The sequence below is a fragment of the Serratia sp. M24T3 genome, assembly GCF_000257645.1.
Taxonomy (GTDB): domain Bacteria; phylum Pseudomonadota; class Gammaproteobacteria; order Enterobacterales; family Enterobacteriaceae; genus Rouxiella.
Window position 1 is genome coordinate 57,672 of sequence record NZ_AJHJ01000006.1, and the last position, 57,353, is coordinate 115,024.

At 50.1% G+C, this 57,353-nt stretch carries 52 protein-coding genes and 1 pseudogene (2 of these 53 cut by a window edge); 26 read left to right on the top strand and 27 right to left on the bottom strand.

Annotated elements, in window-relative coordinates:
- From SPM24T3_RS07190 to SPM24T3_RS07220, 7 genes are all read right to left on the bottom strand, one after another.
- Positions 1-993: the 5' portion of an ABC transporter ATP-binding protein gene (locus SPM24T3_RS07190; protein ID WP_009636064.1), read on the bottom strand. 84 nt of this gene lie to the left of the window's left edge; only the first 993 of its 1,077 coding nucleotides appear in the window; its start codon is at positions 991-993; the stop codon falls past the left edge of the window.
- 9 nt (positions 994-1,002) lie between these two features.
- Positions 1,003-1,980, bottom strand: a complete 978-nt coding sequence (locus SPM24T3_RS07195; protein WP_037377856.1) for an ABC transporter ATP-binding protein — start codon at positions 1,978-1,980, stop codon at positions 1,003-1,005.
- A 9-nt stretch (positions 1,981-1,989) separates the two neighbouring features.
- Positions 1,990-2,973, bottom strand: coding sequence for an ABC transporter permease (locus SPM24T3_RS07200; RefSeq protein WP_009636066.1), 984 nt, complete (start codon positions 2,971-2,973; stop codon positions 1,990-1,992).
- Between the two features lie 11 nt (positions 2,974-2,984).
- On the bottom strand, positions 2,985-3,950 hold the full coding sequence (locus SPM24T3_RS07205; RefSeq protein ID WP_009636067.1) for an ABC transporter permease: 966 nt from the start codon (positions 3,948-3,950) through the stop codon (positions 2,985-2,987).
- Positions 3,951-3,968: 18 nt separating this feature from the next.
- Complete coding sequence (locus tag SPM24T3_RS07210) at positions 3,969-5,549, bottom strand: ABC transporter substrate-binding protein (protein ID WP_009636068.1); 1,581 nt, start codon at positions 5,547-5,549, stop codon at positions 3,969-3,971.
- 289 nt (positions 5,550-5,838) lie between these two features.
- Positions 5,839-7,335 carry a UbiD family decarboxylase gene (locus SPM24T3_RS07215; RefSeq protein WP_009636069.1) on the bottom strand — a complete coding sequence of 499 codons (1,497 nt, stop codon included), beginning with the start codon at positions 7,333-7,335 and terminating at the stop codon, positions 5,839-5,841.
- Positions 7,336-7,387: 52 nt separating this feature from the next.
- Positions 7,388-7,963 (bottom strand): non-oxidative hydroxyarylic acid decarboxylases subunit B, encoded by a 576-nt coding sequence (locus tag SPM24T3_RS07220; protein WP_009636070.1) that lies wholly within the window; start codon positions 7,961-7,963, stop codon positions 7,388-7,390.
- A gap of 166 nt (positions 7,964-8,129) precedes the next feature.
- Here SPM24T3_RS07220 and SPM24T3_RS07225 point away from each other — a divergent pair, with 166 nt between their 5' ends.
- The gene (locus SPM24T3_RS07225) at positions 8,130-9,032 is read left to right on the top strand and encodes a LysR family transcriptional regulator (RefSeq protein WP_009636071.1); all 903 of its coding nucleotides are present in this window, start codon (positions 8,130-8,132) and stop codon (positions 9,030-9,032) included.
- Here the strand turns inward: SPM24T3_RS07225 and SPM24T3_RS07230 are convergent.
- A complete protein-coding gene (locus tag SPM24T3_RS07230; protein WP_009636072.1) occupies positions 9,029-9,358 on the bottom strand; it encodes a multidrug efflux SMR transporter in 330 nt (109 codons plus the stop codon). The genes SPM24T3_RS07225 and SPM24T3_RS07230 overlap by 4 nt on opposite strands.
- Before the next feature lie 659 nt (positions 9,359-10,017).
- On the opposite strand from SPM24T3_RS07230, the gene SPM24T3_RS07235 reads away from it, so the two are divergent.
- Both SPM24T3_RS07235 and SPM24T3_RS07240 read left to right on the top strand, forming a co-directional pair.
- Entirely contained in the window at positions 10,018-10,197 is a 180-nt protein-coding gene (locus SPM24T3_RS07235) for a hypothetical protein (protein WP_037377859.1), read from the top strand.
- Between the two features lie 475 nt (positions 10,198-10,672).
- Complete coding sequence (locus SPM24T3_RS07240; RefSeq protein WP_009636073.1) at positions 10,673-11,467, top strand: SDR family NAD(P)-dependent oxidoreductase; 795 nt, start codon at positions 10,673-10,675, stop codon at positions 11,465-11,467.
- Positions 11,468-11,474: 7 nt separating this feature from the next.
- Here SPM24T3_RS07240 and SPM24T3_RS07245 read toward each other — a convergent pair whose 3' ends face one another.
- The 4 genes from SPM24T3_RS07245 to SPM24T3_RS07260 form a co-directional block, all read right to left on the bottom strand.
- A complete protein-coding gene (locus SPM24T3_RS07245) occupies positions 11,475-12,062 on the bottom strand; it encodes a pyridoxamine 5'-phosphate oxidase family protein (RefSeq protein WP_009636074.1) in 588 nt (195 codons plus the stop codon).
- A 26-nt stretch (positions 12,063-12,088) separates the two neighbouring features.
- Positions 12,089-12,589, bottom strand: coding sequence for an ATP-binding protein (locus SPM24T3_RS07250; protein ID WP_009636075.1), 501 nt, complete (start codon positions 12,587-12,589; stop codon positions 12,089-12,091).
- A gap of 157 nt (positions 12,590-12,746) precedes the next feature.
- Positions 12,747-13,223, bottom strand: coding sequence for a DUF4440 domain-containing protein (locus SPM24T3_RS07255; protein ID WP_009636076.1), 477 nt, complete (start codon positions 13,221-13,223; stop codon positions 12,747-12,749).
- Positions 13,224-13,432: 209 nt separating this feature from the next.
- Entirely contained in the window at positions 13,433-14,293 is an 861-nt protein-coding gene (locus SPM24T3_RS07260) for a pirin family protein (protein ID WP_009636077.1), read from the bottom strand.
- A gap of 423 nt (positions 14,294-14,716) precedes the next feature.
- On the opposite strand from SPM24T3_RS07260, the gene nac reads away from it, so the two are divergent.
- The 12 genes and pseudogenes from nac (at position 14,717) to SPM24T3_RS07320 (ending at position 26,948) form a co-directional block, all read left to right on the top strand.
- Positions 14,717-15,640 (top strand): nitrogen assimilation transcriptional regulator NAC, encoded by a 924-nt coding sequence (nac, locus tag SPM24T3_RS07265; protein WP_009636078.1) that lies wholly within the window; start codon positions 14,717-14,719, stop codon positions 15,638-15,640.
- Positions 15,641-15,773: 133 nt separating this feature from the next.
- A pseudogene (locus SPM24T3_RS07270) lies at positions 15,774-16,939 on the top strand (pyridoxal phosphate-dependent aminotransferase).
- Positions 16,940-16,965: 26 nt separating this feature from the next.
- Complete coding sequence (gene pxpB, locus SPM24T3_RS07275) at positions 16,966-17,634, top strand: 5-oxoprolinase subunit PxpB (protein WP_009636079.1); 669 nt, start codon at positions 16,966-16,968, stop codon at positions 17,632-17,634.
- Positions 17,631-18,593, top strand: coding sequence for a biotin-dependent carboxyltransferase family protein (locus tag SPM24T3_RS07280; protein ID WP_009636080.1), 963 nt, complete (start codon positions 17,631-17,633; stop codon positions 18,591-18,593). Before pxpB ends, SPM24T3_RS07280 begins: the two co-directional genes overlap by 4 nt.
- Positions 18,594-18,605: 12 nt before the next feature.
- Positions 18,606-19,013, top strand: coding sequence for a biotin/lipoyl-containing protein (locus tag SPM24T3_RS07285; RefSeq protein ID WP_009636081.1), 408 nt, complete (start codon positions 18,606-18,608; stop codon positions 19,011-19,013).
- Between the two features lie 14 nt (positions 19,014-19,027).
- Entirely contained in the window at positions 19,028-19,813 is a 786-nt protein-coding gene (locus tag SPM24T3_RS07290) for a LamB/YcsF family protein (protein WP_009636082.1), read from the top strand.
- Positions 19,814-19,973: 160 nt separating this feature from the next.
- The gene (locus SPM24T3_RS07295; RefSeq protein ID WP_009636083.1) at positions 19,974-20,723 is read left to right on the top strand and encodes an SDR family oxidoreductase; all 750 of its coding nucleotides are present in this window, start codon (positions 19,974-19,976) and stop codon (positions 20,721-20,723) included.
- A 36-nt stretch (positions 20,724-20,759) separates the two neighbouring features.
- Entirely contained in the window at positions 20,760-21,470 is a 711-nt protein-coding gene (locus SPM24T3_RS07300; RefSeq protein WP_009636084.1) for an amino acid ABC transporter permease, read from the top strand.
- Between the two features lie 6 nt (positions 21,471-21,476).
- Entirely contained in the window at positions 21,477-22,229 is a 753-nt protein-coding gene (locus tag SPM24T3_RS07305; RefSeq protein ID WP_009636085.1) for an amino acid ABC transporter permease, read from the top strand.
- Positions 22,230-22,238: 9 nt separating this feature from the next.
- Positions 22,239-22,976, top strand: coding sequence for an amino acid ABC transporter ATP-binding protein (locus SPM24T3_RS07310; protein WP_009636086.1), 738 nt, complete (start codon positions 22,239-22,241; stop codon positions 22,974-22,976).
- Positions 22,977-23,073: 97 nt separating this feature from the next.
- Complete coding sequence (locus SPM24T3_RS07315; protein ID WP_009636087.1) at positions 23,074-23,913, top strand: ABC transporter substrate-binding protein; 840 nt, start codon at positions 23,074-23,076, stop codon at positions 23,911-23,913.
- Positions 23,914-26,729: 2,816 nt separating this feature from the next.
- Complete coding sequence (locus SPM24T3_RS07320) at positions 26,730-26,948, top strand: hypothetical protein (RefSeq protein ID WP_009636088.1); 219 nt, start codon at positions 26,730-26,732, stop codon at positions 26,946-26,948.
- A gap of 42 nt (positions 26,949-26,990) precedes the next feature.
- Here SPM24T3_RS07320 and SPM24T3_RS26135 read toward each other — a convergent pair whose 3' ends face one another.
- The gene (locus tag SPM24T3_RS26135) at positions 26,991-27,620 is read right to left on the bottom strand and encodes a helix-turn-helix domain-containing protein (protein ID WP_009636089.1); all 630 of its coding nucleotides are present in this window, start codon (positions 27,618-27,620) and stop codon (positions 26,991-26,993) included.
- Positions 27,621-27,736: 116 nt separating this feature from the next.
- Here SPM24T3_RS26135 and SPM24T3_RS07330 point away from each other — a divergent pair, with 116 nt between their 5' ends.
- The 3 genes from SPM24T3_RS07330 to SPM24T3_RS07340 all read left to right on the top strand — a co-directional run bounded on the left by SPM24T3_RS07330 (position 27,737) and on the right by SPM24T3_RS07340 (position 30,842).
- Positions 27,737-28,588 carry a helix-turn-helix domain-containing protein gene (locus SPM24T3_RS07330; RefSeq protein ID WP_009636090.1) on the top strand — a complete coding sequence of 284 codons (852 nt, stop codon included), beginning with the start codon at positions 27,737-27,739 and terminating at the stop codon, positions 28,586-28,588.
- Between the two features lie 73 nt (positions 28,589-28,661).
- Positions 28,662-29,363: an alpha/beta fold hydrolase gene (locus tag SPM24T3_RS07335; RefSeq protein ID WP_009636091.1), complete on the top strand. Its 702-nt coding sequence runs from the start codon at positions 28,662-28,664 to the stop codon at positions 29,361-29,363.
- Between the two features lie 273 nt (positions 29,364-29,636).
- A complete protein-coding gene (locus SPM24T3_RS07340) occupies positions 29,637-30,842 on the top strand; it encodes an MFS transporter (protein ID WP_009636092.1) in 1,206 nt (401 codons plus the stop codon).
- 4 nt (positions 30,843-30,846) lie between these two features.
- On the opposite strand, the gene SPM24T3_RS07345 is transcribed toward SPM24T3_RS07340, so the two are convergent.
- Positions 30,847-31,788 carry an alpha/beta hydrolase gene (locus SPM24T3_RS07345; protein ID WP_009636093.1) on the bottom strand — a complete coding sequence of 314 codons (942 nt, stop codon included), beginning with the start codon at positions 31,786-31,788 and terminating at the stop codon, positions 30,847-30,849.
- A 280-nt stretch (positions 31,789-32,068) separates the two neighbouring features.
- Between SPM24T3_RS07345 and SPM24T3_RS07350 the strand changes: the two genes are divergently transcribed.
- Complete coding sequence (locus tag SPM24T3_RS07350) at positions 32,069-33,088, top strand: isopenicillin N synthase family oxygenase (protein WP_009636094.1); 1,020 nt, start codon at positions 32,069-32,071, stop codon at positions 33,086-33,088.
- Between the two features lie 303 nt (positions 33,089-33,391).
- On the opposite strand, the gene SPM24T3_RS07355 is transcribed toward SPM24T3_RS07350, so the two are convergent.
- Positions 33,392-33,937 carry a hypothetical protein gene (locus SPM24T3_RS07355; RefSeq protein WP_009636095.1) on the bottom strand — a complete coding sequence of 182 codons (546 nt, stop codon included), beginning with the start codon at positions 33,935-33,937 and terminating at the stop codon, positions 33,392-33,394.
- A 300-nt stretch (positions 33,938-34,237) separates the two neighbouring features.
- Between SPM24T3_RS07355 and SPM24T3_RS25865 the strand changes: the two genes are divergently transcribed.
- On the top strand, positions 34,238-34,417 hold the full coding sequence (locus SPM24T3_RS25865) for a hypothetical protein (protein WP_071988416.1): 180 nt from the start codon (positions 34,238-34,240) through the stop codon (positions 34,415-34,417).
- 222 nt (positions 34,418-34,639) lie between these two features.
- Here the strand turns inward: SPM24T3_RS25865 and SPM24T3_RS07360 are convergent, their stop codons facing one another.
- Positions 34,640-35,077 (bottom strand): MarR family winged helix-turn-helix transcriptional regulator, encoded by a 438-nt coding sequence (locus tag SPM24T3_RS07360; protein WP_009636096.1) that lies wholly within the window; start codon positions 35,075-35,077, stop codon positions 34,640-34,642.
- Between the two features lie 66 nt (positions 35,078-35,143).
- Here SPM24T3_RS07360 and SPM24T3_RS07365 point away from each other — a divergent pair, with 66 nt between their 5' ends.
- Positions 35,144-35,881: a siderophore-interacting protein gene (locus SPM24T3_RS07365; protein WP_009636097.1), complete on the top strand. Its 738-nt coding sequence runs from the start codon at positions 35,144-35,146 to the stop codon at positions 35,879-35,881.
- 58 nt (positions 35,882-35,939) lie between these two features.
- Here the strand turns inward: SPM24T3_RS07365 and SPM24T3_RS07370 are convergent, their stop codons facing one another.
- The 5 genes from SPM24T3_RS07370 to SPM24T3_RS07390 form a co-directional block, all read right to left on the bottom strand.
- Positions 35,940-36,734: a metal ABC transporter permease gene (locus tag SPM24T3_RS07370; RefSeq protein ID WP_009636098.1), complete on the bottom strand. Its 795-nt coding sequence runs from the start codon at positions 36,732-36,734 to the stop codon at positions 35,940-35,942.
- Position 36,735: 1 nt separating this feature from the next.
- Entirely contained in the window at positions 36,736-37,587 is an 852-nt protein-coding gene (locus SPM24T3_RS07375) for a metal ABC transporter permease (RefSeq protein WP_009636099.1), read from the bottom strand.
- 19 nt (positions 37,588-37,606) lie between these two features.
- On the bottom strand, positions 37,607-38,434 hold the full coding sequence (locus SPM24T3_RS07380; protein WP_009636100.1) for a metal ABC transporter ATP-binding protein: 828 nt from the start codon (positions 38,432-38,434) through the stop codon (positions 37,607-37,609).
- A 1-nt stretch (position 38,435) separates the two neighbouring features.
- Positions 38,436-39,347, bottom strand: a complete 912-nt coding sequence (locus tag SPM24T3_RS07385) for a metal ABC transporter solute-binding protein, Zn/Mn family (RefSeq protein ID WP_009636101.1) — start codon at positions 39,345-39,347, stop codon at positions 38,436-38,438.
- A 137-nt stretch (positions 39,348-39,484) separates the two neighbouring features.
- Positions 39,485-40,348: a LysR family transcriptional regulator gene (locus SPM24T3_RS07390; protein ID WP_009636102.1), complete on the bottom strand. Its 864-nt coding sequence runs from the start codon at positions 40,346-40,348 to the stop codon at positions 39,485-39,487.
- Between the two features lie 124 nt (positions 40,349-40,472).
- On the opposite strand from SPM24T3_RS07390, the gene SPM24T3_RS07395 reads away from it, so the two are divergent.
- Entirely contained in the window at positions 40,473-41,882 is a 1,410-nt protein-coding gene (locus SPM24T3_RS07395) for an NAD-dependent succinate-semialdehyde dehydrogenase (protein ID WP_009636103.1), read from the top strand.
- Between the two features lie 210 nt (positions 41,883-42,092).
- On the opposite strand, the gene SPM24T3_RS07400 is transcribed toward SPM24T3_RS07395, so the two are convergent.
- From SPM24T3_RS07400 to SPM24T3_RS07425, 6 genes are all read right to left on the bottom strand, one after another.
- Entirely contained in the window at positions 42,093-43,481 is a 1,389-nt protein-coding gene (locus SPM24T3_RS07400; protein WP_009636104.1) for an efflux transporter outer membrane subunit, read from the bottom strand.
- A gap of 3 nt (positions 43,482-43,484) precedes the next feature.
- Entirely contained in the window at positions 43,485-46,604 is a 3,120-nt protein-coding gene (locus SPM24T3_RS07405) for an efflux RND transporter permease subunit (RefSeq protein ID WP_009636105.1), read from the bottom strand.
- Positions 46,604-47,767 carry an efflux RND transporter periplasmic adaptor subunit gene (locus SPM24T3_RS07410; protein WP_009636106.1) on the bottom strand — a complete coding sequence of 388 codons (1,164 nt, stop codon included), beginning with the start codon at positions 47,765-47,767 and terminating at the stop codon, positions 46,604-46,606. The genes SPM24T3_RS07405 and SPM24T3_RS07410 overlap by 1 nt, the downstream gene beginning before the upstream one ends.
- Before the next feature lie 155 nt (positions 47,768-47,922).
- The gene (locus tag SPM24T3_RS07415; RefSeq protein ID WP_009636107.1) at positions 47,923-48,435 is read right to left on the bottom strand and encodes a PadR family transcriptional regulator; all 513 of its coding nucleotides are present in this window, start codon (positions 48,433-48,435) and stop codon (positions 47,923-47,925) included.
- Positions 48,436-49,223: 788 nt separating this feature from the next.
- A complete protein-coding gene (locus SPM24T3_RS07420; RefSeq protein WP_009636108.1) occupies positions 49,224-51,428 on the bottom strand; it encodes a hypothetical protein in 2,205 nt (734 codons plus the stop codon).
- A 69-nt stretch (positions 51,429-51,497) separates the two neighbouring features.
- Positions 51,498-53,699: a hypothetical protein gene (locus SPM24T3_RS07425; protein WP_083836221.1), complete on the bottom strand. Its 2,202-nt coding sequence runs from the start codon at positions 53,697-53,699 to the stop codon at positions 51,498-51,500.
- Positions 53,700-53,943: 244 nt separating this feature from the next.
- On the opposite strand from SPM24T3_RS07425, the gene SPM24T3_RS07430 reads away from it, so the two are divergent.
- The 4 genes in view from SPM24T3_RS07430 to SPM24T3_RS07445 are tightly spaced (at most 48 nt apart) and all read left to right on the top strand, a layout consistent with a single transcriptional unit that may run on beyond the window.
- On the top strand, positions 53,944-55,047 hold the full coding sequence (locus SPM24T3_RS07430) for an ABC transporter ATP-binding protein (protein ID WP_009636110.1): 1,104 nt from the start codon (positions 53,944-53,946) through the stop codon (positions 55,045-55,047).
- A 48-nt stretch (positions 55,048-55,095) separates the two neighbouring features.
- Positions 55,096-56,376 (top strand): ABC transporter substrate-binding protein, encoded by a 1,281-nt coding sequence (locus SPM24T3_RS07435; RefSeq protein WP_009636111.1) that lies wholly within the window; start codon positions 55,096-55,098, stop codon positions 56,374-56,376.
- Positions 56,377-56,388: 12 nt separating this feature from the next.
- A complete protein-coding gene (locus SPM24T3_RS07440; protein WP_009636112.1) occupies positions 56,389-57,300 on the top strand; it encodes a carbohydrate ABC transporter permease in 912 nt (303 codons plus the stop codon).
- On the top strand, positions 57,297-57,353 hold the 5' end (the start) of the coding sequence (locus SPM24T3_RS07445; protein ID WP_009636113.1) for a carbohydrate ABC transporter permease. It continues 786 nt past the right edge of the window; 57 of the gene's 843 nt are visible here — the first part of the coding sequence; it begins with the start codon at positions 57,297-57,299; its stop codon lies beyond the right edge, outside the window. The genes SPM24T3_RS07440 and SPM24T3_RS07445 overlap by 4 nt, the downstream gene beginning before the upstream one ends.

Consider the following 57,353-nt stretch of genomic DNA (forward strand, 5'->3'; position numbering starts at 1 on the left):
CATGGCGTGCACTGGCGGCGCAACCTGACGACAAATATCAGTCGCCTGCGGGCAGCGCGGATGAAACGCACAGCCCGATGGCGGCGAGAGCGCGCTAGGCATCTCACCCGAAATTCCGCTACGCGTTTGGCTTGGTTGCTCAATTTTGGGGATGGCGTCAATCAGCATTCGGGTATAGGGGTGTCCCGGCTGGCGGAAAATCTCGTCAACCGGCCCCAGTTCCACGATGCGCCCCAAATACATTACCCCCACGCGATCGGAAATATGCGCGATGACCGACATATTGTGACTGATAAAAAAGTAGGTCAGACCGAGCGAATCTTGTAAATCGCTCATCAAATTAAGCACTTGTGCCTGAACTGAAACATCTAGCGCCGAAGTCGGCTCGTCGCAGATAAGGAAATCTGGCTGGGTGGCAAGGGCGCGGGCGATAGAAATACGCTGCCGCTGGCCGCCGGAAAACTCATGCGGAAACTTGAACATATCCGCTTCGGCAAGCCCGACCTGGCGCAGCAGCGCGGCAATCTGCCCACGAGCCTGACGGGTGTTACCCACGCGATTTTGCAGTCGCAGCGGTTCGGCAATAATACGTTCGACGCGCCAGCGTGGATTCAGGCTGGCGTAGGGGTCCTGAAAAATCATCTGAATGCCACGGCCAGGTGAAGTCTCTCCCGGATTTAGCGCTTTGCCCGCATGGAAAATCTTCCCCTGCGTCGGAGCATAAAGACCGGCCAGCGCGCGAGCTACGGTTGATTTTCCGCAGCCTGATTCGCCGACCAGGCTGAAAGTTTCGCCCTGTTTCACACTAAAGCTTATCCCTCTCACTGCCTGCAAGCGCTGTTTGGGTTGGCGTGTAAACAGGCCACCGGTGCCCATTTCGAAGCTGATGTGCAGATCTTCAACCTGCATCAGGGTGTGAGGCGATTGACCAACCGCTGCCGTCTGTTCTGGGGCCACGGCAGTCAGCGGTACAACGTGTTTCATGATATTCATCGTGGCTCCTTAAAGATTCAGACAGGCAACGCGCGTTTCACCGCGGTTTTCCAGCGCGGGTGAAAGTTGGCAACATTGCTCAAGTCGTTGCGAGCAGCGGGGATGAAAAGAACAGCCGCTGGGCAATTGATTAAGGCGCGGCATTGAACCGTCAATTTGTGCCAGACGTTCACGCCGCTCGGTGAGGCTTGGGATCGAGGCCATCAGGCCACGGGTATAAGGGTGTAACGGTTGCAGCAAAACCTGCTTCACAGGGCCAGTTTCAATAAGCTGACCGGCGTACATAACCGCAACGCGGTCACAAATTTCGGCGATCACTCCCATATCGTGAGTAATAATCATCACCGCGGCGCCATGTTGCCTGCACAGGCGTTTTAGCAGCCCCAGCACCTGCGCCTGCACCGAGACGTCAAGCGCAGTGGTTGGCTCATCGGCAATCACTAATTCCGGTTCAACGCACAGCGCCAGCGCAATAATAATTCGCTGGCGCATTCCTCCTGAAAACTGATGAGGATACTGTTCCAACCGCTGTTCGGCGCTGCTGATACCCACTTCCCCCATTAACTCGATGGCTCGCTGGCGGCTTTGTCGGGCGTCGAGCGGCAGGTGGGTACGGATGGTTTCAATCAGCTGTTCGCCGATAGTCAGCACCGGATTGAGGCTGGTCAAGGGGTCTTGAAAGATGCAGCTAATCTTTCTGCCGCGCAGCAGACGCCTGCTCGATTCATCAAGATTATCAATGCGTTGACCGTTGAAGAATATTTTGCCTGCGCTGATGCGACCCGGTAACTCGAGCAGGCCGGAGATAGCAGCACCGGTCAACGATTTACCGGCGCCCGACTCGCCAACCACACCGAGGATTTCGCCGGCCTTCAGCGTGAACGAGACGTCACGGATAGCCTGTAGAGCGCCTTTACGGTGCATAAATTCCACACTCAACCCTTCAACCTGGAGTAACGGTGCTGGAGGTAAATTATGGCTATTCATCGTCGCGTCCTATCGTAATTTAGGGTTGAGAATATCCCGCAGCCAGTCGCCGAGGATGTTAAACGCAAGTGACAATGTCACCAATACTAATGCCGGGAACAACACCACCCACCACTGTCCGGAAAACAGGTACTGGTTGCCTTCATTAATCAGAGTGCCAAGAGAAGGCTGGTCAGGCGGCATGCCAACGCCGAGAAAAGACAGCGTCGCTTCGGTTAAAATAGCTAAACCAAGATGCAGGGTAGCCAGCACGGAAACCGGGCTTAACACATTGGGCAAAATATGCGCGAACATAATGTGCAGATCACGGCCACCGCTGACTTTCGAAGCCAGCACGTACTCTTTTTGTTTTTCAAGAATAGTCAGACTGCGAATGGTTCGGGCGTATTGCATCCAGCCGGTGAGCGTTATCGAAGCGACGATAATCGGCATCGCTATCTCCGCCTGCAGCTCTTTAGGTAAAATTCCGCGCGCTACGCCGCTGATAAGCAAGGAAAACATAATAGTTGGAATACTTAGCATCGCGTCGGCGAAGCGCATAATCAGGGTATCAATCCATCCCCCAAGATAGCCGCTCAATACTCCAAGGAGCACGCCCAGCAGCAGAGAAAGCCCCACGCTGGTAAGGCCGACAATCAGTGAAATATGCAGCCCATAAAGGATTAGCGACAGCAGGTCGCGGCCCTGTACGTCAGTGCCGAGCCAGAAATGTGCATCACCGCCCGTCATCCAGGAAGGAGGCAGCTCGGAGTTCATCAAATCAAAACTCGAGGCGTCAAAAATGGAATAGGGTGCCAGCCAACCGCTGAAAACGCCGGAAACCAGCAGTATCACTGTCCAGATAAAAGCCAGTACGGTTATCTTTGATTTCCAGAAATAATACAGGAAATCACTATCTGCAAAGGCAAGCAGGCTTTGGCGTAATAGTTTCAACCTGCCAGGTGCTTGTGCCGGGTTAAACTCAACGGGATGCTGGGAGTCAGGATTAATCATAATATTCTCGCTCAGGACTTTTTCATACGCGGGTCGATCAGGTAATACAGCAGATCCACCAAGGTATTAATGACAATGAAGATTAATGCGATAAATATCAGGTAAGCCGAAATAACCGGAATATCGACATTATTAATCGCCTGAATGAAAAGCAGCCCCATGCCGGGCCATTGGAAAACGGTTTCGGTAACAATCGCAAAAGCAATAAGTCCGCCGATCTGCAGTCCGACAATAGTGACTACTGGCAATAACGCATTGCGCAGCGCGTGGCGATAATAAATACTGGCCTTATGTAATCCACGCGCTTTGGCAAATTTAATATAGTCAGTGCGCATCACTTCGAGCATTTCTGAACGCACCAAACGCATTATCAGCGTGATCATAAATAACGAAAGAGACAGCGCGGGCAGCACAATAGATTTCCAGCCGCTGATGCTAAGCAAACCGGTGTTCCACAGGCCAAAATGAGTGGTTGCGCCGCGACCGCTGGAGGGGAATATCCCCAGATAAACCGAGAACACAATAATTAGCAGAATGCCTATCAGAAAGCTCGGCAGTGACACGCCAATCAATGAAAGGAGCTGCACCAGGCCCAGCAGCAGCCGATTCTTGCTGATTGCCGACCAGACTCCCAGCGGAAAACCAACCAGCAGCGATATTGCCACGGCAACGATAACCAGTTCTAGCGTAGCGGGGAGGCGCTCCATAATTAAATGGAATACGTCGACCTGGTTATAATAGGAAATACCAAAATCACCGTGGCAAATACGCACAATAAAATGCCCAAACTGAGTCAGCATCGGGTCGCCAAGGCCTAATTTCATGCGCAGGTCATTACGCTCCTGCTGGGTTGCGCTTTCAGGAAGCATGTTATTAATCGGATCGCCCAAGTACTGAAACATGCTGAATGAAATAAAGGCCACGGCCAGCATTAGGCCAATCATTTGCAACAGTCGTTTAATGATATAACTTACCATTGTGCGTTCTCTCTATTCTCAGTTCTGATTGACGCGGGCATACCAGAGGCGGACGACATTATCCGGGCTCTGCCTGAGCGTCAGGTTTTTATTTTCCACCCACACCACCGGCTCATAATGCATTGGCATATAAGGCAAGTCGGCCTGAGCCAGATTTATTTCCTGGCGCAGCATATCAGTGCGTTTTTTATCATCGAGTTCAGGAATAGACGCTTCAATTAACTGGTCAACCTGCTTGTTGGAATAGCGAGGGATATTGAACATCCCAAAACCGGTATTATCATTGGTGTGCAGCAGCTGAACTGAAATACTGTAGGCGTCCATGATGGGCAGATTGGCCCAGCCCAATACTGCGATATCAGTTTTGCCATTATCTGTGATTTGGTTATACACACTGTTGGTGTGCATGGTCAGAGTGGCGGTAACGCCTATTTTGGCCCAGTAACTTTGTACCGCCTGACACCACTGTGGCGCGTTCATGTAAGAACCTTCCACGCAGTCAAATGCCAGCTTGAAGCCTTTGCCATAGCCAGCTTCTGCCAGCAACGCTTTGGCCTTGACTGGATCGTAATCAAGTTTAATCGCATTGGCTGCATCATAACCCGGGATCTGCGGGGCGAGATAAGTGTTGGCGACCTGAGTCATGCCGCGCATGATTTTTTGACTAATCGCCTGGCGATTGACCGCCATCATCAGTGCCTGACGGACACGTAAATCCTTGAGCGGATTCTTGCCGTCCACGTTGCCGGCATTAAGGGTGTCACGCAGGTTAAAGGTCAAAAAATCTACCCGCAAAGAAGGGCTGACCAACGTCTGAATAGTGTTGTCTTTGCGCAGCCTGTCAATGTCCTGCAAAGGCACGCTGGTCACCAGATCATATTCTTTTGCCAGTATTCCCGACAGCCGAGTGGCATCTGAGGTAATAGGTTTAAAGATAATCTGATCGACGTTGCCTTCCGAATGGTCCTTATTCCACCAGGTTGGGTTCTTCTTTAAAACCATCTGTGATTCGCGCTGGCGGCTGACAAGCATAAACGGCCCTGTGCCGTTGGTATTATTGGTTGCGTAACCCTCGGTTCCCTGACTCATGCTAGTAGGTTTAAGCGCGTTATGCTGAGTCATCCATTCTTTATCCATCATCATTACGCCGCTAAGTTCATTGAGCGCGATACCACTTTTTTGTTTGAGATGAATATCAACGGTGTATTTATCCACCGCTACCGCGTCTTTAATCGTTGAAGCATTGGCACGAATGCCTGAATCGGGATCGGTAACGCGAGCTATCGAGGCGACGACATCGGAAGAATCAAAATCATCACCGTTTTGAAATTTCACGCCCTGACGCAGATAAAAGCGCAACGTGGTGTCATTGATAAACTCCCAGCGTGTTGCCAGTGTCGGTTGCAGTTTTAAATCGTTGTCGCGCTGAAGCAGAGCCTCGTAAATGTGATTTTGAAAAGTCAGAGCCGTGGTGGATGCAAAGGCGTCCGGATCCAGGGTGGGAATATCGGCAGCAACGGCCCAGCGAACAATATTCTCGGCCTCGGCGGCCTGCGTCGCGATGCAAGTCAATAAAAGCGGCAGCACGTACTTTTTCATCTGAGCTTCCTTCACACATTAATGGGGGCAATTACCGCACCAGCGAGAACATGCATGGGCGGGAAACACTAGCTACATTGCTAGCAATTATTAAAAGCAACCATCGTGCCAAGCAAGATGTAAATTTAAAATAATGTTCTTTTCTATTTATTTCAATGGGTAAGGATGGTGAAAGGTTTTTGGGTATAGGAGGTACGGGAGGCATTTAGAAAGGGCTGCGCATCTTTTGGGCAGCCCTGCATCGTCTTGGTGCTAATTGCTAGCAATAAATCTCATTCGAGGGGAAATCTCATGACACCTTAAAGTCCGGGATAAAGCGAGTGACGTCAACTTCCATAAATTTTGAACGTTCAAAGTTGTGTCTCAACTTATAAGGCACGGTGCAGTCATAGATAGTTTTGCAGGAAATGCCGTGGTCTGGAATGCTGGGGCTGAACGCCGGATCCTGAGAAGGGTCCAGCGGATGGCAGCGCACGCCTGGAATAAAAATGGTATCAACGTCGCCCTGATAACGGGTTGTCATTGCCCACATCACATCGGAAAGGTCAAAGATATCAACGTCATCATCGACTAAAAATACGTGTTTCAGCTCAGAGAATGCGGAAAACGCCAGCAAGGCGGCCTGACGATGCCGGCCCTCGTCCTGGGGTCCACGTTTACCAATCTGCAAGAAAGCAACATATTTGCCGGTGCCTGGCGACGGGCAGTGCACATTTTTCACTAATCCCGGTATCGCGCGCTCAACCATATCGAGAATACTTGCTTCGGTCGGAATACCGGCCAGATTGGTGTGCTCGTCGCTTGGCCCAATGCAGGTTTGCAGGATAGGGTGCTTGCGGTGAGTGATAGCCTTGACTTTGATCACTGGAACTTCAGCTTTCGCATCACCGGTGTAACCAGGGAATTCTGGCATCGCCTTGCCGGTTTTAGTGTGCTGGTCTTCCTGCACGCGATAATTGGGTACCAGTTCGCCTTCAATCACAATTTCAGCATTGGCGATGGCACGCGCCTTGACGGCAACCCCCTCGACCAGCTCCACGGCTTTACCGCGCAAGCCTCCGGCAATCGCCAGCTCATCGTAACCCAGCGGGGTTGTTGGCGGCTCGAAACAGGCACCAATCTCAATAGCTGGGTCCACGCCAATACTGATAGTGATCGGCAGTGCTTTACCGGCTTCTTCAGCCTTGATACGGAACTGATCCAGATGGCGACCCGGCACAAAATACATCGAAATTTCGTCTTTACCCTGCACACACAGGCGGTGGATGGTGACATCGTGCTCGCCCGTTTCCGGGTCCGCTGCGTAACACATCCCCATAGTAAAGTACGGACCTGCATCTTCCGGCGTATTGGTCGGGGCAGGCAGCAGTCTGCGCAAGTCGAAATCTGCATCGGTGGCTAAATGCACCACCTCCTGACAAGAGGCTTTATCGTTAGAGATGACTACCGGCGGAATGGCGTGTTTTACCGAATTGCGCAGCAAATGACCCAACTGTTCTTTTGGTGCACCCAGCAAACGGGCAACGCGCTGGCGTGATGCCAACAGTCCAATCAACACGCGGCAGTCGTCATAGCCTTTGATTTTGTTAAACACCATCGCCGGGCCGGTTCTGGTTGGGCGCATAACCGTTCCGCCCGCGCCGACATAGCGATAAACGCCTGATAACTCTGCGGCAGGGTCAACAGGTTCATCGGTTTCGATGTATTCTCCATCGAAGGTTTTGAGTAAGGCAATGGCTGAACGTAAATCGTAAACGTCGACATTATTATTAACTTTTTCAGACATAAGTTGACTCCGGTTTATTAATTTTAATCAGACTTGATAATCAGAAGATTAATTAGCGGCTACTTTCTTTTAATCCATCCCAGCGCTTTGTCTCAGGGAATTTCAGTGAAAATTGATCCAAAATACGTGAGGCAATGTGATGGGTAATATCGTTTAAATCTTTAGGATGGTTATACCAGGCGGGCATAGGAGGAATAATGCTGGCGCCCATTTTTGATAATGCCAGCATGTTTTCAAGGTGAATGGTGCTTAACGGTGTTTCTCGCGGCACCAGAATCAGTTTGCGTTTTTCTTTAAGTACCACATCGGCTGCCCGGCCAATCAGGCCATCGGCGTATCCACTGCGAATGCCTGCCAGTGTCTTCATGCTGCAAGGGATAATAATCATCCCTTCGGTTAAAAAGGAACCGGAGGATATCGTGGCTCCCTGATCGGCTGAACTATGATAAAAATCCGCCAGGCCGATAACATCGCGGGCCTGATAAGGCGTTTCAAGTTCGATAGTGGCCTTTCCCCAACGAGAGATAATGAGATGAGTTTCCACTTCAGGGATAGATTTGAGCATCTGCAATAACATTATTGCCAAAGGTGCTCCGGTTGCGCCGGTAATACCTACGATAATTCTCATTGGTTCTCCTTGATCCCATCCCGGTTTCTGCGCAGATTATCAACGCCGCATCTTGGGGATTTCTTCTAACAAATTAATTTATTTGCCAATTATAAAATGGCTATAATAAAACTCTAATCAAGAAAAAGCCTTTATTGATAACGAATCGTTATTACAGGAATTCGGCATGGACTTAAGAAAACTCAAATCCTTCGTGGTGCTGGCAGAGACTTTGCACTTCGCCAGGGCTGCCGCCAGAATAAACATGACTCAGCCCGCACTAACCAATCACATCAAAGGGTTGGAGAAGGAGTTGGACATCAGACTGTTTGAGCGCAATCAGCGGCACGTTAGTCTGACTCTGGAAGGGCAAGCGGTGCTGGTTGATGTACAACGCGCGGTGAGTCAGCTTGAAAATTTGCAACAAACGGCCAAAAGATTGTCCAGCGGTTATAAAGGTGTTTTACGTCTGGGCTATGTGGGCACGTCGGTGCTTGACCCGACAGTAATGAACCTGATTCGACGGTTTAAAAGTCAATATATCGACATCGATATCATCCCGGTGGAGAGCGATGTCAATCGCCAACTGATGCTGTTGCAGCAGGGAGAGTTAGATTTGGCGCTGGTCCGCAGACCGTTACCGCTGTATCGCAGTCTGGCCTTTAAGGATTTGGTTTGTAATAAGTTGAATGTGGTTTTGCCTGCGAATCATCCATTGGCCAGCAAAAAAAGTATTAGCGCTGAGGATTTAGCAAGCGAATCATTGATACTGCATGACGATCCAACCGGGGTCGGCCTGGGCGGCGCGGTGGCCAATATTTTCCAGCGCAAGGGACTGGTGCCACACAGCACGCATTTGACCAAAGAGGTCAACGTTGCGACTGCGCTGGTGGCAATGGGGATGGGAATTGCCATCGTTCCCGACTCACAGCGTTCTCTATTAATAAAAGAGGTGGTTTTTCGGGAAATGGAAGATCCGCTGGCGGTGACCGAACTGACACTGTGCTGGCATAAACTCATCAAAAATCAGAGCGTGAAGCTGTTTATCGAGCACGTTGAAACCGTGTTATCAGCAAAATCAGCAGGTTAATGACCTGCGGTTTTTGACAGCAGATTGATCATCAGCACACCGACGATAATAAACGCCATGCCACCTATCGCGTAGCCATCAAGTTTTTGGCCAAAGAAAATAAAACCGGCGCAGGCGACCAATACAATCCCCATACCCGCCCAGATGGCGTAGGCGATCCCGACTGGCATCGACTTTAACACCAGTGATAGCAAAATAAAGGAAATGATGTAGCCAACGACGACGGCAACCGAAGGGTAAAAGCGGGTGAATCCTTCAGAGGCTTTTAACGAGCTGGTGGCGATAACCTCAGAGATGATGGCAATAAAGAGATAAATATAAGTCATAACGGTGTTCCCAGGCTTGATGAGCAGTGGCCCGGAGAGATCTCCAGTGAAATAATGAGTTAAAAATGCATCGAAACAGTAGGCAGCATAACATTTTTAGGCGCGGATATATCAGTCCAAATCAAAACAGGGATTAAACACCGCTGAAAGATAGGCTGTAGAATTAATAATGTTAACTCTGCAAAACGGCAAAATCTTAAACAGTTCTGAATGTATTCTTCAGTTATGGCGTCACGCGCAGTTCTACTAAAATTCTTATTAGGCGGATTAAAAAAATTAAATAAATTTCTAGCAAGCTTAATTTCTCTGGCGCACTCCCTACGGCAGGTGAATGGAAGCGATCACCTTGTTTAATCTGGTTGTAGAGCTGGCTAAAAAGGCACGAAGTATTGTGGCTGCTGACTCCACTAAGTGAGTAGCACGCTAAGTATCAATTTATGTTGATATATCAACAAAGGCTGTCTGTAAATTTTTCTATTTAAATCAGTTTGATTGCGAATTACCCAGGTTTTCAGCCCTTATCTACATTGATTTTATTCATCAATAGCCTATTTTTAATGACAGGCGCTCCGGGAAATATCTCTTGCGGCGTACTCATAGGTTGGGATGTTTATTTCATGACTCCAGCCTTGTTAACTTAACCTCTGGAGGCTAGTAATATGAACAATGACAACGGATTACGTGAACTTTCGCTGGATGAAATTGAGCAGGTGAGTGGTGGTTTTGTGCTAGATCTGTCGCCAATCATTAAAGCTGATGTCGACCTCGGTGCCGGAGTCGATGGGCTGGTTTCTGGCTTGTCATCCCTGCTAGGCCTGGGCGGTATTCTTCATCTTTAGAAAGCGAGCAAACTGTTGCTTGCCACACTCTGTTACCGGCCATTTAATTTTCTGGCTGGTAACAGAATGACTAGAATAAATATTTTGATAAAGATTTTATGATTACTCACCTCAATGCGTGTAATTCACTAATGTTACTCTTGATTTAAAGCGATCAACGGAGTGTTTTAATATCCACTCTGACGCCTGTAAAAGATTTAATGAATTTATAATTTCTTAGTGAGCACTAAAAATGCCCAGTGGTTATTTTCCTGCTGTATAGAATTAATAAACTACCAATAATCCATCTCCTTAGTAAGTCCTCCTGCATAACACTCTGCGACAGCACGTTAACCTTAATATAAAGCAGGACCCCGATGGGGTTTGCGACAATACTTAAAGGCAGTTTGTTAAGTCATATTGATGGCTTAATAATCTCTACGTCGAGGTTTATAGTCCTGAATAGTTATGTTTTACAAATAATTAGGAGATAGTTATGGACTTGGGATTAAAAAATAAGCGCGCGCTGGTAACGGGCTCAACGGCCGGTATCGGATTGGCTTCTGCACGCGCTTTAGCCGCCGAAGGTGCCAGTGTCACGGTCAATGGCCGCACTCAGTCTCGTGTTGACAGTGCGGTGGCGTTGATTAAGAACGAAGTGCCGGGAGCACAAGTTTCGGGCGTTGTCGCGGATTTAAGCACCGCACAGGGCTGTGAAGTATTGTTCAAACAGCTGCCTGAAATTGATGTGCTGGTCAATAATTTGGGCATCTTTGAGCCTAAAGCCTTTGCCGAGATTTCCGACCAGGACTGGTTACGATTTTTCGAGACCAATGTGTTAAGCGGGATCAGAGTTTCCCGTCATTATGTTGAAGGTATGCGTTCGCGTAACTGGGGAAGGATCGTTTTTGTATCCAGCGAATCGGCACTGCAAATTCCAACCGAGATGATCCACTACGGGATGACCAAAACCGCCCAGTTGGCGGTAGCGCGTGGGCTTGCAGAAACTCTCTCCGGCACGGGTGTGACTGTAAATAGCGTGCTGCCGGGACCAACATCTTCGGAAGGCGTGGGAGGATTTGTGGCCGAGATGGCGAAGAGCCGTGACGTGGATGCTTCGGTTATAGAACGCGAGTTCTTTGAGCATGCGCGACCTTCATCGGTAATTCAGCGTTTTTCAACCCCAGATGAAATTGCCGCAATGATTACCTACATTTGCAGCGAAAAAGCCTCGGCAACAACCGGCGCGTCGCTGCGAGTTGATGGTGGCGTGCTGCGGTCAATTGCCTAAGCGACTGTCACGGGTTAATCCATTGACTGCTCGCACAGATGCCCGAATCAGTGTAGGTCAGCAGTGCTCGCTGATTGTTTTCTCTTTCAAGCTGGTACCAATCCAGCGTGCTGACCTTCACAATTAACACGCCGAAATTGGCTTTTCCATCTGCGGTAACAGAAGGTGCCGGCTCGGCATTTTTATCTGCCGCGTCAAAGGCCAGCTCATAACCAGGAGGCCCGGCCGCATAGGTGTTTTGCGTGTGTGGGGATAATTTACTCCATGCTTTTTCAGCCACCTGACTCTCGGGAGCATGCAGTTCAACGGTTCCTGTCAGTCGTAGCTGTAGTCGCGTCTGGTGACAGTATCCCAGTATTGTCACGTTGGGATTAGCGGAAATCTCCAGCCATTTTGGGCTGCGCGCATCGGTGTGAAATTCCAGTGTCCGAGCTAATTTGTCTGCGCAACGTAATACCACCATTCTCGCCTGAGGCCTGTTTTGGGCATCTACCGAACAGAAATTCACATAGCGAAAAGCAGAGTTTGGGCTACTTCCCGCGACTTCAAGCTGTGCCCAAGATGAGCTATCTATATCTTGCAGACCCATCGACATGCGTTTTCTCCCATTGATGACCCGCGTCAAGCGTACTCGACGATGTTAAAACCCTCGTCAGCGCCTGGCTCCTGAAAGTAACGCGTAATTAAATCAAACTGTTCATCAGTAGCTGAAAAGTCATGCGCAGCGGCTTCATTGCGCGCGCGCAAACGGGATTTACAGACCTCATCGGCAACCTTGAGATAGTGTAAACAGTGATTGGCCGCCGAGTCTCGGATGATGCTCTTCATCCATTCACGATTTGTGACGGTGTTTGCCGGAAAATCCAGCACCACCGACACCCCGGCGCGGAGTAACGAAATCAGATGCGGTTTCATTACCATCTTAAGTTTCGCCGAGCAGCGAACATAATCAGCTACCGAATGCATTTCTTCAGCAAAGAGTGCCGCGAGCCAAGTATCCTCAGCAATTACTATCGTGCCTGAATCTGCTGCCAGTCGGGCTGATAGCGTTGATTTTCCTGACGCAATTTTTCCACATAAAAGATGCAGGGTCGGCGGGTCTGTCAGTGAAACATGATTCATGGTTTACCTCACTTATGGCAAATCACTCTGTTTGGAGTTTGAGCGCCATGCTTCGTCCCTGAATATTGCCAAATTATCAGACCTGTCGAAGCAGACAGTGGTATCACAATAAACCTTGCGACCAGCATCATTCCCTGCTCGCACGGTTTGACAACGCTTAGCCGTTAGCACTTTCTGCGACCGTGGGTTCTACCAGGCTCAAGTGCCAGCCTTGCGCATTATGCTGATAGATGGCCACAATTTTGCCACTTTCTCTGTGAAGCTTGCCATTTTTTCCGGGGACAGTCACAGAGAAATCGGCGATTGAGTAGCCGCCGTCTCCCTTCAGGTAAACCTGTTCAATCTTGATTGAATGGCCCTTGGCGCCGGATGCAAAACGTTTGACGTAATAATCGTGCAGTGCGGGTCGGCCACTCACCACGGGACCCTTGGGTGAAATCAGCACCCCATCTGTTGCATAGAGTGCTGCCATGGCGTCAGGATCTTTGGCGGCATAATGACTGTCGTATTCATGCCCCAGCTTAACGGCAGCAGCCATTAAATCGGCCTGACTGACCTCTGCTGCCATCACAGACGAAGTGGCCAGCGTGGCTGAACATAGGCACATTACGGCGACATATTTTGAGAATTTCATGAATAACTCCTTTGGTAGGTCAATGATATTCGGATAAATAATAGGGAATCTGATTATCTTTAACCTCCTTAACCGGTTATCAGTCTCAGGCCTGAAATATTGCCTAGCAGGCTAACTATATAGGCATTAATCCTCAGCCACTGCAAGCTGGGCTGTAATTACTGAGGATTGTTGAAATAAGTCACCTTGATAATAACCGGTGCAAAAAGTTAGCCATCGAGCTTCACGTTAAATTTACCGGCCTGATAATCCAAAATAGCCTGATTGATTTCCTGCACGGTATTCATCACGAAAGGTCCGTGAGAGACCATCGGCTCTTTGATTTTATCGGCATGGCCAAACAGCAATACGGCATCTTCCAGGGCTTTGATAGTGACACTGTCGTCTGAGCCATCCAGCTCAATCAAATGCCAGGCCTCAGCCTGTTGGTCGCCAATTTCAAGCCGACCTTTTACGGTGTACAGGAAAACTTCCCGCGCTGCAGGAGCGTCTAGTGTGATCTCACTGCCTGCCGCAAGCTGAACCGTCATCATGGTAACGCCGGTCAGGCTATTGATCGGGCCTGAAATACCCGCGACTTCGCCGGAAATCAGACTGACCGAGCCTTGGCCTTTGCTCAACGGAATTTGCGGAATATCTGCCGCCTGCAGCCCAACGTAGCTAGGCGCGGTCATTTTGAAACGGGCAGGGAGGTTAATCCAAAGCTGCAAAATCTCAAGTTCGCCGCCGTGCTTTTTAAATGACTCGGGAGAAAGCTCGGAGTGGATCAAACCAGAGCCGGCAGTCATCCACTGCATGCCGCCTGCGCCAATAATACTTTCATGACCACCGGTGTCTTTATGAGAAAGTTCACCGCGTAGAATAAAGGTTACGGTCTCGAATCCGCGATGAGGATGAGGGCCAAAAGGCAGCCCGAGGTTGTCCGGTGCATAGACCTGCGGACCGTGGTGATTTAAAAACAGGAAAGGATCGAGCTGTTCCAGCTGCGGACCCGGAACCGGTCTGCGCGTTTGCAAATCTCGAATATCGTCGCGATACGCCTTGTATTGCTGCTTAATTTTCCGGGTCATGATGTTCTCCAATACTGCAAGTTTGTTCAATGAAAGCACTTAAAAGATAGCGCAAAGAGAGGCTTAGTGAGTTTCATCTTAAGCGATTGTCTAATATGTTAAAAACGCTAAAAAGTAAGCACCCATATCCTGGACTTTAGGGTAACACCTTGGCGCCGTGCAATTTGCCACGCACAAAACATCACAAAAATTTATTGATAACAGAGACTGCACTAAATAGGTGCATGGAAACGGCAGGGCGAGGATGGCAGGGGGATTGATGTTGGAGCAGATTAAAATCAGTCCATCGGCTTTACTTATGATCAAAACCTGAGTTTTCCTTAATTAGGTGCTTATTAAGGAGAAATATGCGCGCTGATAAAGTATGTGGCCCGAAAATTGCTTTTACCTTATTAGGTAAGGGCATTTTCAACGAGGTCAGCTATGAATCTCCGGCGTTTAAAGTATTACGTTAAAATCGTGGACATCGGCAGCCTGACGCAGGCAGCCGAAGTGTTGCACATTGCGCAACCGGCGTTAAGCCAACAGCTGGCGGCGCTGGAAAGCGAGCTTGATCAACAGTTGCTGATCCGTACTAAACGCGGGGTGACGCCGACTGAAGCCGGTAAAATTCTCTACACCCACGCGCAAACTATTTTGCGTCAATGCGAGCAGGCGCAGAGTGCCGTAGATAGTGCGGGGAGTGCGTTGGGCGGCTCCGTTTCTGTGGGGCTGGCCCCCTTTACCGCCGCCTCGTTGCTGGCCATGCCGTTGATTCAAGCCGTGAAAACGCAGCATCCAGGTATCGTCTTGTATCTCAACGAGAACTTTGGTTCGCCGATGAGCGAGCAAATCATGAATGGCCGCATGGATATGGCGGTGATCTATGGCGATAAGCCTGTACACGGCCTGTCATTCGTCCCGCTTATGAAAGAAGAGTTGTTCCTGGTCGGTTCGGCTGCAGTCGCCACACCGGGGCCCTCTATCGACCTTGCCGAGGTGGTCAAACGCGATTTGTTCATGCCACGGCCCTATAACGTGGTACGTCGGCTGGTGGATGAAACGCTGCTGCGTGAAAAGCTCAAAGCCAATATCATTGCCGAGATTGAATCGCCTTCCACGCTGAATGCCGCAGTGCTCAATGGTCTGGGGGTGACTATTTTGCCGGAATCTGCCGCCCGCGCGATGGCCGCACAGCCGGGTGTCTGGCTGTCGCGTATTGTTTCTCCGGGCATTCAGGCCCCGCTATCGTTCTGCATGTCTGACCATTTATCTCTGTCGCCACCCGCGCAGGCGGTAAAAGACATTTTGCTGTCATTAATGGTCAAGAGAACGCAAGACAATCGCCCGCTGATGCTGGTTCATTGATCATGTTTAACAACAGCTTAACTCATTAATAAGACTCTCTTATCACCACACAGGGAAACCCTCTTACTGGCTGATTCAACGGCAGTCTACAGTGGCCGTATTAACCGACCAGCACACTTGAGGGTGAGTCAAAATGTCTTCACAGCAGGATGAAGTTGTAGATTTTACGGCGTCGCAAGCGGTATTGCGTATCGAACGGACTTCGTTGCGGGTTCAGCAACCGGCCACTACGCAGGATATTATCTCTCTTGCCGTCGGCGAGCCTGATTTTGATACGCCACCGCGTATTATCAAAGCGGCTGCCGATGCCCTCAATCAGGGGCTGACCCATTACGCACCGCAATCAGGTGAAAAACCGCTGTGTCTGGCGCTGGCTCGGCTGATTTCGGCTCAGTCGGGCGTCGAGGTGGGAACGAGCGAAATTTTGGTGACCCACGGTGGCACGGGCGGGCTTTCTGCTGCCATCCTGTCGATTGTCAATCCCGGCGATCGCGTAGTGATTCCCGATCCTACTTATTCTCTGTATGCCGACTTGGTCAATATGGCCGGGGGATCTGTGTCCCTGTGCCTTGCAAGCCAGACTTGCACTGGGACATTGAGGCGCTGGAAGCCGCTATGCGCGGCGCGCGGCTGTTTGTTTTCTGCAATCCGGGCAACCCAACCGGCATTGTTCATTCGCGCGCAGAAATCGAAGCCTTGGGCGAAATCGTCAAGGCCAGCAATACTTTGGTGGTTGCCGACGAAGCCTATAGTGATCTGGTGTTTGCCGATAAGCCGTTTACCTCCGCGCTGCAAATAGAGGCCTTCCGTGGCCGCACTCTGTACTGCCAGACCTTCTCCAAAAGCTACGCGATGACAGGCTGGCGCATCGGTTATCTGGCTGGTCCGGCAAAAATGATTGCCGCCGCCGCCCGCATTCACAACTCTTTAAACAGCTCGGTCAATACCGCCGTGCAGTACGCGGCACTGACGGCGATTGAAGAATGTGCCCAAGACGTGCGGGAGATGCACAAAATTTATGCTCAACGCCGCGAACTGATGATTGCCGGACTCAATGCCATTCCCGGTTTGAAACTCAACGAGCCGGAAGGGGCATTTTACTGCTTCCCTTCTTATTCTGCGCCAATACCCTCGCTGGAAATGGTCGCAATCTTGCGCAACTTCGGCATTGCCGTCCGGCCAGGCAGTGAGTTTGGCGCAGCAGGGGAATCACACATTCGCCTGTCTTACGCCGCCAGCCAGGAAATCATTGTCGAAGGTCTGGTGCGACTCAAACGCGGCCTCGCGTCTTTATCCTGATGACAGCCATGACGAGGGAACACGCCATGAAGATTGAAACCTTGACACAGCCGGTTATCAGTCAACTGGGCAGCCGCGCGATGCTGTTTGAAGCACCCGGTGTGATGAGTCTGGAAAATCAGCAGCGCATCTGGGCGTTGTCGACTCAGGTCAAACAGTGGCCATGGGTGGCCGAAGCTGTGCCGGGGATGAATAACCTGATGCTGACTTTTCATCAGCCGCCGGAAGAACTCGAGCCACTGTATGAGGCGTTGCAGGCCGAATGGCAGCGCGGTGAGGCGCAAACTCTCGAGGGCAGAGTCATTGAGCTGCCGGTGTATTACGGCGGGGAATATGGACCGCACATTTGCGACGTCGCCGAGTATACCGGCCTGAGTATCGCCGAAATAGTGCGCCGTCATGCCCAACCGCAGTATCCAGTTTATGCGCTGGGCAGCCACCCCGGTTATTGCTATCTCGGCGGCATGGACCCGGCGATTGCCACCCCGCGCCGACAGACACCGGTAATGAGCATTCCCGGCGGTGCCGTCTCGATTGGTGGCGTGCAAACCGGCGTTTCAGCCTCTGCCGGACCCAGCGGCTGGAACACTATCGGCCATACCGAATATGTGTTTTTCAATGCGGCGGCCACGCCTCCGGTGATGCTGCGCCCCGGTGACAGCCTGCAATTTCGGGTAAAGAAGGTGCTGTCATGATTGAAATTGAAAAAACGACGGCGCTAACCAGCGTTCAGGATTTAGGGCGTAGCGGTTGTTTGAACTACGGCGTGGGTCGCGCAGGGGCGATGGACCCCTTGGCGCTACAACTGGGGAATTTGCTGCTGGGTAATGAATCCGGTGCGGCGGCGATAGAAATTCCGCTGTTTCCTTTTCAGGTTCGTTTTTTAAAAGACTGTGCCTTTGCGGTAACCGGCAACGATGGCGAGAGCCTGCTTGATGGCAAGTTGCTGCCGCCATGGTGGGTGGCGCAAGCCGTGGCTGGGCAAAGGTTGACGGTTAAGGCTTCTCGTCATTCGGCGCGTGCCTATTTGCATCTTCCCGGCGGTATCGACGTACCTGAAGTGTTGGGATCGCGAAGTACCCAACTGCGCGGGGCGTTTGGCGGATTTAAAGGGCGTGGACTGCAAAAGGGTGACCAGCTGTCGGCTGTCGAGCCGCAGCGCAAGCTGAAAACTGACCTCGGCATTGCCTCGCCGTGGCTAAGGTTTGCCAATCTCGGCGCTGAGGTGCAAACAATACGTGTGCTGCCTGCTGGCGAAAATCTGGCTTATACCGAAGCTTCACGCCAGCGTTTTTGGCAGCAAGACTGGAAAATCACGCCGCAAAGCAACCGTTATGGCTATCGGCTCGAAGGTAAAGCATTGGTGGCGCTGGAAACCATGGAAATGCGTTCTCACGGCATCGTCCCCGGAGTCATTCAGGTGCCGCACAACGGGCAGCCGATTATCCAGATGAGTGATGCCCAGCCCAGCGGCGGTTATCCGAAATTTGCCACGGTGATTGAGGCCGATTTATGGCTGCTGGGGCAAATCCCTCCGGGGCGCAGTATTCGTTTTGTAGAGTGCAACTTTGCGCAAGCGCGTGAAGCCTGGCAAGAGCAGCTGCAATATCTCCAACAGGTTGAGAAACAGATAAAAAATCTGGGTCATGCGTAATCAGGGTGAAAGATGATAGCGATTAACGAAATACGCCAGATTGCCCAGAAAATGCAGGCATCCGGGCTGGGAAATATTGAAATTAGTGGTAAGGATTTTTTACTGCGGTTGCGCTGTGCCGACCAGAGCCATTTTCCAAATGCAGCGTTTGCTAAACCGGCCGAGTCGGTAGTGTGCAAAGCGGTCAAAAAAGGGCAGTTTTGGGCCACTCATCCGATGCAGGAAAAAGCGCCGTTAGGCTGTGGCACTCAAGTAAAGGCCGGTGATTGTCTGGGTTTTTTGCAGACCGGAGAGCTGATATTGCCCATCCGCAGCCCGCTGGACGGCGAGGTAGTCAATCTGGCAGTCAGCAATGGTGAACAGGTTGGGCAAGGCCGCGTGCTGTATTCAATTAAACCGCAGGCTGTTGTTTATAAATAACTTAGGAGCCTTTTATGCGCTTAATTGATCTCAATGCCGATCTCGGTGAGGGCTTTGGCGACTATCGTATCGCTGATGATAAATCGCTGATGTCGATTATCAGTTCGGCCAACATTGCCTGCGGTTTTCATGCCGGAGATGCCAACACCATGGCCGAAAGTGTGAACAGCGCCAAGGAACTCGGCATCGATCTCGGCGCGCACGTCGGCTTTCCAGATTTGATGGGTTTTGGACGCCGCCGTATGCAGATAGACGGCGAGACAATGGCGAAATATGTGATTTATCAGCTCGGTGCTTTAGCTGGATTCGCTCGTGTCGCCGATTATCCGCTGAGCCATATGAGCTTTCATGGCGCGCTGGGCAATATGGCGGCAGAGGATGAGGCATTGGCGATGCCGCTGCTTCAGGCGGTAAAGGCGTTTGACTCGGGTTTAATTATCAGCACCACGGCGGGTAATGCAGTGGAACGCTGCGCCAGAGAGCTGAACATGAAAGTTGCCTGCACGCTATTGGCCGACCGGGCCTATCACACTGACGGAATGCTGGTCAGCCGAGGCAAACCGGGGGCGGTGATCCACGACCCGCAAGCGATAAGTGCGCGTATCCGCCAATGGTTGACCGAAGGCACCTTAACCAGCATCGAAGGGGTGAAAATACCGATGGCGGTTTCATCAATTTTGCTTCACGGCGATACCGCAGGCGCGGTGGCGCTGGCAAAACGCATTCGGCAAGAGATTGAACAAACGCCGGACTGCCAAATCAGGCCGCTATCGCGGCAGCTACTGTCATTAAATAATTAAATAACAACATGATAGAGAAGGGCGTGACGCTTCATAAGATGACCTTATTGCCACACACCCTTTATGTCTTATCCGTAAAAGACATTACCCGATACATTCGAACTATCTCCACTGCCAGCCGCCGGAAGGGCATCTGCGGCAATATTAAAGAGGAATTATCATGCCGTTTTCAGATTATAAAGTTGCGTTGGTCACCGGAGCTTCAGCTGGAATGGGAGAAGCCATCGTTGAGCGTTTGTGCAAGGAAGGGTTGACCGTTCATGCCGTCGCCCGCCGCGAAAGCGAACTGGCCGCTCTGGCCAGCCGCACCGGCTGTATTCCTCATGTTATTGACGTCAGCGATGTTGATGCGTTGACCCGCCTGTGCAGCGAAATTGAAATTGACGTGTTGGTCAATAATGCCGGCATCTCGCATCCCGGTTCAATTGCCACTGCAAAAGAAGAGTACGTCGATGCGCAGGTTGACGTTAACCTGCGCGCCGTGCTGCACCTGTGCCGCCTCACTGTGCCGGGCATGATGGCGCGCGACCGCGGACATATCATCAACATTACTTCAATCGCAGCCATCTATAACTTTGGCGGTAACTCGATTTATCACGCCACCAAGGCCGGCGTTCACGCGCTGTCGCGTCAGCTGCGTGTTGACTGTTACGGCAAACGGGTTCGCGTGACTGAAATCTGTCCGGGTCGTGTGGCAACCGATATCTTTGGCAATGTTTCCGGTGACAAAGAGGGGGCGAAAAAGCAGTTTATCGACGGCTTCGAACTGCCAACCGCCAAAGATATTGCTGACACCGTAGCTTTCGCCATTGCCATGCCGATAGCGGTCAATATCGGCAACATCGAGATCACTCCAACCTTGCAAGTGCCGGGCGGGCTTTCCACCATGCGCCCGGGTGATGCAGGTTAGTAAAGGTTTTGAATTATTGGCTCACGGGAGGTCGTAATGGCTGCGTTGAAGAACAGTTTTGACATTGCCGCGGTGATGCAGGGCCAGTATGGCGGCATGCTGGTAAACGGCATTGAATTGACGCTAAAGCTGGCGATTGGCTCGTGGATGTTGGCAATGATTCTGGCGCTGTTGCTGGTAGTCATTCGCCTGACCGACAAACGTATCGCCGTCGCGCTGGTCAGTATCTACGTTTCCTATCATCGAAATGTGCCGACTTTAGTGCAGTTGATGATGTGGTACTTCGCCATTCCAACCCTGCTGCCGGAAGGGTTACAAGACTGGATTAACGACCAGAACGCCGAATTTATTTTCGCCTTGATGGCGCTGAGTCTCTGTCAGGCGGCCTATTTTTCCGAGGATATTCGTAGCGGGCTGCGCGCTATCCCGGCTGGTCAAACCGAGGCATCGCGCGCGCTGGGCATGAGTTATGTGAAATCAATGCGGCTGATTATTTTGCCGCAAGGGCTGCGTAACGCTTTGCCTTCATTGATTAATCACACGGTGCTGCTGTTTAAGAATACCAGTCTGGCGATGGTTATTGGTGTCGCGGAACTCACTTATGTCACCCGTGAGATCGAGAATCAGACTTTCAGAACGTTTGAAATTTACCTGGTGGCCTCGGTGGCGTACCTGTTTTTCTCACTGCTGTTGATGGGAGGCGGCGCACTGGTAGCCCGACATTTTCAGCGTGCTATGGCGAGGTAAGTGGCCATGTCAGATTTCTTCAGCATTGTGCATCAATACTGGATGCTGTTTTTAGTCGGTCAGTACCCACACGGTTCTCTCGGCGGTTTGGCCAATACGCTGCTGCTGTCGCTGGTGGCGATGCTGTTCGCAGTTCCATTGGGTATTTTGCTGGCGATGGCGCGTATCTCGCCGTTCAAAACTGTCAGGGTGGTTTCTGCGGTTTGGGTTTACCTGTTCCGTGGCATTCCTCTGATGATGGTGGTGTTTTGGACCTATTTTTGCGTGCCGATGTTGCTGGGCCACGATATCAACGGTTTCGCCACGATGGCCTGCACGCTGGTGATTTATGAAAGCGCCTATATTGCCGAAATTGTGCGTGGTGGTATTCAGGCGCTGCCGCCCGGCCAATACGAGGCCTCGCGAGCTCTGGGGATGAGCTATTTCAAAACCTTCCGACTGATTATTTTGCCGCAGGCGCTGTACAACACCTTGCCGAGCCTGATAAGCCAACTGGTTTCAATCATCAAGGACAGTACTCTCGGCTATGTGATCAATGTGCAGGAACTGACTTTTGCTGCCAATCAGGTCAGCAACCAGTTACTGACCAAGCCTTTTCAGGTGTTTGCGATTGTGGCGCTGAGTTATTACGTGATTTGTTTCAGCCTGACCTGGGTTGCCAATCGCCTTGAAAAGCGTATTGCCCAGCAGCGTATTCGTCATCAAGGGGCATTGGCGGTGACACCTTCATCCACGCTATCCCCTGAAATCATTCAATAAGGAGCAGAGATGACCCCGCTAATCATGTTTAACCAGGTCAATAAATGGTATGGCGAATATCAGGCTCTGACTGACCTGAGTGCGGAAATCCGCAGTGGTGAGGTAGTCGTGGTTTGCGGGCCTTCTGGCTCGGGTAAATCTACGCTGATTCGCACGGTGAATCGCCTGGAGCCGATTCAGAATGGACAAATCCTGTTTGAGGGATTGGACATCAATGGCACCAGCACGCGGTTAAACCAGCTGCGCACTCGCATTGGATTTGTGTTTCAGAACTTTAATCTTTTTCCGCACATTTCAGTGCTGGAAAACGTGATGATTTCGCCGGTTAAAGTCCTTGGCGTTCGCAAATCACAGGCTCGTAAAGAGGCGATGGCGTTGCTTGAACGTGTTGGTTTGGCGCACAAGGCCGAAGCTTATCCGTTGCAGCTTTCCGGCGGACAGCAGCAGCGTGTGGCAATCGCCAGGGCCTTGGCGATGAAGCCACCAGTGATGCTGTTCGATGAACCTACCAGCGCGCTGGACCCGGAAATGGTCGGCGAAGTACTTAGCGTAATGCGCGGGCTGGCGCAGGAAGGGATGACCATGATGTGTGTGACTCACGAAATGAATTTTGCTCGTGAAGTGGCTGATACTATTTGGTTTATGGATGAAGGAAAAATACTCGAAAAAGCGCCGCCGGAGCGTTTCTTTACTCGACCGGGGCATGCACGCGCCCAACGTTTCTTGAGTGATTTACGCCAGCATTAATTTATTGTCGATGGTTTTATACCCGTTTCTGATGAACTTGCATTAATTATCTGTGACGCTGTCACTTAATTTTGAACACTATTCGGGAAAATGACTGATGAAAATTAAAACACTGTCTTTTGCACTACTGTTGAGCCCAATTGCGCTGAACACCCTCTCGGCCCATGCCGACATGCTCAGCGATATTCAGGCGCGCGGACAGTTAAACTGTGGCGTTTATTCTGATGTGCCACCCTTTTCTTCACCGGATCCACAGACGCGCCAATTGGTAGGCATGGACGTCGATCTCTGTGGGGCATTGGCGAAACAAATGGGCGTGAAACTCAATCTGATGCCGACTTCGGTTGAGGCGCGCATTCCAGTATTGACCACAGGGCGTGTCGATGTGCTGATCGCCAATCTGGCCTACACCAAAAGCCGCGCTGCTCAGATTCAGTTCAGCGATCCTTATTATGTAGCGAAAGAGATGCTGGTGGTAAAAGATAAAAATGCCGCCGAACCGATCACTTTTTTTAAAGGGAAACGCCTTAGTTCGACCAAGGGCACGACGTCTGAGCAGTCTATTTATCTGGCTGGCGCCAAAGCGATTACTTTCCAGGACACCGCGTCGGCTTACCTGGCACTGCAGCAGAATAAGTCGGTGGGCTTTGTCACCAACACAATGACCGCCATCAAAATGATTGAGCAGGCCAAGGCAGGGGGTGTCAATCTGGCCATGACCTCGTTCCCGATGGCGCTGGAACCCATTGGTATCGGCATGAAGCAGGGTGAACCTGCATTGCTGACCAAGGTTAACGCCAGTCTGAAAGCGATGGATGATTCGGGTGAGATAGACAAAATTTGGGATAAATGGATTGGGCCAAATACCTCTTACAAGATGGTGCGAGAAGACAAGGTGCAACCGTTAAGCAGCCTGAAGTTCCAGCCGTTGGACTGAGTTTAGATTTTAGATTTGGAATCTAAAGGCAATTTTTAAGATTAATTCTTAAGTTTTATTCTTAGGGTCAACTTTAAAGGCCGGTTCTTAAGTCTAAATTTTATGGTTGACTCCTAAGACAGATAAACGCTGAGCCGTTTTCCGGTTCACGAATTTCAATGGATATTTAACCGGCCGCGCCGGAACCGGGCAAGAGGTCTCCAGGGCGAGCCCTCTTGCATCTCCGCGCCCTTTGGGTGTCGTTTGCCTGTACGGCACCAGACGATGAGTTCGTTTCAGTGCCCCCCGTGTGTGGCGTTGGTCGCGCCGCTGCGCGGTCCCCTCGTTCGTTCGAAAGCCAAAAGCGTCTTTCTCACTCCCTCAGCGCCGCCCCGAAGCCGCCAATCAGGGCTATTAAAGAAAAACCGGCAACCTAAGCTGAGGTCAAAAGACCTTCCTTCTGACAAAAATTTTCTTTTGAAGGTGACATTCTGTGAATATCGGTTTTATTAATTCAGAAACGAAATCAAAAGTTATATTTAGTCTTGAACAAACCTAAGAGATCTATCTTGGTGAGAGCGGCTTTTGACCGCCGTAGAGTTGCCGGTTTTTCTTTTTAGCTGCTTGACCTTAGGTCCTAAACTTTCCATCCGGCATAAAGTCAAAAATCCATCGCCCTTACTAATTATTTTTCATTTGCCGTTGTGAGTTTTATTTAAAAAAGGAGGGAGCGGTTTTCCCTAGGGGCTAATATTGGCGTCACTCCGTGACGGCGCTGAGTGAGAGGAGGGAGACGTTTTTGGCTCCTGACCGAGCGAAGGAATGGCGGAGCCACGCGGCAACGCGCCACACAGAGGAGTGACTGGAAAGAGCTACAAACTTGAGAACCGTTTTATTCAACGGCGACAAGGGCCCGGGATTCTTAAGGGTGGCGGCCCAAGGGCCACCCTTGAGGCGGTCTGGGCCGCAGCCCAGTAAGCGAAGCGCATGAAGTTGAATTTGAATTTGAAGTTAAGCTAAAGGCCATGCGCAGCATCAAGTGTGCCGTTGGTCGCGATTAACTTCTAAGGCCGAAAAACTCTGAGGCGTTTTTCCGGTTCACTTATTTCAAGGGTCATTTAACCGGCCGCGCCGGAACCGGGCAAGAGGTCTCCAGGGCGAGCCCTCTTGCATCTCCGCGCCCTTTGGGTGTCGTTTGCCCGTACGGCACCAGACGATGAGTTTGTTTCAGTTGCCACTGTGTGTGGCGTTGGTCGCGCCGCTGCGCGGTCCCTTCGTTCGTTCGAAAGCCAAAAACGTCTTTCTCCCTCCCTCAGCGCCGCCCCGAGGCCGCCAATCTCGACAATTAAAAAGACAGGCAACCTGACCTTAGGTCCTAAACTTTCCATCCGGCATAAAGTCAAAAATCCATCGCCCTTACTAATTATTTTTCCTTTTCAGTTGTGAGTTTTATTTAAAAAAGGAGGGAGCGGTTTTCCCTAGGGGCTAATATTGGCGCACTCCGTGACGGCGCTGAGTGAGAGGAAGGAGACGTTTTGGCTCCTGACCGAGCGAAGGAATGGCGGAGCCACGCGGCAACGCGCCACACAGAAGAGTGACTGGAAAGAGCTACAAACTTGAGAACCGTTTTATTCAACGGCGACAAGGGCCCGGGATTCTTAAGGGTGGCGGCCCAAGGGCCACCCTTGAGGCGGTCTGGGCCGCAGCCCAGTAAGCGAAGCGCATGAAGTTGAATTTGAATTTGAAGTTAAAGTTAAAGGCCATGCGCAGCATCAAGAGTTGCGTTGGTCGCGAGCAACTTTTAAGACCGATAAACTCCGAGCATTTTTTCCGGTTCATTAATTTCAATGGTCATTTAACCGGCAACGCCGGAACCGGGCAAGAGGTCTCCAGGGCGAGCCCTCTTGCATCTCCGCGCCCTTTGGGTGTTGTTTGCCTGTACGGCACCAGACGACGAGTTCGTTTCAGTGACTCCCGTGTGTGGCGTTGGTCGCGCCGCTGCGCGGTCCCCTCGTTCGTTCGAAAGCCAAAAACGTCTTTCTCCCTCCCTCAGCGCCGCCCCGAGGCCGCCAATCAGGGCTATTAAAGAAAAATCGGCAACCTGACCTTAGGTCCAAAAACTTTCCATCCGGCATAAAGTCAAAAATCCGTCGCCCTTACTAATTATTTTTCCTTTGCCGTTGTGAGTTTTATTTGAAAAAGGAGGAAGCGGTTTTCCCTAGGAGCTATTAATGGCGCACTCCGTGACGGCGCTGAGTGAGGGGAGGGAGACGTTTTTGGCTCCTGACCGAGCGAAGGAATGGCGGAGCCACGCGGCAACGCGCCACACACAGGAGTGACTGGAAAGAGCTACAAACTTGAGAACCGTTTTATTCAACGGCGACAAGGGCCTGGGATTCTTAAGGGTGGCGGCCCACAGGCCACCCTTAAGGCGGTCTGGGCCGCAGCCCAGTAAGCGAAGCGCATGAAGTTGAATTTGAAGTTAAGCTAAACGCCGTGCGCAGCACCCAAGCCATGCGCAGCACAAGATTTTGACTTAAATCTTCTGATTTAAAATAGTTTTTTGAGGATTAAAAAGAATAAATGCCACCCTTGAGGCGGTCTGGGCCGCAGCCCAGTAAGCGAAGCGCATGAAGTTGAAGTTGAATTTAAATTTGAAGTTAAAGTAGATTCTAAATCCAAAACCTTAAACCGTACTTGTCAGATATCTTCCCCCCCGATGCAGCTATATCTTAACCGCATTAAAACGAAGGCGAATAAAGCGGAATAATCTCCAGTTAACCCTCTGATATTTCGCGTTCGTTTTTCCTAACAACTTTAATGAATAGCGGGAAGATATGAACCTTAAAATGACTTTGATTTCGGCTGCTTTGGGTGCGGTAACGCTTTTGTCGGGCTGCGGTATGCAAAACATGCAGGTTGAGCAAGATCAACAGCGCTGCAAACAATATGGTTATGCAATGGGAACGGAGCCGTTCGCCAAGTGTATGCATGAGACAACAGTTGAGCGGGACAGAACCCAGTTGCTAGGATCGTTGATTAACAAGATTAAATGATGCTAAATCCGGCTGGGAGAGACAATTTCTCCCGGCCAGCAATTAACAGGTTTTAGAGACAGCGCCGTCACAGCATGGTTTCCAATTTTGCCAGGCAGTTTTTTGGCAATTGTAGCTCGGCGCAGTTTTAATACCCATCCATTCCAATTCGCTTTCGCCCGAAACCGTCGCCTTGACTTCCATTTCCTCTCCAGCCATCACTCCTACTTTTGCAACAGTGACCTTTGATGCTTCAGCTTTGGTTACCTCGGCCGACTTACTCATTTTCTCGGTAACGCCTAATGCCGCTGTAATTTCGGCGTGAGTTTCATCCAGCTCGATTTTTGGGTATAAACCGAAACTCGGCCACTGCTCTAACCGACGATACACCGCAGGCGTAGTTTTAAACTGTTTTTTGAACGTGCGGGTAAAGGTTTGCTGAGAGTCGAACTGATATTTGTCAGCAATGCGCAGAACTGAATTTTGTGTCATCCGTAATTCAGTTGCTGCCATAGTCAAACGGCGCTGGCGGGTATAAGTGCCAAGAGTTTGACCGGTGAAGCTTTTAAACAGGCGTTGCAAGTGCCATTTGGAGTAGCCCGATTTCGCGGCAATGGTATCTAATGTTAAGGATTGATCCAGGTTGTGTTCAATCCAATCCAACAGTTCACTGACAATACTTTCGTGATACATATTTAAATTCTCCCGTTAAGGATGCCATTTAGCCACTCCTCACGCTGGACTACAATGCGCAATTCGGCCATATTATTTATCAAAGCAGCCAAAACCTTACGGAGTCTTGATAATCGATGCCAATAATTCAGTGTCATCCGGGCGATTGTAACCGCGTATCTATTGATGAAATCGATAGACCTGTGATTGCCGTCGGGGCCGCGCGAGCCAATGGGGCATGGGAAATGGCGATGCATCGCCATCGTAAATCACAGCTGATTTATACGCTAGAAGGCATCATTAGCTGCGAGCTAGAGCAGGGGGTTTGGGTTGTTCCACCGCAGTGCGCGGTGTGGATCCCCAGCGGATTGATGCACTCGGCGCGCGGAACCGGTGTTAATCAGTGTTACAGCCTGTTTGTTGAGCCTGATGCTAATTTATCTTTACCCACCACCTGTTGCACTTTGTCCGTTAGCCCATTACTGCGGGAGCTGCTGCTGCACGCCGCGCATTTCCCGCTGTTGTATGACGAGCAAGGGCCAGAAGGCAAGATGATCAATGTGTTGCTTGACCAGTTGGCGGTGGCGCAAGTCGAAAATTTGTATCTGCCACTGCCAAGAGATAATCGACTGCGCCAGGTGACCGACGGTATGTTGCTGCACCCATCAGATAAATCAACCCTGGCGGAATGGGCGGGGCGTATTGGCATGAGCGAACGCAGCCTGAGCCGGACTTTCGTCAGTCAGGTCGGAGTCAGTGTCCATCGCTGGCGGAAACAGCTGCACGTGATCCTCGCGTTGCAAAAGTTGTCGGAAGGCCACAGTGTTCAAACCGTTGCTTTCGATTTAGGCTATGAAAGTGCCAGTAGTTTTGTCACCATGTTTCGTAAAGCGCAGGGCAAACCGCCAGCGCGATATCTTTCTGATTGCGTAAACAGCCCGGAAATGACCATTCGCGGATTCTCCTTAACGGAAAGCCTCGCTTCATAATAAGAAACTGGCGCTATTTATTGCACACCCTGGCGTCAGTTTTGTAATCAAGCCTCAAGGAAAATATTGCAAGATGGCTATAGGTAATCTGGTGCTTATCCCCGGTTATATGACCGACGACCGGCTGTGGGACGATATTGTTGCACCTTTGCAGCAAGGCGGGGCGAGGTTGACAATGGCTCAGCTCAATCAGGGCGAGACCATGGATCAGATGGCCGATCGCATCATTGAACAGTGTCCGCCAGAGTTTGTATTGCTGGGTTTCTCAATGGGCGGTTATATCGCACGCAAAATTGTTCAGCGCATACCGGAACGAATTACTGCATTGATTTTAGTTGCCACCTCCAGTCGAGCCGACTCGCCACAGCAGCAGCGCAGCAAGGCCAGCGCGGCAGATGCCGTTACCGAGCAATCCTATAATGGCCTCAGTAATCAGTCGTTAGGATACTCCCTTCACGCCGAGCGTAGTCACGATCCGTTGCTGTTACAAAGGCTTAAGAGCATGGGGCAGCGTTTGGGCTACGGCGTTTTCGTCCGTCAGTCTCGTCTTGATCGCGACAGCGATACTGCCGCGTTAGGGCAAATTAAATGCCCCACTTTGGTAATCGCAGCGCAAGACGACCGGATGCGGAGCCTGCAGGAATCAAACGAGTTGCAGGAAAATATCGCCGGGGCAGAAATGCGCATCATTGCAGATTGCGGGCATATGATCCCCCTCGAGCAGCCCGCAGCGCTGTGTCATGAAATCATCGGCTGGCTTGAGCAGCGTCCATAATGTTCCAATTTGTAGCAAGGAAGCTGCAAATCAGGCTGTGATTGAAGTTTTAGTTACAACATACTAATTGCCATCGACATTCCCGACATTCCCGACATTCCCGACATTTAACCACGGCGACAAGTTTGTCTGGCAGCAGGAAAAGACTGTTAATAATATTCCAATCGTTTCAGTGGGTTATATTTTGTTTCTATACTGTTTGTGCGGACCGCCCTTGACGTAGTGATCTGCATCACGTTCTATAGCCACAAAAACACCTGTGGGATTATAATAATGACTGAATGTGCAACTCTGGGCTCGGAAATACAAACGTCTTCGCTGAGGCGCTGGCTGGCCGTGATGTCTCTGGCTTGCGGCACCTTTGCCTTGGTTAATACCGAGTTTTTACCGATCGGCCTGCTTTCGCCGATAGCCCACGCCCTCAACGTGTCTGAGGGCCAGGCAGGTTGGGCGATTATGCTGCCGGGTCTGGTCGCTGCGTTGGCAGCTCCTTTGTTAATGCTTTTTTCACGTAAGCTAAACCGCCGTACATTGCTGCTGCTGTTGTCCTCGGCCATCATCCTTTCTAATGCTATCGCTATGTTTGCACACACTTTTCCGGCATTGTTACTGGGTCGCCTGATCTTGGGCATTGGCGTCGGAGGATTCTGGGCATTTGCAATCCCTGCCGGGCGACGCCTGGTTTCTGAAGCGCAAAGCTCGCGGGCTATCTCATTGATAAGTGCCGGGGTTGCAGTGGGAACAGTGGCGGGGGTGCCTGCCGGAGCCTTTATTGGGGAGCTTTTTGGCTGGCGTATGGCGTTTACAATCAACACCGTGTTAGCGGTGGCCGTTTTCATCTACCAATGGGCTGCCTTGCCATCTTTACCTGCGCAGAATTCACTTGGCTTAGGTTCGCTTTTAACCGTAGCGAAAATTAAAGGCGTCCGCCGTGGCCTGATCATTGGTATTTTTATGGCCGCTGCACAGTTTTCCGCCTACACCTATCTTGAACCTTGGTTACGTTTTCAAGTGCGTTTATCGGCGTCAGATCTTTCTCTGTTGCTGATGGGCTACGGCGCGGCCGGTCTTATCGGTACTTTCCTGACTGAAGTCACCGTGCGCGAATTCGGCGTCAAAAAAGCTTTTCTGGGCAATATCCTGCTGTTGGCTTGCTCAGTGTTAATCGCCTCTCAGCTGAGTAACAGCATAATGGCAGCCAGCATTCTGGTCATTCTATGGGGATTGGCTTTCGGAGCATTGCCGGTGTGTCTGAATATCTGGATCTATCAGGCAGCGCCTGCAATGTTTGAAAGCGGTTCAGCGTTGATGGTATGCGTGTTCCAGATAGCTCTCGCCTGCGGTGCTTTTTTTGGTGGATTATTGGCCGATACCCAAGGCACATCCGCCGCGTTTATTCTCGGCGGAGTGCTCGCTTTGCTGGCTGGATTGAGCATCTTTATTTCCCAGCCTCGACAATCAGAAATCAAGCCGCAGTAGCGAGTTAACTCAATTCGCCCTGACGCTGTAGCCAGCTGCGGTAAAAATGTGGCCAAATTTCGGTAGGCGTTCCTGGTTTGCCCATGCCGAAACCGTGACCGCCGCTGGCGAGCTGATGCAGTTCACAGGGCACATGCATTTTTTCGCAGGCCTGCTGCATGATTACCGTATTCATTGGATTGGAAATCGGATCGTCTTTGGCCTGCGCTAAAAACATCGGCGGTGTTTGTGGAGTTACAAAGTTTTGTACTGACCACTGCGCCGCCTGTTTCTCATCTGCATGTCTTCCGACTAAAATATGTGCCGTTGAGGTGTCTGAGTAAGGGGCCTCTAGCGTGATTATCGGATAGATAAGTGCGCTGATGTCGGGGCGGGCGCTGTGATTGTCTATATTATCGATAGCGCGATAGGAGTTAAAATCGGAGCGCACTGACGCCATACCGAGTAAATGTCCTCCTGCCGAAAAGCCCAGAACGCCGACCTTGTTTTTCTCAACTCGATATTTGTCTGCATTGGCGCGAATGAGTCGCAGCGCCCGTTGGGCATCCTGTAAAGGAGCCATGGCGCCTGCACTCCAGCCTTCTGCGGGTAAGCGATAAGTAAGAACGAATGCGGTAATGCCTCTTTCGCCAAGCCAGCGGGCAGCGGGATGTGCTTCGGTTTCCATTTCAATACGTTTATAGCCCCCGCCTGCGGCAATCAACATTGCTGAGCCATTGGGATTTTTGGGCCTATAAACAGTGAGATGTGGCACGCTGATGTTGCTGACAGCACCACGTTTGCCTATTTCCATCTCACCGGAGGGACCACCGCCACCCGGCGGGGTTGAAGGCCAAAGTAGCAACTTTTCTGTTGCTGCGGCTGGCTCTTGTCTCCGTGTTTTTGCATCTACGCATCCGGCAAGAAAAGCCGCGCTGGCTCCGATAATAAAATTACGACGGTTCATGCAATCACCTGCTGTTAATAAAAATTAGAACAATTATAAAAATAGCTACTGATAAAATTCTGAGTAACTTCTGAATTACCCTAATAGGGGTATCAATCAAAAGTGATGAAATCATGAGTTTATCTTAAAGTTAGCGCGCCATTTATGTTCGTGAGAGGTTAGGGCCGTTCAATTGGCTGTCGTGCAGGCAGAACATTGACGCATAACTAATGCCATTTAAATCCATAAGGCGTCTGTTCACGAGTGCTAAAGTGGGGTGAAATTAATCAGGGAGCCAGCTATGTCTCATTCCAAAACTTCTGCTATTCCTGTTATTGACCTGTCAAAACTTAACGGTGCCCCTGAACAACGCCGTGAGTTCCTCAAGGCGCTGCGGGTGGCTGCACGTGATATTGGTTTCTTTTACCTGACTAATCACGGGGTGGATCTGAATCTGTTGTCTCAGGTGCAAAACATTTCACGTGACTTCTTCGCCTTGCCCCAGCACGAGAAGGATCGCGTTGCCATGGTAAATTCCAGGCATTTTCGCGGCTACAATCGCGCCGCATCTGAGTTGACGCGCGGGCAGCCAGACTGGCGTGAACAGTTTGACCTTGGTGCCGAGCGCGCGCCGCTGCAACAAACTGCTGATTCACCCGCCTGGTCTCGTTTGCAGGGGCCTAACCAGTGGCCTGAAACCCTGCCTGAGCTGAAGCCGTTGCTGCTGGAGTGGCAAAAAACGATGACAGTCATGTCGCTGCAGATTTTGCGTGCTTTCGCCGAAGCACTTTCTCTGCCAGTTGACTCTTTTGACTCATTGTATGGTGATAAGCCTAATGAGCATATCAAACTGATACGCTATCCCGGGCGGGGAGATAATGAGAGCAATCAAGGCGTTGGCGCTCACAAGGACTCTGGATTTCTGACATTTCTGCTGCAAGACAAGCAGAAGGGATTGCAGGTCGAAGTCGAAAAAGACCGCTGGGTGGATGTTTTGCCCATTGAAGGTGCCTTTGTGGTGAATATCGGCGAATTGCTGGAGTTGGCGACTAACGGCTATTTGCGTGCCACAGTGCACCGGGTTTTAGCGCCTTCAACCGGCAACGAACGACTGTCTTTGGCCTTCTTCCTTGGGGCGCGGTTGGACGCAGTTATTCCAGTGTTCCAGCTACCTGCGGAATTGGCTTCTCAGGCAAATGGGCCAGAAAGCAGTCCACAAAACCCGCTATTGCGCGATGTGGGCTGGAATTACCTTAAAGGCAGGCTGCGGTCGCATCCCGATGTCGCTAAACGATATTACGCTGATATTCTGTTTTCCTGAAAATGAGAAATTAATTAATCTTCCTATTAATAGGTAAATTTAGATAATAGTTTCCTAAACTATTCTGATCTGAATTTTTCTCTCCCAGGAAAAACTGTCTGGATAGCCCTTGACGATAAATAATCGCAAAGGGCTATTTTTATCTCGACGGGCAAGACGAAATTTTTGACATTGCTATGATTAATCGCCGTAAGCAGATCATAATGATACGGTTTAATCCTGTTTCCTTTCACTATTTCTCGCGAGTTTCTGACTTGCAGCCTGATGAATATTATTAGGCGCAAGATGAGACGATCAATGCTATTAACCCGTGGTGTTGATAAGCCTTACCCGTCGCTGGTTGACGTGGTGTAACTTCTTGCAGTTCGCTACCATTTGCTTTTTAGTTGCATGAAATACTGGGGGATAGGAAGATGCAAGAGCATCAAGGGCATCTATATTTCCCCGGCAGATAATATCATCTTGCTCAAGCTGAATTCCCGCCATGTTGAGGTCCCCATAGCCGAGATGGTCGATAAACTGTGGGTTTTCTTTAAGAGCGCTATTTCTGAAAGTTCTTAAATCTCCATTTAATTGATTATTAACTCTAGCCAGCCTGTTACGCCTGGTATTACAGCGTTCCACTGTCTGCGCCTTTTTTATTTCTTTTAAGCAGCTTAAGGTTGTAAAAGTCTGATGTTCACCATATTTAGCCATGGCCAGCTCAAGCGTTTTAACGTAATTACTTAACAAAATCCGTGGGTTGTTAAGAATATCTATTTGATCGCCTATTGAAGGAATAGGGCGCTGGGGGATTATCTCGGCCATTGCGTTTTGCGCAGCCAGAGACGAGTTAATACTATTGAGCATTTATTACTCCTTAATGAGTAGAGACGCATTTTTATTAGAATGCCTTTATTAGTTGGACATTGTTATTCACAATGTGAATTATTATGGCTTAAGCCATGTGTTAATTATATGCTTTTAAAATCAGTGCGTTGCGATAGGACGGCGTGCCAAGCTAAGTTCGCATACTGTTTAAAAAATCGCAAATGCAATTTTCCTGATAAGCAAAGTTAAAAGGAATATTTCTCTTGGCCCATTTTTCTTGGTTAACTGATTTCACTGAACGGGGATTGCCCCAAACGATAATCTGATAAGGAGTGAACAATGACCCAATATTTATCTGCCAAATCTTTATGGCTAGGATTTAAGCGTCGATGTTCTGCTACTTTCTTTTCTCAGTCTACAGCAGACAGTTCACGCTTGGTTGAATCGCTTCTTGTAACAGGATCGTTATATGGCATTGAACTCGGAAATATTGACCCTTCCTGGTATCGCCAGAAATAGTCAATATCAGCGATTACTACGTCGCAGCTATTGGAATGAACTGTGCTAACGGTTCGCTGTGAAGGGATTCACAACAGTATGATGATTTTCTCCTGAAGTAAGAGCAGTAAAGTTGAGATCTCCCCCGGTCTTGTCGAATGTGATTTTAATCCCACTTTGTGGAGCCTATGACTTTTGAGTCATAGGTTTTTTTATGCCTGCAATCTTCACAACGGATAGGGATTATTCCTGCTTGAAGTTATTGTAAACACGATGCACCAGGCTCAATAACTGCTGATGCTCTTCTTCGCTTAAACTACTAATTCCTAACTGATTAAGTTCTTGCCCCTGCTGCTGCATGATTTTTCGAATCTCTAATCCGGCTTCAGTCAAGGTCAGGCGCATACTGCGGCGGTCTTTTGTGTCCATACAACTAGTCAGCAGGCCTTTATCTCTTAAGCCTTTGATCAATCGAGTCAACTGGGCCTTATCGCGTTCCATAAAACGCTGTAAGTCACCCTGAGGCGCGTCGGGATGACGCCCAACATAGCTCATCACTTTGGCTTCCATTTGGGTGATGTCGTAATTACCATCGCGCAGCAATTCGAACTGTTTTGCACGATAGCGATGCATAATCATATGCATTACCCAAAGCACATCGTCGTTATGCGAATGACTCATTAGTTGACAATGTCTCCTATTCTCATTTAGATTGTTGATATTATCAACCAAGTGGAACACCTTACCATGACCGACAACACCTCTACCAGCCGCGTGCAGCTAGTCATGCACGAGATAAAACGACGCACGCTCGACGTGGTAAACGTGGAACAAATTAGCCCAGGTTTTAAGCGTATTACTTTCAAGAGTGAGTCGCTGGCGGATTTTATCAGCGCTTCATTCGATGACCATATAAAATTCATTGTTAATCCTCAAGCTGACCAACCAGTAATGCGCGATTACACGCCACGCTTTTACGATAACGCCAAGCAAGAGCTGGTGATTGAATTTGCGATGCACGGGGAAGGGCCTGTCAATGAGTGGGCAGAGAATGTTAAAGCTGGTGACAAAGCCTACATTGCCGGGCCACGTGGCTCACGGGTGATCCCGATGGACTATCAGTGGCAGTTGATGTTGGGGGATGAAACCGCGTTTCCGGCTATTTCGCGCCGTCTGGAAGAGTTGCCTGCCGGTGCTCGTGTCACGGTGGTGGCTCTGGCTCAGGATGCTGGCGATCGCCGCGAGTTCCCGACTCAGGCCGAGGCAGAAATTATCTGGGTAGAAAATGCACAGCAGCTGACCGACTGGGCCAGTCAGCATCAGCTTGCCGCCGGTGAAGGTTTTATATGGTGTGCTGCAGAGGCTTCAATTATCAAGGCATTGCGCAATGTCTTTGTTGAGGAAAAGGGCCATGATGCCAACGCGCTCCGCACCTCGGCTTACTGGAAAAAACGTACCGCCGCATTCCACGAAGAAGTCCAGTAATCATGGACCGACGCTCTTTTTGAAGGCAGGAAGGGCGTCGAAATGACGACTGTGGGGGTTATTTCCCGCCGCGCCTGAACGCCTGCCAACACTTGGCTAAGGCGTAAAACAAGGCACCAAAGCCGCCGACGAAAAATCCTACCGGCCAGTTGGTCTCATAGGAAAGAGCAATTGCCAGCCAGACAGTAAGCAGGGCGATGGCGACTGACAGCAGCACCGCCGGGACCGGACGAGAAATCAGCATACGCGCTACCGCTGCGGGCCCTACCATCAGGCTGAAAACCAGCAAAGCGCCAACAACCGGCAGTGCCATTGCAGTGGCCAACGCCAGAATTGCCAGGAACCACAGCTCCATTTTTTTAGCCGAAATTCCCTGTACGTCAGCTAATTCTGCAGAAACCGAGCTGAGGATCAGTGGATAAAACAGACGCACGGTCAATCCTGTTGCCAGAATGCTGATTGCCGCAACCGGCAGCAGTTCTGCGCGGCTGACGCCTAATACCTCGCCAAACAGCAGCGCATAAACCTGTTGAGAATACTGGCTGCTGATGCTGAGAAACACCGTTCCCAAACTTAACAGCATCACCAATGTCAGTGCCGTTGCGACCTCGTGACGGCCATTTTTAGCCAGCTGATTAATGCCCGCCACACTGACACCGGCAAAGACTATAAGGCCAATAAAACTGTTGATACCCAGCAAGCCAGCCAGCGCTGCACCCGGAAAAGTGCCTAACGGCAGGGCATGAGCGGCAAAGGAAGCTCCGCGCAGGACAATAAAAAACCCTACTAGCCCGGCGACTACGGCAACCAGCGTCACCACTATCCAGGTGTTGATCATAAAACTGGAAAACATTTTAGCGCCCCTCGATACGAATAAGATGCGTCGCTGCAAGGTAGGCGACAAAAATCAGTGCAACGATGAAAAAACTGACTGGCCAACCATGACCCGGCGTCCAGTAATAGCTGTTATATGCCAGCAGGATGCCGCCCCAAGTGGTGACGAGGCCAATAATTACTGCCGTCAGCATGGCATTTAGCGGCCTTTTGGTGAGTCGTAACGCCGTGGCTGCCGGACCTATCAGCAAAGCGGTCGATAAAACCGCGCCCACCGTCATCGCCGCCAACGTCACCGCCAGCGATAACAGCATCAGGTAAAACATTGCCAGCCGCCGAGTATTAATCCCCATGACCTCGGCCAGTTCCTTATCCAGAGAACTGAGTAACAAAGGGCGATAAATGACAAAAATCGCCAGCAGCGCGCCGCCGCCCAGACTCAGAGCCAAAGGGATTATTGCCGGCGGAATGGCAAACATTGAGCCAAACATTACAGTGATGGCCGCGCCGGTAGTGCTGTGGGTTGTCACGTCAAAATACAGCAGCAGGGCAGACAGCCCTAATCCCGCGCCCAAGACAATTCCCGTCATTAAATCGCGTTCGCGAGCTCGGCGGATGTCGATCATTTCCATACCGATTGCCGCCACCAAGGCCATGCCTAACACCCCGATCAGCGGATTGATGCCGAGCAGAAAAGACAGTGCGCCGCCTGCGCTACTGACGTCCGCCAATGCATGGCCGGCAAAAGACTGACCGCGGATCACCGTGAAAACGCCCACCACGCCTGAGACGATAGCGGTTCCGCCGCCAACAATGAGCGCGGTTTGCACGGGCGCACTGGTGAAGAAACCAGGTTCTACTAACAAATTCATCAGGGTTTTCATGAAAAAATCAGACTTTTATCAGACTATTGGGGGCTAAATTAAGGGCGCAGGGGTTGCTTTGTGCATTACCGGCAATAACCAGTACGCGATCCATCACACGTAACACTTCAATCGGATGGCCGTAAAGTTTGCTTAATACCTCGCTGCGTACCACTTCATCGGTGTTACCACTGGCTGCATGACCGTTAGCCAGATAAACAATGCTATCCATCGAAGACAGCAGCGGATTCATATCATGCGCTGACAGCAGGACAGTAACCTGATGCACGCGAGAAAGGTGGCGCAAAAGCGCCACTATTTCAGAGACGCTGCGAATATCGAGATTAGCCAAGGGTTCATCGAGCAATAAGAGACGAGGACGGCGGATCAAGGCATGAGCGATCAGTACGCGCTGTTGTTGGCCGCCAGAGAGATTGCCAATGCGCATGTCGGCAAAAGACTCGGCACCGACCTCGCGCAGCATGCTAGCAACCTGTTGCTTTGTGTTGCGCGAAAACGAACCTAATCCCAGACGTTTACCGGTTAATCCCAATGCAACCAAATCTCTGGCGCGCAAAGGGATTTCAGCGTCGAGCATTATTTTTTGCGGAACATAACCCACTGAGCCAAGCCCGGCTTTACCGGCTTTGCCATCGATCATCACTTGCCCGTTTTCCAGCGGCTGAAAGCCAAGCAACGAGCGAAGCAGAGTGGTTTTTCCCGAGCCGTTTGAACCAATCAACCCGCAAAACTCACCGGCTCGAAGGCTAAAGCTCACCTGATCCAGCACCGTTTTGCCTGAAAAGCGCACGCTGAGATTTTTTGCGGTCAATACGCCGCCGTCTTCGAAGCCCATCTTACTGTTTTGCCATCAGGCTTTCGGTGGAGGTTTTAGCCTGCAAAGCCTTAATCAGCGCGTTGGTTTCCGCCAGCATCCAGCTTTGATAGTGATAGCCCGGCGTTGGCATGGTTTCATACACCCCGACAATTGGAATCTGATGGTCTTTGGCCTGATTGAGGAAAGAAGCGGTCAGTGGATCAGTGACCTGCTGGTTATAGATAAACACTTTAAGCTGGCCGTCGGCGAACAGGGCATTCTGCGCGGTAACATCCTGCGGAGCCGGATCGGTGCCGTTCATAATGGCAGCTTCGAGATTAAATGGTGTAGCAATCTTCAGGCCTGCCGCCTGCAGCAGATAATCGCCGACCGGTTCGGTAACCGCAACTTCACTGTCTGGGTATTGGCTTTTCAGTTTTGCCAACGCGGCGCGCCACGGTGCCAGCGATTGGTCAAACTTTTTGGCATTGGCTTCGAAATAGTCTTTCTCGGCGGGAAGGGCCGCGCTTAGGTCGGCGGCAATCTGTCTAGCGACCACGGGCATCACATCAGGCTTGTACCACAGGTGTGGATTAGGCGTGTTATCAGGCAGTTGCAGCAGTTGCTGTACGTCGATCACTTTACGCGATGCGTTGGGTGCTGCGGCGAGAAATTTGTCGGTCCAGGCATCATAACCAAGGCCATTTTTGACCACTAAATCGGCGTGAGCAATTTCTGCGGCGATTTTAGGGCTGGCTTCAAAGGTGTGCGGATCGGTATTGGGATCCGTTTCAATAGCTGTTACGGCGACATATTTACCGCCAATCTGGGCAATCACATCGGCATACTGGTTTTCCACACCGATGGCATGCAGAACGGGTGCTGCAAAAGCTTCACCTGTGTAAATCGACATCATGGTCATCGCCGCTAAAACGCTTAACTTACCTTTCATCCTAACCCCTTAATAATAAAGTTATCATTGTACATATCGGTCAATTGTTTTTAATTGATATGTTATAACATAACTTATATTGAGTGAAGGCAGTGTTCAAGCAACCAGACGTTACCAGTTGTTTGTAGATGTATCTGTCAGGCGCGCATCGCCTCTAGCAGAGCGGTCATGGCTTTTTGATTGGCCGAGACAGTTCCTTTGCGCCACATTAGCCAGATCTTAATTTTGCCCATTTCATCGCCCAGCGGGTAAACCTTGACGCCGTTTTTGCCGGGCATGGTTTCAAGCATGCTGGCAGGCACCAGCGCCAGACCTGCACCGGCTGTAACGCAGGCAACAATGCCGTGATAGGACTCCATTTCGTAGATCTTTCCCGGAACCGCATCATCCTGAGCGAACCAGTTTTCAAATAATCGCCGATAGGAGCAGTTGGCGCGGAAGGCATAGATTGTTGAGCCAGAAATATCGCGCGCCCGGGTGACATTGGGGTGATTGAGTGCCGAAATGAGTACCATCTCCTCGTTAAACGCAGGAACGCCTTCGATTTCCGGATGCTTTGGCGGACCATCGACAAAAGCGGCGCTAAATTGCCCGGACAGCATGCCGTCGATCATATCGCCAGACGGGCCGGTGGAAAGGTCCAGTTCAACGTCGGGATAGGCCTGGTGATAGCGCGCCAACACAGGAGGAATATGCACTGCGGCACAGCTTTCAATCGCACCGAGGGTGAAAATTCCGCTGGGTTTCTGCCCGGAAACACTCTGTTTGGCCTCTTCTGCCAACGCCAGAATGCGTTTTGCGTAGCCGAGAAAGGTCTTCCCTGGGTCGGAAATATGCAGGCGCAGCTTTTCGCGATGAAACAGTAGCGTGCCTAACTCTTCTTCCAACTGTTTGATACGAGTGGAAATATTAGAAGGTACGCGATGCAGTTTGTCGGCGGCGGCGGTAACACTGCCTTCTTCAGCCACGGTGGTGAAAACTTCAAGTTGAGTCAGATCCATACATCCTCCAAAAACCTTCTCAAAATGAGACGATAATGTTCATTATTATTCATTTTTAAAAAATCTTTCACAAGTTTAGGATTAACCCCAGATAGCATTAATCCTAAACATACAGGTGGCTTAAATGACCCATTCAATGACGAAAACTCATTCAACCGCCGGGCTGAGCGGCGCATTTTCTCGCAACCCGACTAACGGCGAAGTATTCAAACAATATCCTTTTGCGACGGCGGCCGAGGTCGATTCTGCCTTGCAGTGCACGCACGAGGCTTTCAACGCCTGGAAAGACAGTGCCATGGTCGAACGCGTTGCGCTTTTGCAGCGCATTGCCAACGGTCTGCGTAAAAATGCCTCGGCATTAGCCGAAATGATGGCGTTGGAGATGGGCAAACCGGTAACTCAGGGTTTGGCCGAAGTCGAGAAAAGCGCCAAACTGTGTGAATGGTATGGCGAGAATGGCCCGGCGATGCTGGCCCCTGAGCCGACACTGGTTGAAAACGATAAAGCCTGGGTAAACTATTTGCCATTGGGCCCGGTGCTGTCGGTAATGCCGTGGAACTTCCCGATCTGGCAAGTTTTGCGTGGTGCAGTGCCCATCATTTTGGCGGGTAACAGCTATCTGCTGAAACCTGCGCCAAACGTAATGGGCAGCGCCTACCTGTTGCGTGACGTTGTCACTCAGGCAGGTTCGCCAGCAGGCTTATTTGAGGTTTACAACGCCGATAATGACTCCGTGGCCGACAGCATCAAAGACTCGCGAATTGCTGCCATTACCTTGACCGGTAGCGTCCGCGCTGGATCGGCGATTGCCGCGATGGCAGGTGCCGCACTGAAAAAATGTGTGATGGAGCTGGGCGGTTCCGATGCGTTTATTGTACTGGCCGACGCGGATATCGAGGCGGCGGTCAAGGGCGCCATTGCCGGTCGTTTTATGAATAACGGTCAAATTTGTATTTCGGCAAAACGTATCATTGTTGAAGAGTCGGTAATCGGCGAGTTTACCGAGAAATTCCTGGCGGCCGTCAAGACCTTGAAAATTGGCGATCCGCAAGACGAATCGACCTATCTCGGCCCGATGGCGCGTTACGACCTGCGTGACGAGCTGGATGGTCAGGTTAAAGCCACTTTGGCAGAAGGGGCAACGCTGCTGTGGGGGGGAGAGGCGATTGCCGGTGCCGGTAACTACTACGCGCCAACGGTGTTGGGTGATGTTAAACCTGGCATGACCAGCTTTACTCAAGAATTGTTTGGTCCGGTAGCCTCGTTGATTACGGCCAAAGACGCCGCTGAAGCAATACGCATGGCTAACGACTCTGAGTTTGGTCTGGGTGGCAGCCTGTGGAGCCGTGATGTCGAAACTGCAAAAGTGCTGGCGAAACAGGTGTATACCGGAGGAATGTTCATCAACTCACCCAGCTTCTCTGACCCGCGGGTACCGATTGGTGGCGTGAAGAAAAGTGGTTTTGGCCGCGAGTTGTCACACTTCGGGATTCGGGAATTCACCAATCCACAAACTTTGTGGATTGAGAGCTAATAGACTGATAAGTTTGCGGTTTATGCTGCGCGGCAGGTTTTAAGATCAGGTCTGAAGGTCAATTGGCCGAGAAAAGTTTTGCGGTTTACGCCTGATCTTATGCCAATAGGCCTTACATCAACCCATTGAAATTACGAGTTTTATCCCTTCCTCCGCCTGTGGGGAAGGGACTGTTTGTGGACGGCTTTTGTGCCGAATTAAACGAAAAAGTTATTTCAACCCGCCGCCCAATGATTCCCACAGTGTTATACGGTTTTCAAAATCGATTTGTTGCAGGGCAACCAGATCCAGCTGGGTAGACCACAGCGTGCGTTGATCGGTGAGTACAGTCAGGTAATCACCGGTTCCCACCTGATAGCTGCGATTAGCGAGATTGAAACTACGCTGAGCTGCGGCGACGGCCTGCACCTGTGCATCCATTTGTTCATCCAGCGTATTTCGGCGCGCCAACGCGTTGGCCACGTCCTCGAAGGCGCTTTGAATCGCTTTCTCATAGGCTGCAATCAGGCCTTTTTTCTCTGCCTGCGCGTAGTGCAACTGGGCCAGATTACTGCCGCCGGTAAATAATGGCAGAGTAATACTTGGCGCGAAGGACCAGATATTGCTGCCGTGGCTGAACAAATTCGACAGGGAGCTGCTACCCACCCCGGCGCTGGCGGTCAGCGAAATCGTCGGGAAGAAATTGGCGCGAGCGGCGCCGATATCGGCATTTTCACTCTTAAGATTATGTTCTGCCTCGATAACATCAGGGCGACGAAGTAAAACATCAGAGGAAACGCCGGCCGGAACGATGGCGATTGCCTGTGGCGATAGACTTTCAATCGTGCCCGGCAGCAGGCTTTGCGGTACGGTTTCACCAACCAACAGATTAAGCGCGTTAGTGTCCTGCGCGACCAGTGTCTGATAGCTGGCCACGCTGGCGCGCGCCTGCTGATAAGTCGTCATCGCCGAGCTGACGTCGCCCGCCGCCGCCGTGCCTTCCTTCAACTGAAGCTGTGTGATACGTAAGGTATCGGCGGCGCTGGCCATGGTTTGCTGACCGAGTAACAAGTTACTTTTATCGGCTGCCAGAGTTATCCACGCCGTCGTGGTCTCTGAAACCAGAGTAATTCGGGTGTTTTGCGCCGTCGCTTCACTGGCCAACCAGGTTTCCCTGGCCGCGCGGGCCAAACTACGGTTACGGCCAAACAGGTCGATTTCAAAGCTGCTGACCGAGCCTTCCGCCTCAGAAGAGCCGCTCACCTCACCAGAAGAGCTGCGGCTTCGGGACTGAGTCAAGTCAGCATCTACAGTTGGAAACAGCGACGAGCGTTCTTCGCCGTAAAGCGCGCGAGCCGCTTCGATATCGGCAATCGATTCCTGCAAATCGCGGTTGCTGACCAGTGCCCGCTCGACCACTTTGTTTAATCGTTTGTCGGCCAGCACATGCTGCCAGTCAGTTAACACCGCGTCAGCCGCGGCATTTTTCCCCTGATCCGGCCAGATTTTGGGTACTGGTGCAGCCGGTCGCTGGTAATGCGGGTCCAGCGAGATACAGCCTGCCAACATCATTGACAGGGCGATGATACTCAGGCGACATAAGTTTTTATGTTGCAGCATCGTTTATTCCTCATTCACATTACGGCGAGTGAAGAAATGTTTCACCAGCACAAAGAAAAGTGGCACAAAGAAGATAGCCAGCAGAGTGGCTGTGACTGTCCCGCCGATAATGCCGGTACCAATGGCGATACGGCTGTTCGCACCCGCGCCGGTGGCCAATGCCAGTGGCATAACCCCGGCAATAAACGCGATTGAAGTCATGAGAATCGGGCGTAGGCGAGTCTTGGCGGCTGAAATGGCTGCGGCAGACAAGGTCATGCCGTTCTTGACCGCCGCTTCGGCAAACTCAACGATCAGAATGGCGTTTTTCGACGACAGCCCGATAGTGGTCAACAGCGCCACCTGGAAGTAAATGTCGTTATTTAACCCGCGCAGCGAAGCCGCGATAGAAGCACCCAGCACGCCCAGCGGGATAACCATAATCACCGAGAACGGTACTGACCAACTCTCATACAGCGCTGCCAGACAAAGGAATACCACCAGAATCGAAATCGCATACAGTGTGCCGGTTTGCCCGCTGGCTAGCTGCTCTTGCAGGGAGAGACCACTCCAGCCGAAGGTGGAGCCCGGCGGCAGTTTGGCGGCAAGCTCTGCCATCTTGTCCATCGCCGCGCCCGAGCTGTAGCCGTCAGTGTTTTCACCATCAATCTCAAATGACGTCACCCCGTTATAGCGTGCCAGAGACTGTGGACCATAAATCCAATGGGTGGTTGCAAAGGCCGAGAACGGCGTCATTACGCTGTCGCCGCTGCTGTTGGTGCCACGGACAAACCACTGATTCAAGTCGCTCGGTTGCGAACGGAATTGGCTATCGCCTTGAATATAAACCTCTTTGACACGACCACGATCGATAAAGTCATCGACATATTTCCCGCCCCAGGCGTCGCTTAGGGTTGAGGTCACATCGCTGAGATCCAGACCCAGCGCCACGGCCTTATTATTATCGATATCCACTTTAAGCTGTGGCATTTCAGGCAGATCGGCCGCACGAACCGACTGTAACTCGGGGCTTTTGTTAGCTTCTGCTATTAATTGATTACGTAATTTCAGCAGTTGGTCATGGGTGGTTCCGCCGACCGACATCAGCTCGAAGGTAAAGCCGTTGCTTTGACCCATCCCCGACACCGCAGGCGGAGTCATGGCGATGACTTTGGCATCGGTGATTTTCGACAGCGCTTTGTTGGCGCGTTCGACGATAGCCTGCGCAGTATTGGCTGCGCCGGGGCGTTTATCCCAATTTTTTAGTTCCACAAAGGCCATGCCGACGTTGCCGCCGTTACCGTTAAAGTTGAAGCCGGTTATTGAGAACACAACGTCGGTATTGGCTTTCTCCTGCTTAAGGAAGTAGTTAGTGACCTCGGTATTAACCTGATCGGTGCGGTTCACCGTTGCGCCGGCGGGCAGGGTAAACTGCACCATGACCTGTCCCTGATCTTCGTTAGGCAAGAAACTGGTCGGCAGGTGCATCATCAGGAACCCCATGCCAGCGGCCAGCAGCGCGTAGCCAATCATCATTAGCGCAGGGCGGCGCAGGCCTTTCAGCACGCCGTGTTTGTAGCGATGCTCAGTGCGGGAGTAAATGCGGTTAAAACCGCCGAAAAATCCTTTGGTATGGGGCTTGCTGTGGCGAAGTATGGTGCCGCAAAGGGCCGGAGTCAGGGTTAGCGCGACGACCACCGACAGCGCCATCGCAGAAATCAGCGTCACTGAAAACTGGCGATAAATCACCCCGGTAGAGCCGCCGAAGAAGGCCATCGGCAGGAACACGGCTGAGAGCACCACCGCAATCGCCACCAATGCGCCGGAAATTTCGCCCATCGATTTTTCGGTAGCCGCGCGGGGTTTCAGTCCCTCCTCGGTCATTATTCGCTCAACGTTTTCGACTACCACTATGGCATCATCGACTAACAGGCCGATGGCGAGCACCATGGCAAAAAGCGTCAAGGTATTGATGGTGTAGCCCAGCGCCGACAGCACACCAAAGGTGCCCAGCAGTACCACGGGAACCGCCAGCGCGGGGATAAGCGTCGCGCGGACGTTTTGCAGGAACAAATACATCACCGCAATGACCAGCACTATTGCAATCAGCAGTGTTTCAACCACGTCCTGAATCGAAAGCTTGATAAACTCGGTAGTGTCTTTCGGGTAGGCAACTTCATAGCCCGCAGGCATGCTGCTACGATACTTTTCAATGGTGGCTTTCACTGCGTTGGCTGTGTCCAGCGCGTTGGAGCCGGCCGCCAGCTGGACCGCCAGACCCGCCGCCGGATGGCCGTTGAGGCGAGAGGTGGTCAGGTAATCCTGACTGCCCATTTCTACGCGGGCAACATCGCCGATTCGCACCACCGATCCGTCGGCTTCACTTTTGACAATAATATTGCGGAATTCTTCCGGCGTTTGCAGACGCGATTCAGCCTGTACAGTCGCGGTTATCTGTTGGGTCGAGGAGGTCGGAGACGAGCCAATACTGCCCGCTGACAGCTGTATGTTCTGCGCGGTGATCGCCGTTTCGACGTCCGAAGGCATCAGATTATAGGCCGCCAGTTTGGTCGGATTAAGCCAGATACGCATGGCATACTGATTACCAAACACATTCAGGCTACCGACTCCTGAAACGCGAGCCAGCGGATCCTGCATGTTGCTGACTAACCAGTCGGCGATATCCCGACTGCTGGCTTTGTTGGTTTTGTCATACAGCGTGGCGATCATCAGGAAGTCAGACTGCGATTTAGTCACAGTCAGACCCGCCTGTTGCACCTCGGTGGGCAGTCGAGACTCAGCCTGCTGAAGCTTGTCCTGCACCTGAACCTGCGCAGTATCGGGATTGGTACCCAGTTTGAAGCTGACGGTAATCTGCACCGTACCGGCCGAGCTGCTGGTTGAGGTGAAATACAGCAGGTTATCGAGCCCGGTAAGTTGTTGCTCAATGACCTGAGTAACACTGTTTTCAATGGTTTGGGCCGAGGCTCCAGTATAGGTAGCCTTGATTCGCACCGACGGCGGAGCAACTTCGGGATACTGCGCTACGGCCATGGATTTAATGGCAATGATACCGGCCATCATTATCAGCAATGCGATAACCCAGGCAAAGACCGGGCGTCTTACGAAGAAGCGAGAGAACATCAAGACGCTCCTTGAGTGGTGCTGGTTGAATCTGCAGAAGAAGCAGCAGGCGGGGCGGTGTCAAGGTCAGTTTCAACCGGTTTAACCGTCTCGCCCGCGTTCACTTTACTGGTGCCTTCGACAATAACGCGGTCACCGGATTGCAGGCCGCTGTTAATCAGGTAATTCTGGCCGGAAGTGCTGCCAGTGATGACATTGCGCACCACGACTTTATTATTTGCATCGACCACCATGGCAGTCGCATTGCCTTTCGGATCGCGAACAATCGCTTGTTGCGGAGCCAAAATAGCATTCTCGATTACGCCTTCATCAACGCTGGCATGCACAAACATGCCCGGCAAGAGAATGTGTTGCGGGTTGGGAAACACGGCGCGCAGAGTAACAGAGCCGGTAGCTTCATCCACCGAGACTTCGGTGAGTTCAAGTTTGCCCTTAACGGGATACACCGAGCCGTCTTCCAGCGTCATGGTGACGTCGAGCGTATTACTGTTTTTCGCCAGCGCGCGTTTGCGTAGCTCAAGCAGGTCGACGCTGGAGCGAGTAAGGTCGACATACATGCTGTCTAATGCAGTAATCGTGGTGAGGGCGGTAGTTTGGTCGGCGGTGACCAGCGCACCCGGCGTAACGGTCGAGATACCGATGCGCCCGGAGATAGGTGCAGTCACGCGGGTCCAGCCGAGGTTGATTTTAGCCGACTCAAGCGCGGCGGCTTTTTCTGCCACGCTGGCTTTATCTTCACCGCAGGTGGCAGTGGCGTCTTCCGCGTCTTGCTGCGAGACACCTTGTTCTTTCACTAGAATCGAATATCTCCGCGCTTTCTGACAATCGGCAATCACCAGCGCTTTAGCACTTTGCAACGTCGCTGCAGCCTGATCGTAGGTAGCCTTATAGCTTGAAGCATCAATCTGATACAGCGCCTGACCTGCTTTAACATCATCGCCTTCGGTAAACAGGCGGCGCTGGATAATTCCGCCCACCTGCGGCAGCACGCTTGAAGTTAATGTCGCCGTGGTTCGCCCGGTCAGGTCACTGGAATACGTAAAGGGTTGCGCTTTTAATGTGACGACACCGACCTGCGGCGGTGCGGCTTTTTCCTTGGTGGTGGTGTCATGACAACCGGTTAATCCGATAATTGTCAAAATAGTTAAAATGCGTAATTGCATAACGGGAGTCCAAATTAATAGTGAGGTGAGATTCGGCGCACAGAGATTCCTGAGACAACGTATTATCCCGCACGAGTTTATATTCAGAAGTGTGTGCCTGCTTACATTAACAAGTCTAAACAAATCTAATTTTAAAAAATTACGAAAATTTAATACTAAATAGTGTTAATTTTTACTGTCGCTTCATGAATAGCCTGAGCTATTTTATCTGTTTCTTCTCGAGTGATGTTTTCATTACGCATTTTGCTGCGTACACTTATTTTAAGGTTTTCGATGGCATAGTGTATTTCCAGATTTTTAACAGGGTGTTTCTCTAATACCAGGGCTTTGAGTTTTACCAATACCCGTTCAACGGCTTGCTCATTTTCATCAAGGTAATCAATGCCTGTGGCCGTGATCAAGAATTTTTTCCTTGCGCCTTCAGCAACCTGTGTCTTGGCGTAACCTAATTCTTCAAGGTGTGTCAAATTAGGATAAATAACCCCTGAGCTAGGACTGTATACCCCCATCGAATAATTCTCTATCGACTTGATAATTTCATAACCATGTGTTGGGTTAATCCTTACAAGATAAAGGATTAAGATTAATAATTCGTCGTTCTTGAATGTCTTACCTCGACGACTGGTTATTTTTTGGGGCGACGCGATAATAGCGCGGGCTTGTTTCATTAAAACAGTCTCGTCAATAAAGTGTCTTTAGAAAGTGACCTATAGGTTGTTTTTTTAATATTGTAATCCGAATGCTCATTTCCTGAATCACTGCTGAACCGCCACGATAATAATCATCATTCGAAGATATATCCGGCCTGTGATTGGGTCAAGATATATCTTATCTGCTTTTTTTGGTTTATATAATTGTTATTTAAGGATATTTTCAATTGTGAAGTTACTGTGAGGCCTGATTTTAGGGCTATCAGTTGATTGTCTGCTCAGTGGTTATCTTATTGTATTTTATGAATTTATTGATAGGTGAGTAGTTTTGCGATTTTCTTTGGAAGAGAGCATTAAAAGGTAATTGTAAGAAAATCGAAAATTTTCTGTTATTAATGACACAAGACTAACGTCAAAAGTTATTTTTAGTGAATTATGTGACGATTGCTGCAGTTAAAATACAGAGTAATTATTTTATTCTTGTTAAAAAATCAGCCTTAAGACGATCAGACTCTTAACACGACAGGCCTAAAGTGGCGCTGTAGACGCTGCGTCAGAAAGATCCACACCCAGCGTCACTGCTTTAAAGGGATATAAACTCTTTACTGGTTAAATGTAACAACCAGCAATGAGGCAGATGATTTGTTACCGATGCTAGTCACTCGAAAGGGCAACTTGATCAGCTGCGGCGGATTATTGAGCCTGCAATTGCCCTTAATCAGTTTCAAATACCGATGCAAAACGGCATTGATGCTCTTATGCGCTGCTGGACTAAAAGCTCAAGCAGCCAGCAGATTCAAAAAAACTTAAAGTGGATAAAGCGTTTTCATTAAACGTGGAAGATCCTCACTGTCGATAATTGGATGACGGTAGGTGGCCATATTCCCAGAGAGCATTGCGCTGCAGGAAAACGTGCTTGAGTCTTTTGGGATCAGTTTTTCTCGCCAATTTTTCATCTCGCCAGCGCTGACCAGTTCCGGCCAATAATTTATTGAATCTTCTAGAAAAGCATCAGCCAGCAGGCGCAGCGGCATCGGGGAGTCTGTTTCGGTTCCGCAAAAAGCCGAAGAGGAAAAAGTGATTAAGACGCGTGCCAATAATAGAGAGATTATGGCTTTTTTCTGGTTATCGTTAAGCGTGCTTTTGGCAAAGCATGGCTGCATGTCTTCAAAACACTGGTCTATCAGGGGCTGTCGTTTTTCAACCGCGTGCTCACCCTCGTAGTAGTCAGCCAGTGCGCTGTGCAGCAGAATGGCCTCAGAGGCACCTGTTAAGTTCATTTTTTTGGCTGATCTTTTTAATAGCAAAGATGCCAGGTGTTGCTTTATCTCATTAAGTCTTATTAGCTCCTGGCTACTGCAACGACTATTTCCGACCAGTAAAGCACTGAACGTCGGTTTAAAATAATTTCCGCTGGCGGACCACAATTGCTGTAATCCCTCCGAACATGACAGCGCCATGCTCAAAGCCTGCTGACTGGCCGGAAGGTTAACAATATTTCCCTCACCAAGATATTGAAACAGCGAATATTGTGTCGGTGCCTGCAACTCATTAATTAATCTATTAAATTCAAACTTGGGGATCGCTATTGCCCGGCGAGTTTGTGGATCGTAAAATACGTGCTGAGGGTCGAAATTTTCGCTCTCATTCATCAGAATATCTTCATTTAAGAATTTAAGTAGCTCTGGCAGCGGGGCGAGTTGATTCCAGGCTTGCGCCATCTCTGGGTAGGAGTCGAATAATTGGTTAGCCAGAAACTGGTAGCTAAAAATGTCCTTTCTTGGCAATTGACTGCAATTTGGTGTGCGCGTTCTGTTAATTAAGGAGTTAACTAACTTCTGGAAAATCTCTTTTTCTTGGAGAAGACTGCCGGGTATCACCTTGAACTTAAATTTTTCAACCTGCAACTCCCAAACAAAATTGCTGATGGGTAGCGAGTCTTTGAAGCAATCAATACTAAGTTCATAAATGAGAGATTCGCAAATAGAAGATTGCTGCAGGCTATTTTTTAGCAGATCCAGCCGGCTAAATTTTTCGACCAGTTGCTCGGCCCAGTCAACTTTAACACGCCTATTTTCAATGGTTCCCAGCGTATTAAAAAAATAGGCTCCGGTAGTTGTGTTATTTATCGAGTTGAGATTGAGATCAATCAGTTCTGAAGAGGAAAACATTTCATCGCTTAGGGTAATCTGCCGGGGTTGATAATCACCAAATGTCACTCCCTTGAAGTTTACTTCCTTGCACAGAGTGAGATTGGTTATCTGTGCGCCTTTGAAACTGACATCACTTTCGAAAGATACGTTTTTGAAAGTCAGCCCGCTGGCCGAGATATTCTCAAAGTTGGCTTCCCGAATATAGTAGGGGAAACCACTCCCCGCCATGCTGCCGGTAAAAGTCACATTGTCGAAGCGTGAATGGCTGAAATCGACATTGCTGGTGATGACAAGTGATTTAAGAGTGAAAATCAGATTGTTAAGTATGCAGTGTTTCATCTTTATGCCAGAAAGACATGGCGAAATGAGTGAAGATATATCACCCTCAACGTTATCTTTGTACAAACCCTCGATGGTGCTGCCACTCATACAAATATTACCCAGCTGTGGATCATCCCAATTAAATGGGTGGTCGCGGGCGGTAAAAAAACAGTTTTTCATTTGTGAACCCTTTGGTGCCTTCCACTTGTAAAAACTCGGATCAATAAAGGTGTCGCCATTGCACTTGAAGGGTTTTTTAATCTGAAGGCTGGGTTCCGTGGCATTTTCAAATTTGATACCGCTGTAAATTCGCGGCTGTGGGGAGTTTTTCTTCGGTTTATAAAGGTATTTATGGAATTCACTATTTCCGATCTCCAGCTTTGTTTCGGAAGGGGAAGGCACCAAACTGGTTGGGCGGCGAAAAATATTCCTTATGCCAGTTATTAGTCGGCTGAAGGGATTACAGCCAGTGCGGCAAGGATTCTGGAGAGTAATGGCAGTGTTTTGGGGGCCGGGTTCTAACGGTAAAATGCTCATGTTTTTTTGTCCGTTTAAAACAATACATAGATAGATTTTATGGATAGTAGCCAGTAGATTCAAAAAGACTTAAAGCGGGTAAAGAGTATTCATTAACCTCGCAAGATTTTCGCTTTCGCTAATCGGATGACAATAAGAACTCATGAGATCCGCAAGCATTGCGCTGCAGGAAAACGTGCTTGAGTCTTTTGGGATCAGCGTTTCTCGCCAATTTTTCATTTCATCAGCACCGACCAGTTCCGGCCAATAATTTATTGAATCTTCTAGAAAAGCATCAGCCAGCAGGCGCAGCGGCATCGGGGAGTCTGTTTCGGTTCCGCAAAAAGCCGAAGAGGAAAAAGTGATTAAGACGCGTGCCAGCAACAGAGAAATTATGGCTTTTTTCTGATTATCGTTAAGCGTGTTTTGGGCAAAACACGGCCGCATGTCTTCAAAACACTGGTCTATCAGGGGCTGTCGTTTTTCCACCGCAAGCTCACCCTCGTAGTAGTCAGCCAATGCGTTGTGCAACAGAATGGCCTCAGAGGCACCCGTTAAGTTCATTTTTGTCGCTGATCTTTTTGATTGTAAAGATGCCAGGTGTTGCTTTATCTCTTCAAGTCTTATTAGCTCCTGGCTACTGCAACGATTGTTTCCAGCCAATAAGGTACTGATCATTGGTGCAAAATAATTAATCTTGGCGGACCATAACTGCTGTAACCCGCTCGAACATGACAGCGCCATGCTCAAAGCCTGTTGACTGGCCGGAAGGTTAACGATGTTACCTTCACCAAGATATTCAAACAGCGTGTATTGCGTTGGAATCTCTAAGTCATTAATTAATCTATTAAATTCAGGCTTGGGGATGGCTATTGCCCGACAAGTTTGTGGATCGTAAAATACGTGCTGGGCGTCGAAACTTTCGCTCTCAGTCATCAGAATATCTTCATTTAAGAATTTGAGTAGCTCTGGCAGCGGGGCGAGTTGATACCAGGCGTGTGCCATCTCGAGGGAAGAGTCGAATAATTGATTGGCCAGAAACTGGTGGCTAAAAATGTTGAGACTTGGAAATGTATTGAAAAATGGTCTGTCGATTTTTTTAATCAGAAAATTGGCCATTCTCTGGCAAAAACCTTTGTCTGAGTGAATATCACTTAGCATCGTATGCTTATATTTCTCAGCCTCTAATTCACATACGAAATCAGTTATTAATATCGAATCTTTATAATCATAGGAATTAAGCATGAAAATAAGAGATTCGCAAAAAGAAGATTGCCGTAGGCTATTTTTCAGCAGATCTAGCCGGCTAAATTTTTCTATCAGTTGCTCGACCCAGTCAACTGTAACACTTGTATTGCCAATGGTTCTCAGTGCGTTAAAAAAGAATGCTCCAGAGGTTAAATTGTTCATAATATTGAGGTTGAGATCAATCAGCTCAGTAGAGGCAAACATTTCATCGTTCAGCGTAATCTGCCGAGGCTGATAATCACCAAAAGTAACCCCCTTGAAGTCCACCCCGTTGCACAGATAAAGATCCGTAATCTGCGCGCCTTTGAAACTGACATCGCTATCGAAAATTACGTTTTTGAAAACTAGCCCTTTGGCCGAGATATTCTCAAAGTTAGCTTCCTGGAAATAAGTGTAGCCATTAAGTGTCCCTAGGTGGTTAGTAAAAATTACATTGTCGAAACGTGAATGGCTGAAATCGACATTGCTGGTTGCAAAACCTGATTTAAGGGAAAAAATCAGATCCTTAAATACACAGTGTTTCATCTGTGTTCCAGAAAGCGACGGCGAGATGTTCGAGGGCACCGCATCTGCATTATTTTCACGGTAACTACCCTCGATGGTACTGCCATCCAGGCAAACATTATCCAACGTGGGTCTATTCCAGTGGAGTGGATGGTCGCGAGCGGTGAACAAACAGTTTTTCATTTGCGAACCCTCCGGCGCCTTCCACTTATCAAAAGTCAGATCAATAAAGGTGTCGTTATTGCATACAAAGGGTTTATTAATTTGAAGGTTAGGGTCTGAGGCATTTTCTAATTTAATATCTCTGTAAATTCGCGGCTGTTGGGAGTCGCCTTTAGGTTTATAAAGATATTTATGGAATTCACTATTACCGATCTCCCGCTTTGTTTCAGGGGATGAGGGCTCCAGGCTGGTGGGGCGGCGAAAAATATTCCCAATACCATTCATTACTCGGCTGAATATATTGCCGAGAGTAAGGCCAGGGCTCTGGAGAACAATGGCAGTATTTGGGGGGCTGGATTCTAGCGGTAAAATAGGCATTTTTTTGTGTCCGTTTAAAACAATACATTGATAGATATGATGAATTTTCCTTTCGGCGAGTTTAGCTCTGGATGATGTATTGCCATAACTCCAGCAATGCTCATTGAACTGCAAAGTGTCCTAATTGTCTCCAACTGTGAGCAAAATCCCCTTTAATCGCGCAAGCGTCATTTCGTCGTCATAAAAAAGTCATCCAACCTCGATAGCTTATTGCCATTATTCATTTCACTAACGTGCGACGCCGATGAGCTTTTTATCACTTCATAATATTGGCAAGAGATGGGGCACTAAAACTGCGCTTGGCGACATCAGTTTTGAGGTGCAGGAGGGCGAGTTTGTTGCTCTGCTTGGGCCTTCTGGCTGCGGAAAGTCCACCATGCTCAGAACCATTGCCGGACTTGAGTCGGCTGATAGCGGTTCGATTCATCTTCAGCAACGTGACGTGACTCGGTTGAGTCCGTCACAGCGAAAACTGTCAATGGTATTCCAGTCTTATGCACTTTTTCCTCATCTCAACGTGCGCGAAAACCTGCTGTTTGGGCTGAAAGCGCGAGGAGAAAACAAACAGCTTTTTGCCCGTCGGCTTGAAGAAGTGGCAAAGCTGATGGAGCTGGAAACGCTGCTCGACAGACTGCCCTCACAGCTTTCCGGTGGACAGCAGCAGCGTGTGGCCTTGGGGCGGGCGGTAATTGCCAACAACAAGCTGTGTTTAATGGACGAACCCCTTTCTAACCTTGATGCCAAGCTGCGGCAAAGTATGCGTCGCGAGATTCGCGCGCTGCAAAAGAAACTGGGTCTGACCATGATTTACGTCACTCACGATCAAACCGAAGCCATGAGTATGGCCGACAAAATCATCCTGTTAAATGACGGCAGGATTGAACAGCAAGATACCCCGGACAATCTTTATAACAATCCACAGACCGTGTTTGCTGCGCAGTTTATCGGCGCGCCGCCAATGAATATTTTGCCGCTGGAACGTCGTGGTGTAGGCCATTATTTGAGTGATTTGGGCACGCCGTTAGTGCAGAACTATTTGGCTTCCACGTTGAGTCTTGGCCTGCGCGCCGAGGATATTCAACTCTGCGCGCCCGAAAATGCCGAGCTTAAAGCTGAAGTTAAAAGTTACGAATATATGGGCTCAGATACGCTGGTGGTGTGCCAAATGGCGCAAAGTCAGCAGAGCTTAACGGTCAAGATCCCAGGTATGCGCCACTTGAGCGAAGGCTGCGTGGTTGGGTTGCATTGGCCGACATCAGCGCAATATTTTTTCTCTACCGCCAATGGCAAGCGCTGCATTCACGTCGAAGAAAACGTGTTGGTGCTAAAAGAAAAACAAGCCGTTTAATTTATAAATTTTTTACTTCACACCCTATCAATGACTCAAGGGAATAACATGTCTGTTGCGATGCGCTTGACCCGTTTGGCCACTGCCGTTCTGCTGATTTCGGCGACCTCCGCCTATGCGGCTGACCCGGTGAAATTGCAGATGTACTATCCGATCGCCGTGGGCGGCAAAATTACTCATACCGTTGATGGACTGGTTGCTGATTTTGAAAAAATCCATCCGGAAATCAGTATCCAACCGGTTTATACCGGCGACTATGCCACCACGGTAACCAAAGCACTGACAGCGTTTCGCGGTGGCAACGCGCCGCAAATTGCGGTGATCGGCGATATTGAGGCGTATTCTCTGATTGATGCTGGCGCTATTGTTCCAGTCAGTGATTTGGCCAGCGATGACGCAGGAAAAGCCTGGATCGACGGATTCTATCCCGCCTTTATTCGACATATTGCAGGCAAAGTCTGGAGCATTCCGTTCCAGAGATCGACAGTCGTGATGTACTGGAACAAACAGGCGTTCGAAAAGGCTGGGCTGAACGCCGGACAGGCACCAAAAAACTGGCAGGAAGTGGAAGATTTTGGCAAAAAGCTGGTGATTAAAGACGGTAACGAAGTCAAGCAGTGGGGCATTGAAATCCCTTCTACGCCAATTGGTTACTGGACCTTCCAAGGTGTTGCAGCCACTAACGGCGGCCATTTGGATAACGGTAAAGGCACCGCGGTGACTTTCAACACGCCGTCAAACGTTGAAGCCCTGCAATGGATGACCGATCTGTCCCAAAAATACGGCGTGTCGCCAAAAGGAGCGATAGCCTGGAGCACCACGCCACAAGACTTTATCGACGGCAAAACGGCGATGATCGTGACAACTACCGGCAACCTGACCACTATTCACGACAATGCGAAATTCCCGTTCGGTGTTGCCATGTTGCCGGAGAAAACCCAGCGTGGCAGCCCGACCGGCGGTGGCAATTTGTATGTGTTTAAAAACTCCACTGCGGAACAGCAAAAAGCCGCGATGGCGTTTATCCGTTGGTTGTCCGCGCCTGAACAGGCCGCTCGCTGGAGTATTGCCACCGGCTATGTAGCAACCTCGCCTGCGGCATGGGAAACGGCAAATATGAAAAGCTATTCGTCCAGGGTTCCACAGGCACTGGTGGCTCGCGAGCAGCTGAAATATTCGCAGCCAGAAATCTCGACCTATAACAGCGTGCAGATTCAGGAGTTGCTGAATCGCGCGGTTGAAGCCGCTGTCACGCAAACGAAATCGCCTGAGCAGGCACTGGCAACGGCGCAGAGTCAGGCCGATCGTCTGTTGAAACCTTATCAGTAACGAGGTCTGTTAATGAGCACGTTACACGCCGTGGTGCCCAAAGCGCGTAATAACCGCCTGTCGCTACAGGTTTATGGTTATTTGCTGGTATTACCCGCGCTGGTGTTTTTAATTGCCTTTACTCATTATCCAGCACTGGCCACGGTGTGGGAAAGCTTGTTCAGCGCAGCACGTAACGGCCATCCAGCCCATTTTATCGGGCTGGATAACTATCGTTCATTGCTCGATGACGACACCTTTATTTTATCGTTACGCAATAATCTGCTTTATGCCGTCATTACCATTCCGCTGGCCGTTGGATTGGCGTTATTGATGGCACTGGCGGTGAATCGACGCCTGCGCGGTAACGCGCTGACGCGAGCCGCTTTTTTCATCCCGTCGTTGCTTCCCATGGTGGCGATTGCCAATCTTTGGCTGTTTTTTTATACCCCGCAGTTAGGACTGCTTAACCAGCTTTTATCACTGTTTTCACTTCCGGCGGTTAACTGGCTGGGCGAACCGCAAACCGCGTTGTATAGCCTGATGGCCGTCTCGATCTGGCGCGAGGCCGGGTTCTTTATGATTTTTTATCTGGCCGCGTTACAGCAGATTGATCCACGGTTGGCGGAAGCCGCCGAAATAGAAGGAGCGTCGCGACGGTATTTCTTTCGCAGGATCCAGTGGCCGCTGCTGATGCCAACCACGCTGTTTATTTTAATCAATGCCTCAATGAACGCTTTTCGCATCGTCGATCAGGTGATTGCCATGACCAATGGTGGTCCGGATAACAGCACCAGCCTGTTGCTGTTTTACATTTATCGGACCGCGTTCAGCTATTGGGATCTGCCCTATGCCTCGGCGATGACGGTCGTGCTGTTGGTGATTCTGGCGACTATCGCGTTAATTAAATTCAATTTGCTGGACAAGAGAGCGCATTATCAATGAGCCTGACGATGACTATTGCCCCGCAGCGCGCTTTTTCCCTTGGCCGAATATTG

Excerpts from the sequence above, each read along its gene's own strand:
- SPM24T3_RS07360 (WP_009636096.1), bottom strand. The coding sequence starts at position 35,077 with ATGAGTCATTCGCATAACGACGATGTGCTTTGGGTAATGCATATGATT.
- SPM24T3_RS07340 (WP_009636092.1), top strand. The coding sequence starts at position 29,637 with ATGACTGAATGTGCAACTCTGGGCTCGGAAATACAAACGTCTTCGCTG.
- SPM24T3_RS07380 (WP_009636100.1), bottom strand. The coding sequence starts at position 38,434 with ATGGGCTTCGAAGACGGCGGCGTATTGACCGCAAAAAATCTCAGCGTG.
- SPM24T3_RS07430 (WP_009636110.1), top strand. The coding sequence starts at position 53,944 with ATGAGCTTTTTATCACTTCATAATATTGGCAAGAGATGGGGCACTAAA.
- SPM24T3_RS26135 (WP_009636089.1), bottom strand. The coding sequence starts at position 27,620 with ATGTATCACGAAAGTATTGTCAGTGAACTGTTGGATTGGATTGAACAC.
- SPM24T3_RS07210 (WP_009636068.1), bottom strand. The coding sequence starts at position 5,549 with ATGAAAAAGTACGTGCTGCCGCTTTTATTGACTTGCATCGCGACGCAG.
- SPM24T3_RS07410 (WP_009636106.1), bottom strand. The coding sequence starts at position 47,767 with ATGCAATTACGCATTTTAACTATTTTGACAATTATCGGATTAACCGGT.
- SPM24T3_RS07365 (WP_009636097.1), top strand. The coding sequence starts at position 35,144 with ATGACCGACAACACCTCTACCAGCCGCGTGCAGCTAGTCATGCACGAG.
- pxpB (WP_009636079.1), top strand. The coding sequence starts at position 16,966 with ATGAAGATTGAAACCTTGACACAGCCGGTTATCAGTCAACTGGGCAGC.
- SPM24T3_RS07200 (WP_009636066.1), bottom strand. The coding sequence starts at position 2,973 with ATGATTAATCCTGACTCCCAGCATCCCGTTGAGTTTAACCCGGCACAA.
- SPM24T3_RS07230 (WP_009636072.1), bottom strand. The coding sequence starts at position 9,358 with ATGACTTATATTTATCTCTTTATTGCCATCATCTCTGAGGTTATCGCC.
- SPM24T3_RS07395 (WP_009636103.1), top strand. The coding sequence starts at position 40,473 with ATGACCCATTCAATGACGAAAACTCATTCAACCGCCGGGCTGAGCGGC.
- SPM24T3_RS07310 (WP_009636086.1), top strand. The coding sequence starts at position 22,239 with ATGACCCCGCTAATCATGTTTAACCAGGTCAATAAATGGTATGGCGAA.
- SPM24T3_RS07225 (WP_009636071.1), top strand. The coding sequence starts at position 8,130 with ATGGACTTAAGAAAACTCAAATCCTTCGTGGTGCTGGCAGAGACTTTG.
- SPM24T3_RS07315 (WP_009636087.1), top strand. The coding sequence starts at position 23,074 with ATGAAAATTAAAACACTGTCTTTTGCACTACTGTTGAGCCCAATTGCG.
- SPM24T3_RS07355 (WP_009636095.1), bottom strand. The coding sequence starts at position 33,937 with ATGCTCAATAGTATTAACTCGTCTCTGGCTGCGCAAAACGCAATGGCC.
- SPM24T3_RS07195 (WP_037377856.1), bottom strand. The coding sequence starts at position 1,980 with ATGAATAGCCATAATTTACCTCCAGCACCGTTACTCCAGGTTGAAGGG.
- SPM24T3_RS07375 (WP_009636099.1), bottom strand. The coding sequence starts at position 37,587 with ATGAATTTGTTAGTAGAACCTGGTTTCTTCACCAGTGCGCCCGTGCAA.
- SPM24T3_RS07330 (WP_009636090.1), top strand. The coding sequence starts at position 27,737 with ATGCCAATAATTCAGTGTCATCCGGGCGATTGTAACCGCGTATCTATT.
- SPM24T3_RS07205 (WP_009636067.1), bottom strand. The coding sequence starts at position 3,950 with ATGGTAAGTTATATCATTAAACGACTGTTGCAAATGATTGGCCTAATG.
- SPM24T3_RS07400 (WP_009636104.1), bottom strand. The coding sequence starts at position 43,481 with ATGCTGCAACATAAAAACTTATGTCGCCTGAGTATCATCGCCCTGTCA.
- SPM24T3_RS07250 (WP_009636075.1), bottom strand. The coding sequence starts at position 12,589 with ATGAATCATGTTTCACTGACAGACCCGCCGACCCTGCATCTTTTATGT.
- SPM24T3_RS07335 (WP_009636091.1), top strand. The coding sequence starts at position 28,662 with ATGGCTATAGGTAATCTGGTGCTTATCCCCGGTTATATGACCGACGAC.
- SPM24T3_RS07305 (WP_009636085.1), top strand. The coding sequence starts at position 21,477 with ATGTCAGATTTCTTCAGCATTGTGCATCAATACTGGATGCTGTTTTTA.
- SPM24T3_RS07435 (WP_009636111.1), top strand. The coding sequence starts at position 55,096 with ATGTCTGTTGCGATGCGCTTGACCCGTTTGGCCACTGCCGTTCTGCTG.
- SPM24T3_RS07320 (WP_009636088.1), top strand. The coding sequence starts at position 26,730 with ATGAACCTTAAAATGACTTTGATTTCGGCTGCTTTGGGTGCGGTAACG.
- SPM24T3_RS07415 (WP_009636107.1), bottom strand. The coding sequence starts at position 48,435 with ATGAAACAAGCCCGCGCTATTATCGCGTCGCCCCAAAAAATAACCAGT.
- SPM24T3_RS07285 (WP_009636081.1), top strand. The coding sequence starts at position 18,606 with ATGATAGCGATTAACGAAATACGCCAGATTGCCCAGAAAATGCAGGCA.
- SPM24T3_RS07245 (WP_009636074.1), bottom strand. The coding sequence starts at position 12,062 with ATGTCGATGGGTCTGCAAGATATAGATAGCTCATCTTGGGCACAGCTT.
- SPM24T3_RS07370 (WP_009636098.1), bottom strand. The coding sequence starts at position 36,734 with ATGTTTTCCAGTTTTATGATCAACACCTGGATAGTGGTGACGCTGGTT.
- SPM24T3_RS07260 (WP_009636077.1), bottom strand. The coding sequence starts at position 14,293 with ATGACCCGGAAAATTAAGCAGCAATACAAGGCGTATCGCGACGATATT.
- SPM24T3_RS07385 (WP_009636101.1), bottom strand. The coding sequence starts at position 39,347 with ATGAAAGGTAAGTTAAGCGTTTTAGCGGCGATGACCATGATGTCGATT.
- SPM24T3_RS25865 (WP_071988416.1), top strand. The coding sequence starts at position 34,238 with ATGACCCAATATTTATCTGCCAAATCTTTATGGCTAGGATTTAAGCGT.
- SPM24T3_RS07220 (WP_009636070.1), bottom strand. The coding sequence starts at position 7,963 with ATGAGAATTATCGTAGGTATTACCGGCGCAACCGGAGCACCTTTGGCA.
- SPM24T3_RS07290 (WP_009636082.1), top strand. The coding sequence starts at position 19,028 with ATGCGCTTAATTGATCTCAATGCCGATCTCGGTGAGGGCTTTGGCGAC.
- SPM24T3_RS07300 (WP_009636084.1), top strand. The coding sequence starts at position 20,760 with ATGGCTGCGTTGAAGAACAGTTTTGACATTGCCGCGGTGATGCAGGGC.
- SPM24T3_RS07420 (WP_009636108.1), bottom strand. The coding sequence starts at position 51,428 with ATGAGCATTTTACCGTTAGAACCCGGCCCCCAAAACACTGCCATTACT.
- SPM24T3_RS07240 (WP_009636073.1), top strand. The coding sequence starts at position 10,673 with ATGGACTTGGGATTAAAAAATAAGCGCGCGCTGGTAACGGGCTCAACG.
- SPM24T3_RS07255 (WP_009636076.1), bottom strand. The coding sequence starts at position 13,223 with ATGAAATTCTCAAAATATGTCGCCGTAATGTGCCTATGTTCAGCCACG.
- SPM24T3_RS07215 (WP_009636069.1), bottom strand. The coding sequence starts at position 7,335 with ATGTCTGAAAAAGTTAATAATAATGTCGACGTTTACGATTTACGTTCA.
- SPM24T3_RS07350 (WP_009636094.1), top strand. The coding sequence starts at position 32,069 with ATGTCTCATTCCAAAACTTCTGCTATTCCTGTTATTGACCTGTCAAAA.
- SPM24T3_RS07390 (WP_009636102.1), bottom strand. The coding sequence starts at position 40,348 with ATGGATCTGACTCAACTTGAAGTTTTCACCACCGTGGCTGAAGAAGGC.
- SPM24T3_RS07440 (WP_009636112.1), top strand. The coding sequence starts at position 56,389 with ATGAGCACGTTACACGCCGTGGTGCCCAAAGCGCGTAATAACCGCCTG.
- SPM24T3_RS07345 (WP_009636093.1), bottom strand. The coding sequence starts at position 31,788 with ATGAACCGTCGTAATTTTATTATCGGAGCCAGCGCGGCTTTTCTTGCC.
- SPM24T3_RS07425 (WP_083836221.1), bottom strand. The coding sequence starts at position 53,699 with ATGCCTATTTTACCGCTAGAATCCAGCCCCCCAAATACTGCCATTGTT.
- SPM24T3_RS07405 (WP_009636105.1), bottom strand. The coding sequence starts at position 46,604 with ATGTTCTCTCGCTTCTTCGTAAGACGCCCGGTCTTTGCCTGGGTTATC.
- SPM24T3_RS07235 (WP_037377859.1), top strand. The coding sequence starts at position 10,018 with ATGAACAATGACAACGGATTACGTGAACTTTCGCTGGATGAAATTGAG.
- nac (WP_009636078.1), top strand. The coding sequence starts at position 14,717 with ATGAATCTCCGGCGTTTAAAGTATTACGTTAAAATCGTGGACATCGGC.
- SPM24T3_RS07295 (WP_009636083.1), top strand. The coding sequence starts at position 19,974 with ATGCCGTTTTCAGATTATAAAGTTGCGTTGGTCACCGGAGCTTCAGCT.
- SPM24T3_RS07280 (WP_009636080.1), top strand. The coding sequence starts at position 17,631 with ATGATTGAAATTGAAAAAACGACGGCGCTAACCAGCGTTCAGGATTTA.